The sequence below is a fragment of the uncultured Ruminobacter sp. genome (assembly GCA_902764345.1).
In the GTDB taxonomy this organism is placed as follows: Bacteria; Pseudomonadota; Gammaproteobacteria; order Enterobacterales; family Succinivibrionaceae; genus Ruminobacter.
Window position 1 is genome coordinate 1 of sequence record CACWVT010000009.1, and the last position, 46302, is coordinate 46302.

General features: G+C 45.2%; 39 protein-coding genes and 1 other RNA gene. 20 read left to right on the forward strand and 20 right to left on the reverse strand.

The genetic code is table 11. The features are described from left to right. Nucleotides 1-128: 128 nt before the first annotated feature. From QZU58_RS03075 to glnS, 3 genes are all read right to left on the reverse strand, one after another. The gene (locus QZU58_RS03075) at nt 129-551 is read right to left on the reverse strand and encodes a hypothetical protein (protein WP_294494744.1); all 423 of its coding nucleotides are present in this window, start codon (nt 549-551) and stop codon (nt 129-131) included. A 138-nt stretch (nt 552-689) separates the two neighbouring features. Then, nucleotides 690-1160: a hypothetical protein gene (locus QZU58_RS03080; RefSeq protein WP_294460374.1), complete on the reverse strand. Its 471-nt coding sequence runs from the start codon at nt 1158-1160 to the stop codon at nt 690-692. Nucleotides 1161-1194: 34 nt separating this feature from the next. Further along, entirely contained in the window at nt 1195-2862 is a 1668-nt protein-coding gene (gene glnS / locus QZU58_RS03085; protein ID WP_294494747.1) for a glutamine--tRNA ligase, read from the reverse strand. 823 nt (nt 2863-3685) lie between these two features. On the opposite strand from glnS, the gene maoP reads away from it, so the two are divergent. The 3 genes from maoP to QZU58_RS03100 all read left to right on the forward strand — a co-directional run bounded on the left by maoP (nt 3686) and on the right by QZU58_RS03100 (nt 7278). Continuing rightward, nucleotides 3686-4012 carry a DUF413 domain-containing protein gene (gene maoP / locus QZU58_RS03090; protein WP_294460379.1) on the forward strand — a complete coding sequence of 109 codons (327 nt, stop codon included), beginning with the start codon at nt 3686-3688 and terminating at the stop codon, nt 4010-4012. Between the two features lie 141 nt (nt 4013-4153). Then, the gene (gene argA / locus QZU58_RS03095) at nt 4154-5482 is read left to right on the forward strand and encodes an amino-acid N-acetyltransferase (protein WP_294460382.1); all 1329 of its coding nucleotides are present in this window, start codon (nt 4154-4156) and stop codon (nt 5480-5482) included. A gap of 185 nt (nt 5483-5667) precedes the next feature. Next, a complete protein-coding gene (locus tag QZU58_RS03100) occupies nt 5668-7278 on the forward strand; it encodes a DHH family phosphoesterase (protein ID WP_294494751.1) in 1611 nt (536 codons plus the stop codon). A gap of 139 nt (nt 7279-7417) precedes the next feature. Here QZU58_RS03100 and asnS read toward each other — a convergent pair whose 3' ends face one another. The 3 genes from asnS to QZU58_RS03115 form a co-directional block, all read right to left on the reverse strand. Then, nucleotides 7418-8818, reverse strand: coding sequence for an asparagine--tRNA ligase (gene asnS / locus QZU58_RS03105; protein ID WP_294460386.1), 1401 nt, complete (start codon nt 8816-8818; stop codon nt 7418-7420). Nucleotides 8819-9148: 330 nt separating this feature from the next. After that, entirely contained in the window at nt 9149-9706 is a 558-nt protein-coding gene (locus tag QZU58_RS03110) for a hypothetical protein (protein WP_294460390.1), read from the reverse strand. 122 nt (nt 9707-9828) lie between these two features. Then, nucleotides 9829-10284, reverse strand: coding sequence for a hypothetical protein (locus QZU58_RS03115; protein WP_294460392.1), 456 nt, complete (start codon nt 10282-10284; stop codon nt 9829-9831). A gap of 187 nt (nt 10285-10471) precedes the next feature. Here QZU58_RS03115 and QZU58_RS03120 point away from each other — a divergent pair, with 187 nt between their 5' ends. After that, nucleotides 10472-10981, forward strand: coding sequence for an NUDIX domain-containing protein (locus QZU58_RS03120; RefSeq protein WP_294494754.1), 510 nt, complete (start codon nt 10472-10474; stop codon nt 10979-10981). 24 nt (nt 10982-11005) lie between these two features. On the opposite strand, the gene corA is transcribed toward QZU58_RS03120, so the two are convergent. The 6 genes from corA to QZU58_RS03150 all read right to left on the reverse strand — a co-directional run bounded on the left by corA (nt 11006) and on the right by QZU58_RS03150 (nt 16536). Continuing rightward, the gene (gene corA / locus QZU58_RS03125) at nt 11006-11959 is read right to left on the reverse strand and encodes a magnesium/cobalt transporter CorA (protein ID WP_294494758.1); all 954 of its coding nucleotides are present in this window, start codon (nt 11957-11959) and stop codon (nt 11006-11008) included. A gap of 211 nt (nt 11960-12170) precedes the next feature. After that, nucleotides 12171-13544: an adenylosuccinate lyase gene (gene purB / locus QZU58_RS03130; protein ID WP_294494760.1), complete on the reverse strand. Its 1374-nt coding sequence runs from the start codon at nt 13542-13544 to the stop codon at nt 12171-12173. A gap of 44 nt (nt 13545-13588) precedes the next feature. Then, a complete protein-coding gene (locus QZU58_RS03135; protein ID WP_294494762.1) occupies nt 13589-14221 on the reverse strand; it encodes a DUF489 family protein in 633 nt (210 codons plus the stop codon). 9 nt (nt 14222-14230) lie between these two features. Then, entirely contained in the window at nt 14231-15322 is a 1092-nt protein-coding gene (gene mnmA, locus QZU58_RS03140) for a tRNA 2-thiouridine(34) synthase MnmA (RefSeq protein ID WP_294494764.1), read from the reverse strand. Nucleotides 15323-15407: 85 nt separating this feature from the next. After that, nucleotides 15408-15869 (reverse strand): NUDIX domain-containing protein, encoded by a 462-nt coding sequence (locus QZU58_RS03145; protein ID WP_294494766.1) that lies wholly within the window; start codon nt 15867-15869, stop codon nt 15408-15410. 166 nt (nt 15870-16035) lie between these two features. Further along, the gene (locus QZU58_RS03150) at nt 16036-16536 is read right to left on the reverse strand and encodes an NUDIX domain-containing protein (RefSeq protein WP_294494768.1); all 501 of its coding nucleotides are present in this window, start codon (nt 16534-16536) and stop codon (nt 16036-16038) included. 422 nt (nt 16537-16958) lie between these two features. Between QZU58_RS03150 and QZU58_RS03155 the strand changes: the two genes are divergently transcribed. After that, the gene (locus QZU58_RS03155) at nt 16959-18617 is read left to right on the forward strand and encodes a hypothetical protein (protein WP_294494771.1); all 1659 of its coding nucleotides are present in this window, start codon (nt 16959-16961) and stop codon (nt 18615-18617) included. Between the two features lie 349 nt (nt 18618-18966). Then, a complete protein-coding gene (gene icd, locus QZU58_RS03160; RefSeq protein ID WP_294494773.1) occupies nt 18967-20214 on the forward strand; it encodes an NADP-dependent isocitrate dehydrogenase in 1248 nt (415 codons plus the stop codon). Nucleotides 20215-20403: 189 nt separating this feature from the next. Here icd and ssrA read toward each other — a convergent pair. Continuing rightward, nucleotides 20404-20797, reverse strand: a transfer-messenger RNA (tmRNA) gene (gene ssrA / locus QZU58_RS03165). 147 nt (nt 20798-20944) lie between these two features. Then, on the reverse strand, nt 20945-21430 hold the full coding sequence (smpB, locus tag QZU58_RS03170; protein WP_294460417.1) for an SsrA-binding protein SmpB: 486 nt from the start codon (nt 21428-21430) through the stop codon (nt 20945-20947). A 444-nt stretch (nt 21431-21874) separates the two neighbouring features. On the opposite strand from smpB, the gene QZU58_RS03175 reads away from it, so the two are divergent. From QZU58_RS03175 to QZU58_RS03200, 6 genes are all read left to right on the forward strand, one after another. Then, nucleotides 21875-22924 (forward strand): calcium/sodium antiporter, encoded by a 1050-nt coding sequence (locus QZU58_RS03175; RefSeq protein WP_294494776.1) that lies wholly within the window; start codon nt 21875-21877, stop codon nt 22922-22924. Nucleotides 22925-22985: 61 nt separating this feature from the next. Next, nucleotides 22986-25400, forward strand: a complete 2415-nt coding sequence (locus QZU58_RS03180; protein ID WP_294494780.1) for a YgiQ family radical SAM protein — start codon at nt 22986-22988, stop codon at nt 25398-25400. Nucleotides 25401-25507: 107 nt separating this feature from the next. Next, entirely contained in the window at nt 25508-25789 is a 282-nt protein-coding gene (locus QZU58_RS03185) for a hypothetical protein (RefSeq protein WP_294494783.1), read from the forward strand. A gap of 83 nt (nt 25790-25872) precedes the next feature. Further along, nucleotides 25873-26523 carry a hypothetical protein gene (locus tag QZU58_RS03190; RefSeq protein WP_294494786.1) on the forward strand — a complete coding sequence of 217 codons (651 nt, stop codon included), beginning with the start codon at nt 25873-25875 and terminating at the stop codon, nt 26521-26523. Between the two features lie 265 nt (nt 26524-26788). Then, nucleotides 26789-28063: a 3-phosphoshikimate 1-carboxyvinyltransferase gene (aroA, locus tag QZU58_RS03195; RefSeq protein ID WP_294463215.1), complete on the forward strand. Its 1275-nt coding sequence runs from the start codon at nt 26789-26791 to the stop codon at nt 28061-28063. A gap of 14 nt (nt 28064-28077) precedes the next feature. Beyond that, nucleotides 28078-28683, forward strand: coding sequence for a hypothetical protein (locus tag QZU58_RS03200; protein ID WP_294463213.1), 606 nt, complete (start codon nt 28078-28080; stop codon nt 28681-28683). A gap of 128 nt (nt 28684-28811) precedes the next feature. Here QZU58_RS03200 and galU read toward each other — a convergent pair whose 3' ends face one another. Beyond that, the gene (galU, locus tag QZU58_RS03205; protein WP_294494789.1) at nt 28812-29723 is read right to left on the reverse strand and encodes a UTP--glucose-1-phosphate uridylyltransferase GalU; all 912 of its coding nucleotides are present in this window, start codon (nt 29721-29723) and stop codon (nt 28812-28814) included. Beyond that, nucleotides 29723-30046 (reverse strand): YciI family protein, encoded by a 324-nt coding sequence (locus QZU58_RS03210; RefSeq protein WP_294494791.1) that lies wholly within the window; start codon nt 30044-30046, stop codon nt 29723-29725. Before QZU58_RS03210 ends, galU begins: the two co-directional genes overlap by 1 nt. 340 nt (nt 30047-30386) lie before the next feature. Between QZU58_RS03210 and QZU58_RS03215 the strand changes: the two genes are divergently transcribed. Further along, nucleotides 30387-31073: a septation protein IspZ gene (locus QZU58_RS03215; RefSeq protein ID WP_294494795.1), complete on the forward strand. Its 687-nt coding sequence runs from the start codon at nt 30387-30389 to the stop codon at nt 31071-31073. 127 nt (nt 31074-31200) lie between these two features. Here the strand turns inward: QZU58_RS03215 and QZU58_RS03220 are convergent, their stop codons facing one another. The 3 genes from QZU58_RS03220 to QZU58_RS03230 form a co-directional block, all read right to left on the reverse strand. After that, a complete protein-coding gene (locus tag QZU58_RS03220) occupies nt 31201-31917 on the reverse strand; it encodes a 4'-phosphopantetheinyl transferase superfamily protein (protein WP_294494799.1) in 717 nt (238 codons plus the stop codon). A 79-nt stretch (nt 31918-31996) separates the two neighbouring features. Next, the gene (locus QZU58_RS03225) at nt 31997-32764 is read right to left on the reverse strand and encodes a polysaccharide pyruvyl transferase family protein (protein ID WP_294494802.1); all 768 of its coding nucleotides are present in this window, start codon (nt 32762-32764) and stop codon (nt 31997-31999) included. Nucleotides 32765-32955: 191 nt separating this feature from the next. Next, entirely contained in the window at nt 32956-34389 is a 1434-nt protein-coding gene (locus QZU58_RS03230) for a hypothetical protein (protein ID WP_294494804.1), read from the reverse strand. A 480-nt stretch (nt 34390-34869) separates the two neighbouring features. On the opposite strand from QZU58_RS03230, the gene QZU58_RS03235 reads away from it, so the two are divergent. The 3 genes from QZU58_RS03235 to QZU58_RS03245 all read left to right on the forward strand — a co-directional run bounded on the left by QZU58_RS03235 (nt 34870) and on the right by QZU58_RS03245 (nt 40793). Next, nucleotides 34870-37140, forward strand: coding sequence for a TonB-dependent receptor (locus QZU58_RS03235; RefSeq protein ID WP_294494807.1), 2271 nt, complete (start codon nt 34870-34872; stop codon nt 37138-37140). A gap of 102 nt (nt 37141-37242) precedes the next feature. Beyond that, nucleotides 37243-39075, forward strand: coding sequence for an ABC transporter ATP-binding protein (locus QZU58_RS03240; protein ID WP_294494809.1), 1833 nt, complete (start codon nt 37243-37245; stop codon nt 39073-39075). Then, nucleotides 39072-40793 (forward strand): ABC transporter ATP-binding protein, encoded by a 1722-nt coding sequence (locus tag QZU58_RS03245; protein WP_294494812.1) that lies wholly within the window; start codon nt 39072-39074, stop codon nt 40791-40793. The genes QZU58_RS03240 and QZU58_RS03245 overlap by 4 nt, the downstream gene beginning before the upstream one ends. A gap of 429 nt (nt 40794-41222) precedes the next feature. On the opposite strand, the gene QZU58_RS03250 is transcribed toward QZU58_RS03245, so the two are convergent. Continuing rightward, on the reverse strand, nt 41223-41675 hold the full coding sequence (locus tag QZU58_RS03250) for a DIP1984 family protein (protein WP_294494815.1): 453 nt from the start codon (nt 41673-41675) through the stop codon (nt 41223-41225). Nucleotides 41676-42119: 444 nt separating this feature from the next. Between QZU58_RS03250 and exbB the strand changes: the two genes are divergently transcribed. The 4 genes from exbB to QZU58_RS03270 are packed head-to-tail and all read left to right on the forward strand — an operon-like array spanning nt 42120 to nt 46049. Beyond that, nucleotides 42120-42542, forward strand: a complete 423-nt coding sequence (exbB, locus tag QZU58_RS03255) for a TonB-system energizer ExbB (RefSeq protein WP_294461307.1) — start codon at nt 42120-42122, stop codon at nt 42540-42542. Next, the gene (locus tag QZU58_RS03260; RefSeq protein ID WP_294461305.1) at nt 42542-42937 is read left to right on the forward strand and encodes a biopolymer transporter ExbD; all 396 of its coding nucleotides are present in this window, start codon (nt 42542-42544) and stop codon (nt 42935-42937) included. Before exbB ends, QZU58_RS03260 begins: the two co-directional genes overlap by 1 nt. Next, complete coding sequence (locus QZU58_RS03265) at nt 42897-43682, forward strand: energy transducer TonB (RefSeq protein ID WP_294494818.1); 786 nt, start codon at nt 42897-42899, stop codon at nt 43680-43682. The genes QZU58_RS03260 and QZU58_RS03265 overlap by 41 nt, the downstream gene beginning before the upstream one ends. A 36-nt stretch (nt 43683-43718) precedes the next feature. Further along, complete coding sequence (locus QZU58_RS03270; protein WP_294494820.1) at nt 43719-46049, forward strand: MMPL family transporter; 2331 nt, start codon at nt 43719-43721, stop codon at nt 46047-46049. Nucleotides 46050-46302: the final 253 nt, after the last annotated feature.

Below are 46302 nucleotides of genomic sequence, written 5' to 3' on the forward strand. Positions count from 1 at the left end.
CAGTAGAGTCTGAAGAATAAATAGAAATCCCCAACTCTAACTTAAGTTGGGGATTTTGACTTAACCCATAGTTACAGAAATTTGTTCAAAATATGGGTAGGAGTTCTGCCGTATCGGAAAAGCGTTTTTTATTTCTTGCAGGCGTTTGCTTCAGTAGGTAATGCAAGATCACCTTCCTGCTGAGCCTGACCGAGAAATTCATGATACTTTCTGAGCAGACCGTCATCGCTGAAGGTCGCTTCATAAATCTTTCTGCTGACGCGCATCATGTAAGGTTTCTGATCACGTGAATAAACCTGGGCAAGACACTGCTGAGCATTCATGAACTGCTTATTGGTTTCAATTACCTGATCCCTGTCTTCGGTATCGGTGCCGAGAATTGTATCAAGACTTTCGGCATACTGAGTCAGTGCTTTCTTCTGTAAAGAATCAAGATTGCCGTCGTTGATCAGGGCTTCCACGTTTGCGTCCAGAGCCAGTGCTGATGCAGAAACGGTCATTCCCGCAGCCATAATCATTGAGCCGAGAACTGATTTACTGAAAAAGTTCATAATATTCCTCGCTATAAAATCTACGATATCAACCGTCATCGGTTTGGTCATTAATTATTCCAGTATTCCGATAATTTTACCGTGAACGATGCTAAAAAACTAAAAACACGCTCACAATGACGGCTGATTTCATGAGTGTTACTGCTTGCTTAAGTAAGCGGCGAGGTTATCGATTACCTTGTTGAATACGGACTTGATGGCATCACATTCTTCATCGCCTTCGTAAACAGGGGTTCCTGGGCCAATTTCGCCGTTTTCGTTCTGATATGAAACCTCAACGTGGGTGAAGCTCATTTCAATTTCGAGTTCGCCGAGAACAATGTTACATCTGAAGGTAATGTATCTGGTACCTTCGGCAGGATCGTAGTCAGGATCCTTCATTCTCTTTACAAATGAGAATACACCGCCGCCGTCCTTGCTTTCATGAATGATGGCTTCCGGACGCACACCAACCCTGAGCCAATGACGAGTACGGGCATAAACCTGAACAAAAACGTCTCCTTTAGGTGAGCGGCGACTCAAATCGACTTCATATTCGTTTGAAGTATTATCTTCACTTGCGAAGTCCTGACCGACGACTTCATTATCGTATAATTCTTCGTTGCTCATAAAATCCTCTTAAAATTAAAAATCAAATGGTTGGTTACGCAGCAGCCTTCTGAGAATCTTCCTTCAGTGCTACGGTAAGGTTAAATACTTTCTTTTCCGGGGTAGTGTATTTGCTGTCGGCACAGAAGTAACCGGTTCTTTCGAACTGGAAGGCTTCGGAAACGGCAGCTTCCTGCAGTGCAGGTTCAATCCAGGCGTTTTCGATGATTCTGAGTGAATTTTCATTGATTGTTGACAGGAAATCATCGGCAGATCCCGGATTAGGTACCTTGAACAGACGTTCATAGAGTCTGATTTCTGCGGTTTTGCCTTCGGTGGCGCTAACCCAGTGGATAACTCCCTTTGGCTTGTGTCCTTCAACGTCCTGTCCCAGTGATTCAGGAATATAGGTACAGTGTACGCAGGTTACGTTGCCGTTTTCATCTTCCTCGCAGCTTTCAGCCTTTATGATGTAGCCGTAACGGAGGCGGACTTCCTTTTCGAGTGAGAGACGCTTGAACTTCTTGTTGCCTTCCTTTCTGAAATCATCGGCTTCAATGTAGAGTTCTCTGGTGAAAGGAACCTTTCTTGAACCGAGCTCCGGCTTTAACGGATGGTTCTGAGCATCAAGCTGTTCGACCTGTCCTTCCGGATAATTGTCAATAACGAGTTTGAGCGGATTCAGAACTGCCATGCGACGCTGAGCGTGTTCGTTGAGGTCTTCTCTGATGCATGATTCAAGTGCGGAAAACTCAACTGTGTTATCCTGTTTTGTAACACCGATGCGACGGCAGAATTCTCTGATTGAAGCAGGGGTGTAGCCTCTTCTGCGCAGACCTGAAATTGTGGTCATGCGCGGATCATCCCATCCGTCCACAATCTGTTCCTTAACAAGGAGGTTAAGCTTTCTCTTTGAGGTGATTGCGTATTCAAGATTCAGACGGCTGAATTCGTACTGATGCGGATGATGTTCAATGCTGATGTGGTCAAGTACCCAGTCGTACAGACGTCTGTTATCCTGGAATTCCAGGGTGCAGATGGAATGCGTGATTCCTTCAATGGCGTCTGAAATGCAGTGTGTAAAGTCATACATAGGGTAGATGCACCATTTGTCACCGGTCTGATGATGAGATGCGAACTTGATGCGGTAGATTACAGGATCTCTCATGCAGATGAATGATGACGCCATGTCTATTTTGGCACGCAGACAGGCTTTTCCTTCCTCGAATTCACCATTTTTCATTTTTTCGAAGAGAGCCAGGTTTTCCTCCACTGTTCTGTCTCTGTACGGACTGTTCCTGCCAGGAGCGGTGAGGGTGCCTCTGTATTCCCTTATTTCATCCGGAGAGAGTTCGTCAACATAGGCGAGTCCCTTTCTGATGAGTTCCAGAGCATAACCATATAACTGGTCGAAGTAGTTTGAAGAGTATCTTGGTTCACCGTTCCATGAGAAACCGAGCCAGCGTACGTCGTTTTCGATTGATTCAACGTATTCCACTTCTTCCTTTGCCGGGTTTGTGTCGTCGAAACGGAGATTGCACAGACCGTTATAGTCGCGTGCGATACCGAAATTCAGGCAGATTGACTTTGCGTGTCCGATGTGTAAATAGCCGTTTGGTTCCGGCGGGAATCTGGTAACAATGGTGTCGTATTTCTTTGCTGCCAGATCCTCATCTATAATCTGGGTAATAAAGTTAGAAGTATGGATTGCCTCTTCTGTCATACTTGGCCTCTAGGGTAATACCTTATTTTGGTTTGTTACTTAACATCAGTAAATTTCTATACGTTCCGCCCGTGTCTTTAATTCGTGGAGGAACACAGCTTATGTCCCTGATACACCTGCTGCGGAATCGTGTTTAAATCCTTTTTATTTTTTAGAAATTTCAGCACGTACCTGATTGGTCCTTTGTCGGTGTTCCCTGAACGGCAGGTTCAGGCAAACACGGTTAACGCTAAACTGCTAAAAAATAACCGTTTGTCACGGAGTGGTCCGCATGTTTGCGGCACTGCCTGAAAAAAGGCGGAGTGACGTGATGCAAACCGATTAAAAGCTAATTATATGATACATGAAAGCCTATAAGCAAAAAATCTTTTATCTTTTGTTTTATACGCACGGGGCTCGGTCACGGAGCAGGGGTTTTCGGATGTTTTTTTAATAAAGGAAACGGCTCATCGGCTGATGCTGCGGCATATGGTTAAATCAGGAATGAGTACTCCGCCGAAGATGCGAAAATTCTCTTTCCCGTAATCGTTCTAAATATCAATGTTTAATTGAAACTGAGCTGAATAGATACTATAATTACGCCGTGTTTTTTAAAACGTCACGGGCCGGTTCAGCCTGATTTACGCCTGCGGAATCAGTACAATGCCGAAAATGCGGAACATGACGCACGGTGAACGGGGTTTTCGTACTGTGCACGAAGTCCGTAACCGCACCGTAAAGTTTTATTAAATCTATTTTTTGGGGTAAAATACCCCGAGTAAGTTCCTGTTATTGTTTTACGGATAACATGAAAACCTTAGTAAGATAGATAGAGAGTAATACTATGAGTTTTGAATCAGATAAGTCTTTTAACGATTTCGTTCATTTTCCACGCGGAATCCGTCGCAGCGGTCTTTTCTCAATCAAGGAATCAGACCTCCTCGAAGAATGCGGTGATGCCATGATGGAACTTTATCAGGGTATCCGTGAACCTAAGGATGATGCTGAAAAGACTTTTGTTGAACAGATTAAGGGTGATGCGGTTGCTACTGATTTAAATGCCAAGGTATTTAAGAAGTATCTTTTTGAAATCAGCCCTAAGAAGTCTCATAACCTTACCACCAGCACTGATGATGACGGTTACGATTCTTCAGAAGAATCAATTGATTAATTATTAAATTTTTATATTTGCGTTGGCAATCCGGTATATGACAGATTTTATCCCGCAGGACTCCGCCGAAGTGAGCGGATGCGGTGAGTGTCTGGTACCGGTTTGTTTTTTTTCTGATACTGACATATAGAGAAACTGTAAATGCATCGTAATTCTGATGAAAAACTTGTCCAGGCGTTCAGACACTGTGGCCCTTACCTGAAGCATCATCGCGGTTCCACTTTTGTAATAATGATTCCCGGTTCCACCGTTGCAAGTTCGCACCTTGAGGACATTATCAGTGACATTGCTCTGCTGCAGAGCCTTGACATCAAGCTGGTTCTCGTTTTCGGAGCCAGGGAACAGATTGACGCAGCTCTCGATAAGAATCAGATAAAGGCCAGATTCTACAAGCGTATCCGCATTGCCGATGACGAAACATTTGAAGTCATCAAAAGAGTCTGCGGCCAGATGCAGATAGATCTCACCTCCAAGCTGTCAATGGGGCTTATCAACACCCCGATGCAGGGAAGCCGTCTCAACGTTATCAGCGGTAATTTCGTTACCAGCAGGCCTATAGGCGTGGTTGACGGTATTGACTACATGCACAGCGGTATCATCCGTCGCATTGATGCTGAAAACATCCTTCGTGAAATCAACAATCATTCTATCGTGCTGATTTCTCCTGTAGGTTACTCCGTTACCGGCGAATGCTTCAGCGTTAACAGTGAAGAGGTGGCAGCTCAGGTGGCCGTGGCAATCAAGGCCAATAAGCTGATAACCTACTGTTCAAATGATGAGCTTCTGGTGAATGACAAGGGTGAGGTTATTGCCGAAATGTTCCCGGACGAGGCTCAGAAATATCTTGAAAGAATTGACGCTGATGTTCACAACAGTACCTACAGATACCTTAAGGCTTCCATTTCCTGCTGCAACGGCGGTGTGGAAAGATGTCATCTGGTGTCACATGAACAGGATGGCGCCGTAATTCAGGAACTCTTTACCAGAGACGGTATCGGTACACAGATTGTAAAGCAGAGTGCCGAACAGGTCAGTCAGGCGACGATCAATGATATTCCTTCGCTCATGGATCTCATCAGACCTCTTGAACAGGAAGGCATACTTGTTCACAGACCTCGTGAACAGCTGGAAATGGAAATTGAAAACTATGTTGTCATCAAGCGTGACGGCATGGTTATAGCCTCAGCAGCTCTCTACAGCTATGAGGAAAAGATGGGAGAACTTGCCTGCGTGGCAATTCATCCTGACTACAGAGGCTCCTCAAGAGGTGACATTCTCATCAATAAGATCGAAGAATTGGCCCGCAGTAAGGGACTTAAGCAGCTGTTTGTTCTTACAACAAAGTCTGCGCATTTCTTCCTCGAAAAGGGCTTTGTTCCGGGAACAATAGAGGATTTGCCGGCCAAGAAGAGGGAACATTACAACTATCAGCGTATGTCAAAGATTCTGTTCAGACAGATTAAGTACTAACTGCTGTATGGCGGATGAATGAAATCCGTACGGGCGGTGTTTTCCGAAACACCGCTCTCTTTTTTTTGTGGTTAATACGTCCTTTTCTGGGAAAATATGCCTGTAATCTCAAGGAAAAACATGAAAACGTGTTGTACCATTGATCATCACGGGTATAAATATTTATTACAGAGTACTACTCCGCAATGGCTATCATAAAAACCATAGATTCCCTTACAGGTTTTCTTTCCAGAAGGAAGATTACCATTCAGTGTCATAATTATCCTGATGCCGATACTATCGGCTCGGGATTTGCGTTATGGCAGTACTTTTCCGATCACGGCATTGATGTCCGTCTCGTATACGGAGGTTCGCACAAGATTGCCAAAAGCAACCTGAGGATGTTTGTGGACAAGCTGCACATTCCCATTGAACACGTGGAGGACGGATACAGAACAGATGGTCTGCTGATTACCGTTGACTGTCAGTATCTGAGCTCCAACATAATTCATATTGAGGCCGATGAGGTTCTGATGATAGATCACCACAGACAGGGTGAAAACATTGACAGAATCAGGGAACTAGACATAGAGTGTCATTCATGCATCAAGGAACATTACGGAAGCTGTGCATCGGTCGTTTATCAGCTTTTTCAGAAATCACGTTACAGCATGAGTCTTGAGGTTTCAACGGCTCTTTACTATGGTCTGTACATGGATACCAATGAATTTTCTGAGGTAAGACATCCTGCGGATCGCGAGGCTCGTGACGAACTGGTATTTGACGACAGGATTTTCATGCTTCTCAAAAATTCAAATCTGAGTGCTGAGGAACTGAAACAGGCCGGGGCTTCACTGCAGAATTTTGATTCCAAGGGGCAGCTGGCCGTTATAGAGTCTGTTCAGTGTGATCCAAACGTTCTGGGAATGATTGCCGATATGATGATTCGCGTGGAAAACATCAATACGGCCATAGTCTTTAACAGATTGAACCGTGATGACTACAATCCTGAACAGTCAGACATCTACAAATTCTCCGTGAGAACCTGTGTGGGGGAAATCAGGGCCAATGAACTTGCAGAACTGATTGCGGCTCCAATGGTCGATTCCGTACGCATTGGAGGGGGAGGCGGTCACCGTCTGAAGGCCGGAGGCATGGTTAACGTGGGACTTTTTGAAAAGTATCTGCGTGAGCAGGGATCCTCCGAGACCTTCAATGAGTATCTTTACCGTGTTTTTGAGGAGTATTCATCCATTGCCAGAATCATTTATTCAGACAGTTATGACTTTGATGATCTGGTGCGTTATGCCGAAAAATATGAGGAAACTCAGTATGTCATGGGATATGTCTGCAGTACTGAGATAGCTGAGGAGGGCAGACCTTTACTCATTAGAGGAACTGCCGGTGACGTGCGTGAAAAGGTCAGTCCGGAGCTGTATATCATGGTCAGCTGCCGCGGAGAAGTGGTGACGGTCTCAAGGAGCGAATTTCTGCAGCGTTACCGTGACTGCGAAGGCCCGCTTAACATGGTGGATTTTTCCGAGTATGATGAGCCCCGTATCGTAATAGACCAGAGCGGCAGAAAGTTTTACCTTAAAAACAGGCTTCACTGCTGCACATTCAGAAAGCCTCAGTATGTGTGGGTAGTACCCATTGAAAAGCTTGGAATTCCTGTAAAGCTCGTTGATTCAAAGTGGGCAAGTTCTGACTTCAGATTCGGTAACATTACTGATTATCTTGTCATAAACGAGAAACAGCACAGTGAAATCAGCATTGTTGATTCCGTGAGATTCAGTGCCATCTACAAGAAGGTATAGCATAGCTGATGACTCTTCGGTCCGGAATCCGTGTCGTGAAGTGATTCATCTCATCCTGCCATTAAACAGAAAACCTGTTCATATCCAAAAGATGTGAACAGGTTTTTACATTATGTGTTACACCTGGTAACAGCCGCTGTTAGAAGTCGGCATTGTTAACTGTTCTTGGGAACGGAATTACGTCACGTACGTTACCCATACCGGTTACGTATACTACAAGACGTTCAAAGCCGAGACCGAAACCTGAGTGGGTTACGCTACCGTAACGACGGAGGTCTCTGTACCACCAGTAGTTCTTAGGATCAAGGTTCAGTTCTGCAAGTCTTCTGTCAAGAACCTCAATTCTTTCCTCTCTCTGAGAACCACCGATGATTTCACCGATTCCCGGAGCCAGAACGTCCATTGCGGCAACGGTCTTGCCGTCATCATTAAGTCTCATGTAGAAGGCCTTGATGTCCTTTGGATAGTTCTTCACAACCACAGGAGCCTTGAAGTGTTCTTCAGCGAGGTAACGTTCGTGTTCTGACTGAAGGTCAACACCCCATTCAACAGGGTACTCAAACTTCTTGCCGCAGTTCTTCAGAATTTCAATGGCATCGGTGTAGTCAACCTGAGCAAAGTCAGAAGATACGAACTTTTCAAGTCTGGTGATGGCATCCTTGTCTACACGTTCAGCAAAGAATTCCATGTCATCGCGTCTTTCGGTGAGAACGGCATTGAATACGTACTTGAGCATTCTTTCAGCCAGAGCGGCATTGTCGTTGAGGTCATAGAACGCAACTTCCGGTTCAACCATCCAGAATTCAGCGAGGTGACGGGTGGTATTTGAGTTTTCTGCTCTGAAGGTAGGTCCGAAGGTGTATACCTTTGACATTGAAGAGGCGATGGTTTCAGCATTTAACTGACCTGAAACGGTGAGGAATGATTCCTTGCCGAAGAAGTCCTGTGAATAATCAACCTTACCGTCAGCGGTCTTTGGAGGATTGTTCATGTCGAGGGTGGTCACGCGGAACATTTCGCCTGCACCTTCACAGTCAGAGGCTGTGATTAACGGAGTGGAAATCCAGATGAATCCTTCTTCGTTAAAGAATCTGTGGATGGCCTGAGCCAGACAGTTTCTTACGCGCATTACAGCACCCATGATGTTGGTTCTGGTTCTTAAGTGGGCATTTTCGCGAAGGAATTCAACGGTGTGTCTCTTGGCACTCATTGGGTAGGTGTCAGGATCTTCAACAAGACCGCATACTTCAACAGCGGTAGCCTGAATTTCAAACTGCTGTCCCTTACCCTGTGATTCTACGATTTTGCCGTCAGCGATTACGGAACAGCCGGTGGTAAGATGTAAAATACCGTCTTCATAGTTGCTTAAAGTATTTGGAACAACAACCTGAACAGGATTAAAGCAGGATCCGTCATGTACAGCTAAAAATGAAAAACCTGCCTTTGAGTCGCGTCTGGTTCTGATCCAACCGCGTACGCGAACTTCGGTACCAACTTCATATGAACCTTTTAAAATGCTGTCAACTGAAGCAATAATCATTATAAAACCTCTCACGAACCGGCAATTAAAAACGGCCGGTAGTTAAGTATCAATTAATTAAACAAAAAATCTCTCTGATCTTATTCTTAAATGCCCAAAAAGGCAACCAAAAATACACATTACTTATCGATGTATTCAGCGTTTTGAATGCGGAAAAAGACGAAGAAAAATCCGTAAATTTTCCGATACGGTGTTCACTGGTACAAAAGGACCGGAATCATTCCGTAAAAAGTCGTTTCCGCATGTAACCGGCTTATTTTTTAGGCTGAGAGACTGTATGCATGACACTCTGTCAGATGACATGACTGCATGTCACTTTCCGTTGCAGTGTTACTTTTTTTTCATCAGGTTCGAGGTGTCGAGTCCTGCGGCATTAAACCTGAGATCCACATAAAATGCATTACGGGTACGACAGGCAGACGGACGGTAGAGCAGAGGAAGTGCGTTGATTTCCAGATCCCTTATTATTCCCAGAACTGGTGCGTTGATTTCCTCGGTAAACTGAATACTTTCGTTTTCTCCCTCCGGCGTAAATTCCATTTCAATGAACGTGTGTCCGTTGCTTTCGTGCTCCGTAATTTTTTTTATTCTGGCTGCGGTGCAGTCCCAGCGTAGGAATCGGCTGTATTCTCTGGCATATGCAAAATAGCATTTGCCTGCCATGAATAACAGAATCGCCGCCATGACCTCAAGAAGAACGAAGTAACTCTGCACAAAGGCAATATATGGTTTCAGAATGAGAAGAATGACGCATACGGCTCCGAAGACGGCATACATCCAGGCGAATTTTACGGTTCCTCTGTCGGCTTCAGGTCTGCTGTATGACGACAGATCCAGATTTATGGGGCTTTCCGGATTCGGGGTGTAGGTAATCATTTTGTTTTCCACGCTGACTCCTTTAACTGTAATTATTATTGCGGTTGCATAACATGGAACTGTAAGAACACGTGGCGGACAGTGACCGGAAAACGGAGAACTGTCCGCAGGAAACGGATTCTGTTAAGATGAAATTAATGGAGGATTCCTTCACCTCTGGTGGTCACCGGAATGGCTTCCTTTTCATCGTATACCACGGTACCTTCGATCTTATAGGTTCTGTCCAGCATGGTATTGAGTAGTGTTGATGAAGCGGCCGGGTTGTGAATAACATCCGGTTCAAATACTGTTTTGTAGCATTTTTCGGAGTTTTCACTTATGCTTTTGTCATAGTTTATTTCCTTTATGTCAATTTCCAGATCGTTGACAAAAAGAATGAGAATCAGCTTGCTGACATCCACGTCTTCATGGAGATGGTTAACCAGACAGAAGTTGACGTTTACGGACGGAGCTGTTCTGTTGCTGATGTCTGCAGTAACCTCATGATATTCCAGGTACGGCAGTCCGCTTTGGTATTCGGCAATGCTGCTGCACGCCGTAAGCATGGCGGTTGCAGTGAGGGGAATCAAATTCTTATAAAGGCTTATCATTTTTGACTTATTCCAGTAAACTTAGTGTTGGCACATTATACCGCTTTCGGGCGAGAAAACCCACGGTTTTAATATGGAGTATGGTGGCCTTTTTTCCGTTTGTCACGGAGATGCCTCGGATGCATCTCCCGGCGGACGTAACTTGGTATTGATCGGCAGTCCGGAGGACTGCAAAATGGAGAATTATATGGAAGAGATGGTGCCGGTTGTTGACGAAAACAACAGAATAGTTCAGGTGGTGCCCCGTTCGGTAATGCGCAGAAATGAAATGCCGCACAGGGCCTCATATATAGTTCTTGGAGACGGTGAGGGCCGTTTCTACATTGAAAGGAGAACAATGATTAAGGATTACTGTCCGGGGATGCTTGATGCCTGCGTCGGAGGAGTGGTTCAGGATGGTGAGGATGACATTGCCCTGAGTGCGGAAAGAGAACTACAGGAGGAGCTTGGAGTCAGAACCGAGCTTAAAAGTCTCGGCTGGAAAAAGCTCCAGCACAAGCCGGAGACATTTACCTGGGCCGGAGTTTTCTATGGAGAATATCGCGGCAGTATCGTAATGCAGCAGAGTGAGGTTGATGACGTGCTGATGCTTACCGCCGAAGAGGTGTATGCAAGGGCCGGGGAATTTACCCCGGATTCTCTTATAGCATTCAGATTTGTTCAGGAGAAGCTGAAAAGCGGCAGCCTCAACGGCTGACGGTTTTCATGAAGACGGCGACCGTTACAACCATTTTTTGCGTCTGAAGAACAGGTATGTTATGGTTGCCGACAGAATCATCATGGCTATTGATATCGGATAGCCGTACTGCCAGTCGAGTTCAGGCATAAACTTAAAGTTCATGCCGTATACGCTTGCAATCCATGTCGGAGGCATGAACACTACAGCAGCCACCGAGAAGATCTTGATAATCTTGTTCTGCTTGTGATTGGTGTATGACATTGCCGTCTGCAGCTGGAAATTAATCTTGTCAAACATGAATTGCGTATGCGGCAGCAGGGATTCAATGTCCTGCAGAATGTTGTCGATGGTTTCAAACTGCTGTGGTGACAGTCTGCCTGTAATTGATTTGCGCAGGAAGCGCAGTGCCTTTCTGGTATCGAACAGCGCACTACGGATCTGGGAGATTGTTTCTTCCTGGAAGGTCAGTTCCTGCAACAGATCCTGTATCGTTTCATCATCATCTGACAGAACCTGAGAGGCTGTTTCCTCCAGGGTTTCATAGGAATCCTCAATGTAGTCTGAGAGGGATTCAACCTTGATGTCCTGCAGTTCCAGAAAAATATCAATGTTGTCATTGATTTCCACGCGATCGTGCTTCAGGTAGTGACGCAGCAGTCTGATGATGCTTACGTCCTCTTCACGGAAGGTGATGAGCATGCTGCCGTGAATTGTGAAAAGCACGTTGGAGCTCTCGGTTTCCCTTCCCTTTCTCTGAGGGAACAGTGAAGTGATGTGCACGCCGTCGGTGTCGATGTAGAAACGGGATGATGATTCGATTTCGTCGATGTCATCCTCTTCAGGAACTTCTTCCTTGAAGAGATGCTGCATCCACTCGCGTTCTTCGTCGTTAGGATTCTTGATGTCAATCCAGATGGTGTTTTCAGGTATCGGTTTAAGAGGTTCCAGATCCTTATAGGTCAGGGTCTGGTTATTCAGTATGTATGTTCTGATCATCTCTGTCCTCCTGCCTGTTTTAACTGTCGTATTTTAACAAAAGGGGCTCTGTTATGCAAACGGCAAAGGTTTGTAAGGTGTCGCATGAGAGGAATGAGTAGTCTGTTTTTACTACTGGGTCACACACTGACCGGGAATACTGGAGGCATAAAAAAACCGGCTTTGGCCGGTTTTCATTGCTCATGCGATTTCTGTAATCAGAATCGGATAATTAGATTTCCTTTGCGAATTCAACGGCACGGCCGATGTAATTTGCAGGGGTAAGCTTTCTTAAAGATTCCTTGGCTTCTTCAGGAATTTCAAGAGTGTCGATGAACTTCAACATGATTTCCTGATTAACCTTCTGACCGCGGGTAAGAGCCTTGAGCTTTTCATAAGGCTTGTCAACACCGTATCTGCGCATTACGGTCTGGTAAGGTTCGGCAAGAACTTCCCAGTTGTTGTCAAGTTCGTCGAGCATGTGCTGGGTGTTTGCTTCAAGCTTGCTTACGCCCTTGAGGGTTGATTTCATTGCAATTTCGGTATAGCCGACTGCAACACCGAGGTTTCTTAAAACGGTTGAGTCGGTGAGGTCTCTCTGCCAGCGGCTTACAGGGAGCTTGGCTGCCAAGTGGTTGAAGATTGCATTGGCGATGCCGATGTTGCCTTCTGAATTTTCGAAGTCGATAGGGTTAACCTTGTGAGGCATGGTTGAAGAACCTACTTCACCGGCAATGGTGCGCTGCTTGAAGGTGCCGAGGCAGATGTAACCCCAGATGTCACGGTCGAAATCGAGAACGATGGTGTTGAATCTTGCGATGGCATTGAATAATTCGGCAATGTAGTCGTGCGGTTCAATCTGGATGGTGTACGGATTCCAGGTTAAGCCGAGGCTTTCCACGAATTCCTGACTGAATTTCTTCCAGTCAACATCAGGGTAAGCGCTTAAGTGAGCGTTGTAGTTACCTACGGCACCGTTGATCTTTGCAAGGAGTTCAACAGATTCAATCTGCTTGAGCTGACGGCGGAGACGGTATACAACGTTTGCCATTTCCTTACCCAAGGTTGAAGGAGAAGCAGGCTGACCGTGGGTTCTTGACATCATCGGAGCTTCGGCATAGGTGTGTGCCAGATTGGCAATGGCATCAATAATCTGGTTGAATAAAGGAACGATAACCTGTTCTCTGGCCTTCTTGAGCATTAAGGCATGAGAGTTGTTGTTAATGTCTTCTGAGGTGCACGCAAAGTGGATGAATTCCTTAACAGCATTGATTTCAGGGAATTCTGCAGCCTTGTCCTTAAGGAAGTATTCGATTGCCTTAACGTCATGATTGGTTACGCTTTCGTGCTTCTTGATGGCTTCCGCATCAGCAATGCTGAAGTTGTTGACAATGTTGTCCAGGTAGGCGACGGCTTCCTTGCTGAAAGCGGGAACTTCTTTGATTTCAGGAGTTGCGGCAAGCTTCTTTAACCATTCAACCTCAACGGTTACACGGTTATGCATTAAACCGAATTCAGAAAAGATTGCACGGAGATCCGTACATTTGCCTGCATAACGTCCGTCGATAGGGGACACTGCGGTAAGAGTAGAAAGTTCTAATTCCATTTGCTGTTATAGCTCCAGTTTATTAAAAAATGTATAGGAATCTGTTAAATTTGTTTCAGACGGGTGTTGGCACATTCAACCAGTCTGGCTCTTTTAAAAATAAAGCTGCGGCGTCTGCCTCCGGCGTTGCGCCAGAGAATTACCGCCTTTATGGCAGCAAGTATCAGTGCTCTGATTTTATGCTGAATGTGCAGCTGCTGCAGCATGTTCTTTTTGCCATAAATATTAAATTTCAGTAATCCTGTGTCGGAAATTTCCGATTTGTATATGTTTGAAAGATTGGCTATGAGATCGGGATCCAGCACGGATAAATGTCTGGACCTTGCTTCTGCGGTGTTGTCTCTGAGTCTCCTGGCAAGTCTTTCTGCGGCGGTTGCGGATTTTGTGACCTTTCTTTCCAGACGGACGAAAAGAATCACATACTTTGCAAGCTGCAAATATCTTTGTTCACCGGTGTTTCCGCTGAAACACTGAACGAGTGAAAAATACCCTTTTTTGAGATATTTCGGAGGATAGAGCTGTTCGAGATCATTCGTGGAGTCTGTGGCCAGCGATTTGATGAGAATTGCTGCTGCATCTTCGTCCCATGTTCCGCAGTTAGCCAGATCCTGAATCAGGGCTCCGGCCTGACATATGGCTGCAAATGCCTGTGTCTGTGCGTAAATGTCGTTAGCCATAAGGTCTCCTTAAACGTTCTGCAGACGCTGTTCAATAATACCGCCGCCGAGACATTCATCACCGTTGTATAAAACGGCGCTCTGGCCCGGAGTTACGGCAGCAACGTCATGGTCAAAGATCACTTTGATTCTGTCATCGTCAATCTGTTCGGCATAGCATGGTATGTCAGGCTGACGGTATCTGGTTTTAACGGTGTACCTGCCTGCCTTGAGTGGTTCCCTGTCGGTGAAGCAGAGGCTTGTCGCAATAAGTGCTCTGGACATCAGGCGCGGATGATTGTGCCCCTGTGCAACTATAAGCTGATTGTTTTCCAGATCCTTGTCGACAACGTACCATGGTTCGTCAGTGCTGTCCTTTCTGCCTCCGATTCTGAGGCCCTTGCGTTGCCCGAGAGTATGGTACATGAGTCCGTCATGTCTGCCGATGACCTCTCCGTCAACGGTAACTATGTCTCCCCCCTTTGCAGGAAGAAAACGACTCAGAAATTCGTTAAATCTCTTTTCGCCGATAAAGCATATACCTGTGGAGTCCTTCTTTGCGGCGGTAACCAGACCGAGCTTTGCGGCAATTTCGCGAACCTTCGGTTTAAGGATGTCGCCCACCGGAAACAGTGATTTGCCGATCTGCTCATGGCTCAGGGTGTAGAGAAAATAGCTCTGATCCTTGTTCGGATCCGTTCCTCTGAGGAGCTTTGGTTTTTCGTCAAACGTGCGCTGAACATAGTGACCTGTTGCTATGTAGTCAGCCTCCAGATCCTCCATGGCATAATCAAGGAAAGCCTTGAATTTGATTTCCTTGTTGCAGAGGATGTCTGGATTCGGGGTTCTTCCGGCGCTGTATTCGGACAGAAAGTTTTCAAAAACGCGATCCCAGTATTCTGCCGCAAAGTTGATGGTTTTGAGTTCTATGCCTATTTTTTCACATACGGCTCTTGCGTCCGCAAGATCTGCTGCGGCAGAGCAGTAAGTATCGGTATCGTCCTCTTCCCAATTTTTCATGAAAAGTCCGACAACATCGTAACCCTGTTCCTTAAGCAGATATGCAGAAACGGATGAATCGACACCGCCTGACATACCCACAACTACTTTTTTTGTTGACATTTGTGATCAAAATACCAGAATTGTTATGAAATATTTAGAAATACGTCTGACAATTATAAGACAATGTAGGTTTTATTTCAATTTGTTAGGGCTTTATTGTCTTCAGAATGTCAAGAGGGTATCTCTTTCCCGCAAAATAGTCGTCAAAACAGTGCTTGACTAGTCTGGTACGGTACTGAGGTTTGAGTTTTTCTATTTCTTCCCTGTCATACCAGGCTACGGACTGAATGTCATGATCCGGGTCTCTGGCCGTCAGTTCTTCCGGAAGACTGTCATTTACGGTGTAAAAGCAGTATCTCTGAATTGTTTCGTTATCCTTAACGTATGTGTAGATGCCGCAGAGTCCCTGCGGTTCAAGACTGAGCCCGGTTTCTTCGAGCATTTCCCTTTTTACCGCTTCAATGAGATCTTCCCTGTTTTCAAGATGACCTGCAGGTTGTCCGAAAACCGGATAAGGGGCTTCATCATATTCGGAAACCAGAGCATATTTACCGCGGCATTCAATGATAGCCGCTACTGTCACGTACGGACGAAAGCGTTCAGCCATTTGTTTTTTCTCGCTTGTTGTGGATTGGGTTTTGTTCATGTCACCGGGAGCATAAACATTAAACCGCCTGATGGCGGTCTAATGTTTATGTCCGTAAAGACACCAGTATTTTATCAATAATGTGATCAATAGTCACTTTTGATTAAGAGGTAAAGATAAAAATGTTTCAGGAATTTTCACCGACGAGGCTCCGTACGGAACCGGAAAGCCTGCTGTAGCTCGTGATGAGTTCCAACGGGTAATGACGACCGCCCCTGAAATCCCTAATGGCATCAAACACCAGTTCGGAACGCATGCTGTCCTTAATCCTTTGGCATTCTTCGAACGTCAGCCAGTGGTGAGCCACAATGTCTCCGTCGGGATCGTTTATTTTTAGTTCGGGGATGCTCTCCAGTCTGAGACTGAAGACGGTTCTCAGCATGGTGTAGTTATCCTGTACCAGATTGTAGATCCCCACGATTCCGTCCAGGTGCTCGGTTCTGATTCCGGTTTCCTCAAAGAGCTCGCGTCGTGCTCCCTGAACCAGATTTTCCCAATGTTCCAGATGTCCGGAAGGCGTATTGAATACCGGAAGTCCGTTACCAAGGCGTTCCTCGACTATGAGGTATTTGTCTCCGACCGTAACAATAACGGCAACGACGGAAACAGGTTTAAATTTATAGGACATGATTAAAAATACTCACTGTTTCGATTCTCTGAAAATTCTATCACAAGGGATGGCGGAAGCATAACTCCCGACTTCCGCAATTGAAAAAATTATTCCCGCCGAAGGAAAATCCTGATTTTTGTGCCGTGCCGGAAAATGCCGTGGCGATAAGTTATTTCAGGCCATTTATAAAAAGTCCATGGAAAAGTCGTGTAAATCATTACCGGTATAAAAGCTTCTGAATCGTAAGATTAAGGTTGTGTTATATTATTCCCCTAATAATCATGTGGGAAAATTTTCTGAGTTGTTTCTTCAAATCTGCTTCAAACAGAAGTTGACGGCCGGATAATGTGTATGTGGTAAAAGGAAGAAAAATTGCAATGAATTACAGGACATTCATAAATGAAGTTGATCGAAGGTTATCAGTCGGAGATGCTGATTCTTTGAGATTGTTTATACATGAAATGGCTCGTAAGGTGTCTGAAATCGACAGAAGTAACTTTCTCTCAGGACTGGATGTTTTCTGTTGCGTTCATTCTAAGAAATTTACAACTGATAAAAAAGAATCCGATAAAAAAGCAGATACAGGTTTTGAGCAACATGTGGATTCGCTTAGTAATTCGCTGTTTGAAATTCAGAACGGTAACAGAAAACTTATGTGTAAATGTAACGAGGAATGGGATGACTGGTATGATTGTGAAGATGAACAGTTTGATTTTTCCGATCCTGACGATATTCTGAATGACATAACCGAGGCCGTCGGAGTGCTGCATCAATGTGTAGATCTTTCAAAATATGAAAAAGGGGCTGAGCTTGCCGGAAATCTGTCTAAAACCAAAGTTTACGTTTTGGGAGAGTTCTATCGAGATACAATGGATCTTCAGGATCTCATATCTTACAATCTGGTTAATATTGATCTGAAAAAGACGATAGTTGAATCCTTATATCTTACATGTATGGGAACTGGGGAAGAGACCAGGGCCGAAGCAATGCTGACGGTTATGGACTGTTTTGATTACTATTCAGTTACACTTGATGAAATTCTGCAAATAGGAACTGATGAAATAAATTTGGATTCTCTGCTGCCTTTATGGATTAAGGCTTTGGCGTTAAGACCTTCCCAAAAGACTGACAGACTGCTTATCGAAGCGCAGAATATGCTGACTGATGGGAATGCGACCATGGAGGTTGCCGAACGTTACGCTAAAAGTCATCCGGTTCTTTATCAAAATATACTGCTCAGAGGCAGGGAAAACGCTTCATCAGAAGAAATGCTGCGTATAGGTTTTCAGGGAATGCAGAACATCCCGGTTGACCATGCATGCAGAAGTGAAGTTGCACTTCTGACGGCAGAGTGTGCTTTGACTTTAAAGAATCGACAGGTCGCCGAAGACTGCTGGTTGGAAGCCTTTCGTTCAACTCCTTCTGTCGTAAACTTTCTTCGTATTCGTGTGTATTCTCTACATTGGGATAAATATGCCGACAGGATCAGAAATATCTATACCTCATATTACAATGGTGAAAACAGGTCTTTGTGGGAGAGTAATATTCTGCCGGTAATAATGTTTTTTGATGAACGTTTCGACGAAATGATTCAACGCTTTATGTCATTTGAAGTTGGAACGGGCAGTTGTATTTTTCCGATGGAAGATGGGGTTGCATTTTTGCTGATGCTGATGAATTCACAAAAGACAGACCTGAAAGAAATGTCTGAGATGGCTAATTATTTAATTAAAGCTTGTTCATTTGACGGCGAGGCTATTTGTAAGGGAACGGATTTGGATCGAAGTCTTTCACAAAGGTCACTTTTCTTGGATTGTTTTGAGAGATGGAAATCAGGTGTTACTCTAACTGAAAGTACCTGTGAATTGTGGTTGAAAAGAATAGAACAATGGCTGGAACGCAAGGTTCTTGACGTTATGGAGAATAATCTGAGAAATCTTTATGACACCTGTGCTGCCTTTATAGCTGCATACGGGGATGTTCTTGAATCAAGAATAAAAATTGGGGAAAAGGATAGATTCATGCATCAGTACAAAATAAAGTATTCAAGAAGACGGGCTTTTCATGAACGGCTGAAGAGTTATGGAATGCAGAACTAATTGCAGAATGGATGTAGAAATTCCATAAACTTGCAGAACGGTTATTGTAGGATACATATTTTGATAAAGGCGGTCACAAGTAGGTTACAGACCGGGGAGCAATTAACAATTAAGTTAATAAGACCTGCCCTCATTTACTGTGATGGAATAAATTGCCGTTTCCTTGGGACAATGAGTGCAAAGAATGTTTGATAAATGAAATAACCATCTTTATAATTACTCCCGTACATTATTTTATTTTAATTTTGTCAGAACTGATATTTGAATGCTTTGGCTGTCAATGCTGTTGTAAATGCGGCTTTTTCATTTATTGGAACTGGTTTTTAATGTTATTCATGGGGATTCTTATATGACTTCTAAGGTTGTTGTACCTGCCGGTGCCAAGATTACGGTTCAGGGTAACGGATTAAATGTTCCTAACAATCCAATCATTCCTTTTATCGAAGGTGACGGTATCGGCAGTGATATCACTCCTGCAATGATTAAGGTTGTTGATGCTGCTGTTGAAAAGGCATACAACGGTTCCAAGAAGATTTCCTGGATGGAAATCTATGCCGGTGAAAAGGCTACTAAGGTTTACGGTCAGGATGTATGGCTTCCTGATGAAACCCTTGATCTTCTGAAGGAATACGTTGTTTCCATCAAGGGCCCTTTAACAACTCCTATCGGTGGCGGTATCCGTTCATTAAACGTTGCTTTACGTCAGCAGCTCGATTTATACATCTGTCTGCGTCCAGTACGTTACTTTGAAGGTGTCCCAAGCCCAGTTAAGCAGCCTGAACTCGTAGACATGGTTATTTTCCGTGAAAACAGTGAAGACATTTACGCAGGTGTTGAATGGAAGGCCGGTACTCCTGAAGCCGATAAGGTTATCAGCTTCCTGAAGAATGAAATGGGTGTTACCAAGATTCGTTTCGATAAGGACTGCGGTATCGGTGTTAAGCCTGTATCAAAGGAAGGTACTCAGAGACTGGTTAAGGCTGCAATAGAATATGCAATCGCCAACAACCGCAAGTCAGTAACTCTTGTTCACAAGGGTAACATCATGAAGTTCACTGAAGGTGCTTTCAAGCAGTGGGGCTATGAAGTTGCCAAGGAACAGTACAACGGCGAACTTATCGGCGAAGGTCCATGGATGAAGATCAAGAATCCTAAGACCGGTGAAGACATCGTAATCAAGGATTGCATTGCTGACGCATTCCTGCAGCAGATTCTGTTACGTCCTGCAGAATATGACGTAATCGCAACCCTGAACCTCAATGGTGATTACATGTCAGACGCTCTTGCCGCTCAGGTTGGCGGTATCGGTATCGCTCCTGGTGCAAACATCGGCAGTACCTGCGCGATGTTTGAAGCTACCCACGGAACCGCTCCTAAGTATACCGGTCTTGATAAGGTAAATCCTGGTTCAATCATTCTTTCAGCTGAAATGATGCTTCGTCACATGGGCTGGAATGAGGCTGCTGATCTCGTTATCAAGGGTATGGAAGGTGCCATCAAGGGTAAGCGTGTAACCTACGATTTCGCACGTCTCATGGAAGGCGCTACCGAAATCAAGTGTTCAGAATTCGCTGATGAAATCATCGGTAAGATGTAATACATTTTCCGATATCTGAAACGGAACCGCAGGTTTTTGAACCTGCGGTTTTTTATTTTCCGAGGATGGCTGTCTGCTGTCTTAAGCAGGAAACAGGTGGCGTAAAACTGAAAGCAAAGACCATGGAAAAAACGTAAAGCGGGCATCATGAAAACAGAGACGGCAGCCGAATGGCTGCCGTCTGTCAATTGGTGGAGATGGCGGGATTTGAACCCGCGTCCCAAAAGGCTAGATCTCAACGTCTACATGTTTAGTCGAATCTTTTAATCTCGTAAGCCTGACGCGGACCGACACGCTACAGACTCACCAGACTGAATGGATTTAAGGCTACTCCTTCAGTCGAGGATTCACCCGATACAATATTGGGATCCGGAGATTCTGAACCTATTGTCAAATCCAGGCTCCGGGTAGTCCAAAAGTTTTTTAGGCTCTGACTACAGGTTTTGCTTGTCGCTGGTTATTAAGCAGCTAAAGCGTAAGATTCATCGTTTGCGATTATCTTTTTGTGGGTTTTTTAAGAGGCCACCCACGCCTCTACATGCTGTTTTGACTTCACTCTTCCAGTCGAATCCTAATCATCCCCTTTAAAGCTGTATTTAAAAACACCGTTCAGGAGGCTGAAAACAAAGGCCGTCTGAACTGACCTGAGTTTAATTATAACCGTTTTACGCGGATATTCAAGAAATAGAATGATTTTTCCGGAATATTTCATAAAACGATAGTTCAGAGTTTATCTTATCGATTTTTTCATCACTCTGGCCTGATCACGTTTCCATTCGCGTTCCTTGATTGAATCGCGTTTGTCGTGAGTCTGTTTACCTCGGGCGAGGGAAATTTCCAGTTTTACCAGTGATTTTTTCCAGTAGAGCTTCAGTGGAACAATGGTGTATCCTGCTCTTTCAACGGATCCTATGAGTTTATCAATTTCACGTCTGTTAAGAAGAAGCTTTCTTGTTCTGGTAGGATCGCAGATTACGTGAGTGCAGGCCTGATCAAGCGGAGTGATGTTTGCACCTATAAGGTATATTTCACCTTTTTTGATGGTTACGTAACCGTCAACGATGCTGGCTCTGCCGGCACGGAGTGCCTTTACCTCCCACCCCTGCAGGCTGATGCCCGCTTCGAAGTGCTGTTCCAGAAAATAATCGTGGCTGGCTCTTTTGTTTACGGCAATAACGGTTGATTTTATTGCCTGTTTGTTATTGTTACCGCTCATTGCGTGTGTCCATTTTAAAAAGATAAAAATGTCGAAATATGTATTGTTCCGCCGTATTCCGTACGGTTTACGGACCTTGTCCGCAAGTCAGAACGTAAGATGGAATCTTAAACAATTTTGTGGCGGAAAATCAAGTGTTTTCGGGGTTTTCGGATTTGGCGTGAGCACCATATCCCCAAAGTCCGACATTGTTGAATAAATGACGCTCCGTCAAATACTTAAGTTTGACAAAGAAACAGAAAAAATATTGTATAATTGCCGAACGGTAACGGGGTATAAGCGTGATTTTTCTGAAAAGCTCCCGTTACGGAAAATTTATAATAATGCCTGGAGACATTGACGGAAATTCGTGCACCGGAGCAGGGTACGAATCCGTACGGAAGATGTTTTCCGTTTCGAAGCGTTTGTTTCGGCCGGTCTCCCCCGTATGTATGGAGTCATAAAATGGTTGTTGCACTGCTGTGTGTGGTTATAGGTTTTTCTGTTCTGATATACAGTGCCCAGAAGTTCGTTGACGGAGCTTCAGGACTTGCACTGTGTCTCGGAGTTCCGGAAATTCTCATCGGCATTCTGATTATCGGTTTCGGCACCTCTGCCCCGGAAATGCTGGTGTCCGTTTTTTCGGCTCTTGACGGCAGTCCTTCACTTGCTCTCGGTAATTCCTGGGGTTCAAACATCTGCAACATTTCACTGATTCTCGGCGTTACTGCACTGCTGACTCCCGTAATCGTAAAAAGAAATCTGCAGAAAAAGGAATATCCCTTACTGCTTCTTACCGTAATAATCCCGCTGGTATTTGCTGCTGACGGCATCATATCAAGAACTGAGTCGGCATTTCTTCTGGTTTTCATTTCACTGTTTGTTGCCTATACGGTTTTTGAGGGACTGAGAGCCAGAAAACAGTCCAAGGCAGTAAAGAACGGTACGGACTCCCAATCCGCTGATGAAGAACTGCAGATTGAGGAATGTTCCGAGGAGGCCAGAAGCCTGGGCCCGGTTAGGTCTGCCGTTTATACCGTTGCCGGTCTGATTTTCATGGTGCTGAGCTCTAAAATTATTGTTTACGGTGCCGTTGACATTGCCAAGCTTCTTGAAATCAGCGAGGTGATTATCGGTCTTACCGTGGTGGCCATCGGTACCTCACTTCCTGAACTTACTGCTTCCATCATTGCCGCCAGAAAGGGCAGTAATGAACTTGCCGTCGGTAACATCATCGGTTCAAACATTTTCAACAACACGGCGGTACTGGGGCTTGCTGGCGTAATAATGCCTTACAGCGTGGACAAAATTGTTTTATACAGGGACGGCGGATTCTGTCTGCTGCTGACCCTGTCACTGATTATTTTCTCATTAAGTCTGAAATCGGATAAGGCGAAACTAGGACGCAGGATAGGTGCATTCTGGCTGACGGCCTACGTACTCTATACGGCACTGCTTATTTACATGTCGCTTAACGGAAACAGACTTCCTGAATTTCTGTCATTTCTGAACTGATCGCGGATGGCCTGAATACGAGTGTGTGCGACACTGCTGATTAACGTTTGAGAGGATTTCTATGACGGCGGGAACGGAAGAACGAATTACCGATAATGACTTTAAGGATTTTGAAAAATATCATTGCCGTGATATCCGTACCTATCCGAAGTTCCGGAAAAATCATGTACCGGCTCCTTTTCTGCCGATGAGCAGAAAGGAGATGGATCGTCTGGGGTGGGACAGCTGTGACATCATTATTGTTACCGGAGATGCCTATATCGATCATCCGAGCTTTTGTACTTCCATTGTTGGCAGATATCTGGAGTCCTTCGGCTTCAGGGTCGGAGTGATTTCCCAGCCTGACTGGCATTCCAAGGATGCCTTCACGGTTCTCGGCAGACCGAATCTGTTTTTCGGGGTTAATGCCGGCAACATGGATTCCATGATAAATCATTATACCGCAGACAGAAAGATCCGCACCGATGATGCCTATACCCCGGGCAATGTGGCCGGAAAGAGACCTGACAGGGCCGTGACAGTCTATACCCAGAGAATAAGGGAAGCCTTCAAGGACATTCCCGTTGTGATTGGCGGTATTGAGGCTTCTCTGCGCAGACTGGCTCACTATGATTACTGGTCTGACACCGTTAAGAATTCGGTGCTTCCGGATTCAAAAGCAGATATTCTGGTATTCGGCAACGGGGAACGTCCTCTTGCCGAAATTGCCATGCGTCTTACGTCCGGTGAGTCCGTAAAGGACATAAAGGATGTCCGCGGTACCGCCGTTATGGTAAAAAAGGCTCTTCCCGGTTGGGTCGGAATTGATTCCACGGCCGTGGATACTCCGGGATACATCGAGCCGGAGCCAAATCCATACTGCGTGATGTGTGATACGGGCGGTACGAAAGCTTTAGATCCCTCTGACAGGGCAGAAAATGCCGGTCCGTCTGGTGACATTGACGGTTCTGAATCCGGAGCCGTCATAAAGATTTCCAATGGGCAGGATGAGGCAGTAAAGAAGGTTTCACTTGATAAAAAGCTTCATGAAAATGAATATATCCTGCTACCGTCCGCACAGACGGTAAAGCAGGATAAGAAGCTTTATGCACATGTCCGCAGAATTTTCATAAGGGAATGCAATCCGGAATGTGCCAGAGCCTTGGTACAGCAGCACGGTGAGCGCTTTGTCTGGGTTAATCCACCAACTTTTCCCCTTAGCTCGGCTGAATTGGACTACGTCTATGCACTGCCGTTCAGAAGACAGCCTCATCCGTCATATAAGGGGATGGAAATTCCTGCTTTCGAGATGATAAAAAACTCCGTATCAATCATGAGGGGATGTTTCGGCGGATGCAGCTTCTGTTCGATTGTGGCCCATGAGGGAAAGAGAATACAGAGCCGTTCGGAAGAATCCATACTGAACGAGTTGCGGGAAATAAGTGAAAAGACTCCTGGATTCACCGGCGTCATTTCCGACCTCGGAGGGCCCTCTGCCAATATGTACGGTCTCGGATGCACCGATGCCAGAATGCGCAGTCTCTGCCGTAAGCCGTCGTGTCTGTATCCAACGCCATGCCGCTTCCTTAACAAGGATCACAGCAGGCTGATTCAGCTTTACAGGGATGCCAGAGCACTGCCTTTCATTAAGAAGATTCTCATCGCTTCCGGGGTCAGAATAGATTTGGCTCTTTTTGACGTTAACTACATAAAGGAACTGGTAACCCATCATGTGGGCGGCTATCTCAAGATTGCTCCCGAGCACATGGCTCCGGAAGTGCTTGAGCTTATGCTTAAGCCGGATGAGAAGGTTTATTATGATTTTAAGAAGCTTTTTGACATGTACTGTAATGAGGCAGGAAAGAAGCAGTACATAATTCCTTACTTCATGTCATCTCATCCCGGGTCAACTCTTTCTTCAATGATTCATCTGGCGGTGTGGCTTAAACGAAATGATTTTAAGGTGGATCAGGTTCAGAATTTCTATCCTACACCGATGTCCGGAGCCTCTGCCATGTACTACACCGGTTTTAACCCGTACAGACCGATAACGGGAAGTACCGAGCCTGATGTATTTGTGGCAAAGGGAGATGTGGCAAGACGCAGACAGAAGGCCATTCTGCGGTACCACGATCCTCTTAATTTTGAAACCGTGCGCGAGGCTCTCATTGAGCTTAACATGCCTGAATTCATAGGCAGGGGGCCAAATGCCCTTGTTCCGCCGTTCGATCCGCTGTCCGAAGGCCGACAGAGGACTTCAGCAAGAACCGGTGGTAAAAAAGTCGGTGGTGCACGTGACGGCGGTCAGACTTCATCCTGTCAGAAAAGAACACACGGCGACAGACCGAAAAACGCTGACTTTAGCGAAAGAAAAGGGGAGTCAGGCAGGCATGGCGGTAACGGTTCGGGACACAGAACCGGCGGATCTGGTTCTTCATTTAACGGCAGACCTGCAGGTCGGGGTGGAAAAGGCAGACCTCATGGTAAAAACCGTTAATTAAACGTAGAGCTCATGTTATATAGTATAATATCCGGCATGTGCCGGCGTGTGCCTCTGGGATAAAATCTGCAGGAGCATTGGATTAACCTGACAGGAAGAATTCATTGAGATATTCTGACAACCGTATCATTAAAACAGGAGACCTTGTATGTCTCCGAGGCAGACAGCTTGGAGTTATAGGGTGTGTAATTGATAATGATGATTACACGGATGAATTCCCTAAAAGCGATTATGCCTATCTTGAACACGGTATCATGCTGAGACTTTCCAACGGAAACGTACTCTATCTTGAGGAGTACACCGAGGAACTGGTGCTGATTTCACGGGGCGTGGATGAGAAAAATCCGGCCTTCCCGTGGTCTGATGACGTGGATGGTCGGGAGTAATGCCGCCGGTTAATGACCGTAGAAAATATCATTCAGTGACAATTACAATCGGAAAATATTAAAAATTTAAAGGAATCAAGGTAATGAAGCTTAAATACCTGCTTGCCGGACTCTGTGTGGCTTTGTGCTGTGTCAACGTGACGGGATGTAAGAAGAACAAGGAAAAAATTTCCGAATATGACGTTACGCTTGAAGGAGTGGATAAGGACGGAAATAAGATTCGTGATGACATTGAAGAACGCATGCAGAAGGAAATGAAATCTGATGTCAACGAATTTGAATACAAGGTTCTGCTACAGAATGCAAAGGCCTTCAACGAAATTCTTACACTTAATCCGGAGAGTCGTCCGGAGGTTCTTCTGGCAAGAGATCATGTGGATCAGGCAATTAACTGCGGTATTCAGATTTACGGTGACGGTCTTAACTTTGATCATTACACAATCCTGCTGACCAAGCTGCGTCAGTGGTATTTCAATACGGAAGAGCGCCGTAACAGACGAGAGGAGTTTATTGTAAGATCCCGGGAATATCATTACAGTTCCACGACTGCTGTTGACGAATATACCTGTGACTTTGATGTTCCTGACACACTTATGGCTGCCATAGAGGAACGCATGGAAATCAGACGTCAAAAGAATGCTGAGGAAATGAAGGAAAAGAATGAGGCGGCCGGGGTAGCGAAGGAGATTCAGTCAATTGCAGAGGAAGGAACTAATCCTCCGCAGCTTCCGTAATGACGGAGTCTCTTCAGGTTCCAGTACGGTTAATGATGTCGTACGGATAACAACTTCAGAGTTAACCTCCGTCCGGTTCATTGATATGGCAACGGCTGTTTTGTTAAAATTCAGTGAGTTTTGCCAGAATGAGCAGATGGGAAGCGGGGTATCCGTGATTGAAAACGGAGTGAACCGGCAGAGAGACGATTATCCGAATTAAAAAGCACAATAATGTTCTTAAGCAGATTTTTTTCAAAAAAAAACAGAATTGAAAGTAGAAGACATGGAATCAATAAAATTAAATAAAAAAGACAGAGCGTGCGGTTTGGTTAACCTCCCGGGCTCAAAAAGTTTATCAAACAGAGCCCTGTTGCTGTCATCTCTTGCTCATGGCAAGACCAGAATCACCAATCTCCTGGACAGTGATGATACCAGACACATGCTCAATGCGCTGAGTCTGCTTGGTGTTGAATATGAATTAAGCGAAGACAGAACCCAATGCACTGTTTACGGTCTCGGAAGTACCTTCCATACATCAAAGCCGCTTGAGCTTTTTCTCGGTAACGCCGGTACCGCTATGAGACCGATAACCGCTGTTCTGTGCAATTCTTCAGGTGAATATGTTCTTACCGGTGAGCCCCGCATGGAGGAGCGTCCTATAGCCCATCTTATAGATGCCCTGCGTCAGCTGGGTGCTGACGTTACCTATCTGAAGAAGGAAGGCTACCCTCCTCTCAGAATTAACGGCAGTCAGCTTAAGGGCGGGGTTGCCGAGATAGACGGATCCGTGTCAAGTCAGTTCATTTCTGCATTCCTGATGGCGGCTCCTTTAATGAACGGTGACGTGCTGCTGAAAATTAAGGGTGAACTCGTATCAAAGCCTTACATTGACATTACAGTAGGCATGATGAAGTCTTTTGGCGTAACTGTTGAGAACCGTGACTATAAGGAGTTTTTCATCAGAAGCGGTCAGAATTACGTAAGTCCCGGGGATTTTCTGGTGGAAGGCGATGCCTCAGCCGCTTCATATTTTCTTGCTGCCGGAGCCATTGCCGGCAAGGTTAGGGTTACCGGAGTCGGACTTCATTCCGTGCAGGGTGATGTTAAATTCGTGAAGGTTCTTTGTGCAATGGGAGCCAAGGTGGCTATGGGCGATGATTTCATTGAATGTGAAAAGGCTCCGCTTCACGGAGTGGACATGGACATGAACAGCATTCCGGATGCCGCCATGACTGCCGTGCCGCTCGCTCTTTTTGCCAATGGAAAAACGGTTATACGTAATGTTGCCAACTGGCGTGTTAAGGAAACCGATCGTCTGAGAGCCATGGCAAACGAGTTGAAGAAACTCGGTATCGAATGTGTGGAAGGAGAAGACTATCTGGAAATCAATCCTGGCAGGCTTAACAGAAATGTCGCCATTGATACGTATAACGATCACCGTATGGCAATGTGCTTCTCTCTGGTTTCCTTTGCCACGGACGTGGTTATCAATGATCCGAAGTGTTGTGCCAAAACCTTCCCTGATTATTTTGAGAAGTTTCTCGGTATAGTTGAATAGACAGGAGTCTGTTTATGATGAAAGTGGTATGGAATACTGCAGTTAAATCGCTGTTATGCATCCTTGTAATGTCCGCATCGCACGCTGCAGATGCAGATGTCATTACCATCGACGGAAAGGATTATGCGTATGCTGCGGGGTTTGAGGTTGATGAGAATAAAGAGTCTGACGGAGCCGGAAGGAATGTTATAGGCAGATTTACTGGACACATGGTGTACGGGAATCAGATTCCGGGATACAGTCTCAGACCGACACTTGCATACCTTCAGGAAGGAAATGAGCTTTCACCTGAAAAGGAAGGTATCCTGCTGACCACCACTTTTGTTCTCAGATGCGTTGATTTCAACAGGGAATGTGTCGGAGATGAGCTGAAGACTATTGCTGACGTTAACAATGTCAATGATACATACAAGCTGCGTACTCTCGAGGTAAAGAATCTGGAAAACTGGCAGAAGGTTTACGATTACTACCTTGAACACCGTGACGAATTTGCAAAGTTCTATCCCGTCCTTGACAGAGGTAAGGCACTTCACAACAGGGACATCGGTCTGTTTGGCGGTAATAATGCCCGGACACTGTTTACGGGACCTGCAGCTGATGGCAAACAGAGCGGCAGATAAAACGTCGGCAAATCCGGTTGACGGTTTTTTTCCGTCATGAAACGTACAAAAAAACGGGGAAGACATCGAAGTCTTCCCCGTTTGAACATTATCTCTGAATTTTCAGAATGGCCACGGAGTGGTTTCTGTTAAAGCTGTGGTACGACTTCCTTTCTCAGGTAATCCTTGAACTCTTCACCGAGTTTTTCATTCTTCATGGCATATTCCACAAAGGCTTTGATGTATCCGATTTTAGAACCGCAGTCAAGGCTTCGGCCCTTAAGAACGTATGCATCAATGGATTTCTGTTTAAGAAGAAGTCTCAGAGTGTCCGTCAGCTGTATTTCTCCGCCTGCGCCTACAGGTGTTTCCTGGAACAGATCCCAAATGTCGGCTGAAAGAATGTAGCGACCGACAATTGCGAGATTGCTCGGAGCCTTTTCCCTTTCTGGTTTTTCAATAAAGCCGGTAATGGATATTTTCTGACCAGGTTCTATATTGGCACTCTTAATCTCGTCGGGAATGTTGATTATGCCGTAGGAAGACACAGCTTCCGGAGCCACAGGTTCTACCATTATCTGGCTGGTTCCGGTTTCCTCAAAACGGTTAATCATTTCCTTGAGGTTATCTTTTCTGAGATCTGAGGCGTATTCATCTATAAGAACGTCAGGAAGAATGACGGCAAAAGGTTCTTTGTTTACCAGTGCCGTTGCACACTTGATTGCGTGAGCCAGTCCCTTTGCCTCGCCCTGACGAACATGCATGATGGTTACGTCCTTGGGACATATGGACTGAATCTCATCAAGAAGCTGACGCTTTACACGCTTTTCGAGAGTGGCTTCAAGTTCAAAACTGTGGTCAAAATGGTTCTCAATTGCGTTTTTGGAAGAGTGGGTTACCAGAATAATGTCCTTTATCCCGGCAGAGGCCGCTTCGTTTACGACATACTGAATCAGAGGCTTGTCCACAACCGGCAGCATTTCCTTCGGAATTGCCTTGGTGGCGGGAAGCATTCTTGTTCCCAGTCCTGCTACTGGAATAACTGCCTTGGTAATTTTCATTAGAAAGAAGCTCCGTTCATCTTTGCGGTAATCTTAAAAGGCTTAACAATGCCGGTACCTTTCTGGTAAACGCCCTGATGCCAGTACGGATCATCTTCAGCCCAGGCCTTAGCCTCTTCGAGGGAACCGAATTTTGCGATGATTGCGGAACCGGAGAAGCCTGCTTCGCTAGGCTCTTCAGAGTCAACATTAGGGTTCGGACCAGCGAGAAGCAGACGGTCTTCGGCAATGAGTTCCTTAAGTCTTGCAATGTGGGCAGGGCGGGCCTTGCTTCTTACTTCGTTTGAATTTGGAATGTCTTCAGCATAAATTAAATACCACATGATTTCATCCTTACGGTTAGCGGTTGAACTTTAATGATTTTATCTGCTCATATTATAATGAAATGGCGGATTGTTATGAAACAATTTTTACTGTGAGTTACGAGCCTGGTACAGAATCGGGCGACAGTGCCAAGCATAAAAAACGGTGTGGCGTACGGGAGTTGAAATCATCAGCTGACGGAACGGGAACTCCGGAATATGGTTTTATGCTGAATTTGTCAATTAAATATATAAAAATATCGGTTTAAAAGGTGAAAGTTATGCATGTTAATCATATTTGTTTATTCAAAATTATTTAAATATGATAAAATGGAACAACTTTCGCAAGGACAGTTAAAACATGAAACTTCTATTAAATCTTCTTCCTGCAATCTGCTTCTTCGCCACCTATAAATTTTCTGATCATAATCTAATATATGCCACCATAGCCGTGGTTATATCGTCAGTTATCACTCTCGGCGGAAGCTGGATTCTTCAGGGAAAGATTACCAGAATCCAGATTGTGGTGATTCTGACGCTTCTGGTTTTTGCCATACCGACAATCATGGTTAAGGATCCGTCTTTCATTAAATGGAAGGTTTCCGTTGTTAACTGCGTGATTGCCTCCGGTCTTCTTATCTGTCAGTTCGGTTTCGGTAAGGATATTGTGGAGGCTCTTACCGGATATAAGACTCCAATTCCAGTAGCAGTGCTTAAAAAGGCCACTGTCGCACTGGCCGTGTATTTTATTGCCTGTGCCTTTCTCAACTACGTGATTGCCTTCCGTCTTCCTGATTTCATGAACGTCAGCAGCGATGAGGCCGAGAATATATGGGTTAACTACAAAACATACGGTAACGGAATTCTCAATGCGGTGTTCATGTTTGCAACCTTTGCATGGGTCTACGGCAAGCTTACCGCAGAACAGAAAGAGGCACTCGAAAAGCTGGTCGTTGACGTAAAGGATCAGCATGTGGGCAAGGGTGCCGACAAGGCGGAAGTACCGGTTGCGGCAGGCGTAAAAGAAGAATCTGACGTGAGGAAATAGGTCTTTACCGCAGTTCGAATGATATGAAACGGGCGGGCCGGACATGATTGTCCAGCCCGCCTTTTTATTGATGATGGCGTTCGGTTCCGCAATCCCTCAGGGGGAAACGTCAGATGCTCCGCCGGTTTCAGTTTCCGGAACGGTTACATGACAGGGTGATGAAACCTGCGGTGTCTCCGAGTCTGAAGCGCTGATAGTAAACGGTGAACTCATCAATTACGGACAGCGGCAGATCGTTTCTGTTTACCGCGGCCGCGGTAATCGTTCCGTGTTCATCATCGCCTTCCACCGTCATTATCTCCACTTCCTTAAAGTCAACAAAACGTTTTATGAGCGGATATACGGCTTTGTACAGACTTTCCTTGGCAGAAAATATGAGTCTCAGCGAATCACCGGTAAAGAACGAAGTGCCGATGAAACGGTTGAGTTCGTCGAGAGTACTGATGTTGTCAGCAACCTGCATGGCGTCATTGTCAGTCATGCTGACGCACAGATCAAGACCTATGCTGTGCGTATCTCCGGACTTTGGGGACACGACGGCACAGGCTATGCCGCCGTCGTGACTTATTGAACCGATGAAGCCTTTCGGCCATGCGGGGGATTTGTCTTCATTTACCCTGACCGGTTCGGAATTTCCGAAAGCCTTCAGGCGGCTGTGGCTAGCCATCCTTCCGGCAATGAATTCTGCCTTTCTTTTGGAAACGGCATTGTGAAAATTGGCCGGAAAAATGGAGCCGTACTGCTCCGAAAGCTCTTCGGAAAGAGTGTCGGTATCAAACTCCAGTACTTCAATGACGTGAGAGTTGATGACTATTTCGGCTTTGGATTTGATAAATTCGTTCATTGTCTGCTCCGTTGCGTATAATCCGGCTTGTTTGGGCTGTAATAGATGTGATAGAAGGCGGTTAAAATGCTTGTTAAACTCATTTTCGCTCTAGAAGTTTTTTAATCCGATATATGAAATTCGGTTCACGGTATAAGTCATACGGAAATACATCGACCAATAAATCGAGATCCAAATTTATGTTGGTGTTTCGAACATCACCTGGAAAAGTGTTTTCCGTAATTATTTCACCAGGGTGTAATGGCAGTGGTTCCGTATCCTTTCTGCCGATACTTTCAAAATAATCATTGAATTTAAAGTGCTCTTTACCTTCTAGTTTACTGTTTGATGTCGTGCAGTATTTTGACGGCACTCCGTATGCGTCAGAAACAATCAGTCCGTGAAGGGATGTTGATAAAATTCGTTCACAGGATAAGATGTCATCGATAAACTTAAATTTATCTTCAGGCTTTCTTAATATGTCGATATATTTCACTGAAGGATGGATCTTTAATAACTCACGGTGTCTCCAATGTAAAATGATTCCGAGTTTGTGGGTTTTCGGTATCTGTGGACTGTAAATTCTCGGCAACAGAAGAACGGGATCTCCGTAGACAGAAGGAACTTTATATCCCTTATCGATTAAAGCCTTGCGGGTAAGTGGCCCCCTGACTGCACAGAATCTGACTTTGGGGTTATATATAATGTCTGAGGGATCCATTGTACCAGATCCCCACACAACGCCTCCGGAACTTAAGGTTTCCTGGTTCAGAATGGAGCCTACGGCCAAAAGTTTATCTGGACGGTCTGTCTTAACATGTTCGGCTTCGGCACCGGAAACATACTCCACTATATCTTTGGAAAACATGTCTCCGAAATTCATTTTTCCGTCAATGATTTGATTCCAATAGTATAGATGAATAATTTTTTTTAATGAATTTTTTCCCAATTTTAACTCCTTCCCCAAGTGTCCAGTTCATCAGATTAATATTAATTTAAATAACGGAACGTTGTAAAGCTCATGAAGATGATGAGCTAAGCTTTTTTTTCCCGATGTAATTATGTGTAAGACATGAGCATATTATGTTTTGACGGCATGACCATAGATACTTCCTTTTCCAATATCGTTTTTAAAGCATCGGTCACATTATCAAGAATATCATCGCCGCCAATTAACGGATAATATGTAATAAAAAGTACATTATCGATGGATAAAGAAAGAGTTGGCGCAATCTTGTTGTTAAGTTTTGCTCCGAACAGATCCAGAGGTTCGTAATTCAGGGCTCCGGTTGTTTTTATGAATGTGGCTCCCTTAAGACTGTTCGGATGTCTGATGAATTTGCGGTGCAGAATAAGTGATACGGTGAATGATACAGGGTCATCCTTTTTGCCTGCCATGTGTTTTCTGAGGGCAAACTCCAGAAACTTGTACATGGACACGTCAACTTTGTTGTTTCTGAAGCTTTCCACCTGTTTCAGAATGTCGGCTGCAATGTCAGCGAGCGGGAGACTGCCGTCTGCCACGACGGGAACGTATGCACAGTAGTTGCCGATGAACTGCTGTCTCTGTTTGGCCGACAGAATGTCAGACATCATTCTGAAAGATATTTTTTTCTTTTCCGGATGATTGTGAACAGTGCTGTTTACGTAGTAAAAAGCTTTTACAAGCAGTGCCGTGATGATGCTGTTGGCATTTACGTTTTTGTTGCCGGCGTAATGGTTGATAATCGGATTTAAATCAAAATAGTGCATCTGAGGCTCGTGTTTTTCAGTTCTGAATTTTTCCCACTCAGCCTCGATTACCGGATACCTGACAGAAAATTCACCGTCATCGTTTAATTTTGTTCCCACAAGTCTGAAAATGTTTTTTATCTGTTGCCATCTGCTCAGTTTGATAAGCGGATTTTCAGATCTGAAGGAATAGATTTCATCGCTTGACGGAGTAGAGGTCTGTCTTACACGATTAAGAACCTTTTCCATTGACTGAAGATTGTTTTCAAGGAGGGCATTGTAATACTCGGTAATCTGGTTTAACAGAAATTCACAGCTTCTGCCGTCACAGTAGGCGTGATTCAGTGTCTGTACGATGCAGAATTCTCCTGTAACTGAGTCGTTGTCTTCCTTCTCATGTTCATCTGCTTCCTTTGTTTCATTTTCGTCTGTCACAAATACGGTGAAAAAGAGAGGGAAGAAATTGTATTCGCGGCTCAGATTAAAAATGTCCCGGGAAAATTCCTTAAGTCCTTCGTCCATGTTTTTACATCGAATGAGTTTTACCGGAGGTACGTTTCTGCTTTTTTCCTTCCATGCTCCTTCCCCGTTATCAAGTGGAATCAGTTCGTATCTGAATTTGTCCGCTTCGGAAAGGACCTTACTGACACTTATTGAAAAAAGACGCAGGTTCAGACTGCCTGTAAAGTGGCAGGCGATGGAGTTGGCTATGTTGCAGTGAGACAGACAGTTTTCGAGATATATGGTACCTGGTATGGACATCTGATTATTCTCCTGTTTTGTATAAGTTATGCAGGTTAATATTGCTGGGGATATGGGTATTCGTGCAGAGCTTCTTTTTGCTGCACTGCAGGCTCGGAACCTGCCAATACTTTTGGAAGGCGGACGTCGCCGGACTGAATCTGAAAACAAAACGGGGAAAACATAATGAGTGTCAGAGCATTGACCTGAGTATTATGCCCCTTATTCTGAAAAAACAAATGAGAATTATTGTCAGCTCCGTTCAGTAATTTTCTTAATGGACGGTATTCAGGTGTTCTTTCTGATAATTTTTGTTAGTTATGTCTAATAAGTGTTAACAAAGGCTAACATACATGATATCTTTGTCGGGCTTTTGGCAGGTATGTCCATAACCTGCGGATGAAAACATTAAATACTTATAACTAAAAATACTTGATATTTATGAAGGAGCGGACCGTGCTTGCGGGGAAATAGGCATTGTCCGTGATGGAGAAGAATACTATGTATGGAAACAGAAAGACCTGTAGGTTCATGATGACGCTTCTGGCGTCATCGATTATGACGGCCGTTAATGCGTACGCTGCCGAAGAAGAATACGATTTTGAACTGGATACCATAAGCGTTACGGCAAACAAGTACAGTCAGGATCTTGTGAGCCTGAGCGGTCAGGCCGAGGTCGCCGACGATAAGACTCTTGAGGAACACGAAGTAAGGGGAGTAACTGATTTAACAAAAATCAGTTCAGCACTGACACCTGCCGTCGGTTTTGGCAGTCGTCAGCTTACCAAGTATACCGTAAGAGGCATTAATTCAGGCAATATCTATAATTCCGGCGTTACTGTTTATGTTGACGGCGTGGCACAGCCTTTCTCTCAGATGAATCAGCAGTTTAATGATGTAAGTACCGTGGAAATTCTCAAGGGACCTCAGGGATCTGTATACGGTTCTGGGGCTCAGCTCGGCATCATCAACATTACCTCGAAGAATCCGATGTTAGACGGAAACTATGCTGACGTGGAATCAGACTACTCAAAGCTGTACTGGAAGAACAGGGTGGCAGCCGGCGGTGCCCTTTACGAGGATAAGATTTATGGTAAGTTCGGTGTGTCCAATCAGAAAGATTACGGATGGATTAAGGACATTGACGGTTCGAACTACAATACCGGAGAGTCATATGTCGTTAACGGCGCTCTTTATTTCAGCGGCGGTGAAAATTCACCGCTGAACGTTACGGTTGGCGGTTCATATACTAAGGATAGAGGGCATCAGAGTAACGTGGCTCTCACTGAAAGCGAGTATCGCAATGAAAGGATAAGTGGTCACGGTATTATACGTAATCCGGATTTTACCCGTTCATATCTTGCCGGAGCAATGTCTGCCGATCCCGGCGTGATTGAATACTTCGGATCCCAAGAGGCGGCTTATGAAGCTCTGTATAATTCAGGTGAAATCAGAGACATCATCAATCCTAAAGAAGAGAGAACTGCGTATACAGCATATGTGAAGCTGGATTATTACCGAGACAACGGAGATTCAGTCAACAGCATCACCAGTCTTAACAGTTCAGATTCATGTGAACTCTACATGATGGGACAGGGAAGCTGCGGTAATAATGAAATCAAGACACGTCAGTTCACTCAGGAAATCCGTTACGTCTCCGAACTGGGACACGCCGGTGATGTTTATGATTCAGGTAAGGCTGTCATAGGTGTCAATGTTACAAATTCCACCACTGATAACTACGTTCTTGCACAGGTTGACATTTCTGATAATGAAATGTATCAGGCTCTGACCGGAGCCACAGTGTTTCCGATTGGGCAGGTTGACGTAAGAGTTGATGACCTCAGCTTCTCGGCATTTACCGATTATGCCTATAACTTCGGAGTAGGTGCCTCCTCCATTTTTGACATTGACCTGGGACTTCGTTATGAACATGCGAGATCCAAGGCAAATGGTAACTACATGTTCGGATATGATTTTGACCATCTGCAGAATGATTACGACATGCTCGATTACAAGGCGGCATTCGGCTATACATTCGTAACCGGACACAGAGCGTATGTTCTTGCATCAAGCGGTTCAAAGGCTGGCGGCTTCAGTAAATTCCCTACATCTGCTCTTGACGAGCAGGGCTATGATCCTGAAAAGACCTACAATTATGAAGCTGGTTATCACATGTCTCTCGACAATGGTTTTGACGCCAATGCCGCATTGTTCTTCATGGATGTTCATAACCGTCAGGCCTATACGGTTGTTGAAAACTCCTATATGACTCCGTTAAGAAACATCGGCAGAATGCATTCAAAGGGTGCTGAACTGACACTGGGCTACAGAGCTGAACGTGTGAGCACCGGAGTTTCAATGACCTATGCGGATTCCAGAAACGAAACATCGGGTTATACCAAACATCCTGGCAATGCTCCGAAGTTTGTGGCAGCAGGCTTAATTGACGTAACGGCTCTTAAGTTTGCGGATTTTGTGGCTCATGTCGGCGGTAACATGCGTTATCAGTCGAAGACTTATTTCGGCGAAGGTTATACTTCCGTTTATGAAAACAGCGGGCTGATTCAGGAATCTCAGGGCGGTTATACCGTGTTTGATCTCTATGCAAGCGCCGAGATTATGAAGAATCTCGAAATCAAGGCTTATGTGGAAAACGTGGCTGATAAGAAGTATGCCGCATCTATTGATAACGGCAGTAACTACGGAGTACGTTTCTACTCAATGGCTGCTCCTCGTAACGTTGGTGTTAAGCTCAAGTATAGTTTCTAACGTTACAGCTTTTGCCCGTTACCGTACCTCTCGATGTAACGGGCTTTTTTTATTGTCAGATTCCGTCATGTGGTCGGAATCATTTCAGGGAAGGTAGTCAGATTGAAATCATCAGGTAAAAAGGGAATTTCAAGATTACTGGAAATAAGTGGTGAAAAGAAGAGGATTCTCATAGTTTCCGTGTTTCTTGCCGCCGTATCAACAATCATTCAGATAATTCCTTACATAGCTTCATATAAAATAATCTGCCTGTATATCCATTCATTTCAGAATTCGGTACCGGTGGACACCGATGCGGTTTTTTCGTGGGGACTTACTGCCGTGGTCAGCGTGTTTGTTTCCATGCTTTTTAACGGCGGCAGCTTTGTTCTCAGCCATTTCGCTGCTTTCAGAATCATATTTAATCTGCGACTGCGTCTCGCAAGGCATCTTGCCACGCTTCCTCTGGGGTACTTTACCAGGGTAAGTACGGGAGAGATTCACAAAAGCATTCATGATAATGTGGATCTGATTGAACTTTTCATATCTCATAAGATTCCGGATCTGGTGATGACGCTGTCGGGAGCCGTGGTGGTATTCGGACTTTACGTTTATGCAGACTGGCGTTTGGGACTCATCTGCATTCTTGTTTATGTCATTTCTCTTCTGATTCAGTTCCGTATCTACGGTGATGACGGAGTAAGGGAGGAAATCAGGGGGTATTTCAGGGCATTGGAAGACATTAATGCCACATCAATGGAATTCGCCCGCGGCATTCCTGTGCTGAAAATGTTCAGTATGAGTGCCCGTTCGTTTGCTTCCCTAAAGAAGAGCGTCATGGCCTACAGGAACTTTGCCCTTAGATTTGCGAGACGGGGAAGCACTGATTTTATAATCTTTACCATTCTTGTAAATTTCTTCATTTTCTTTATTTATCCGGTGGTGATTTTTATCAATTCGTCAAATCCGGATGACCCGGGAATCGTGCTTACGGCACTTTTCTTTACCGTGCTTTCAAATGCGATTCTGCCGTCGCTGATGAACATAATGAACATATCCAACGTAATAATGACCATTAACGAAGGCGTTGAACGCATAGATGCGATTTTTGCGGCAAAGCCGCTTCCCGTGCCGGCAATTCCGGAAAAACCGCAGAATTATACGGTTGAGTTTGATAACGTGTTCTTTTCGTACCATGATGATTTCACGGACAATGTTCCGGGGGAAAAGAATACGGAAAGGCATCACTCCGTCGTGAACGGTGTCAGCTTCAGGGTGGAGCAGGGGAAGAGTCTTGCCGTTATAGGTCGTAGCGGTTCGGGAAAAAGCAGCATCCTGTCTCTTATTGCAAGATTCTATGATGCAGATTCCGGAAGCGTGAGAATAGGAGGTACGGACGTCAGAAACATGTCCGAAAGCTGCCTGATGGACAGCCTAAGCATTGTGTTGCAGAAGACCTTCATGTTTGAGGGAACCATAAGGGAGAACATCGTGGCCGGCAAAAGCGGAGCTACCGACGAGGAGGTTCTTAACGCCGCACGTCTGGCTCGGTGTGATGACATTATTGCCAAATACGGTATGGATTATTATCTCGGGGGAGGCGGCAATACCCTTTCCGGAGGCGAGAAACAGCGCATAAACATAGCACGGGCGATACTTAAGAATGCACCGATTCTTCTTCTTGATGAGGTAAGTTCGGCTCTTGATGCCGAAAATGAACTGCTTCTTAATCAGGCCCTCACCGAGCTGAAGAAGAACAAAACCATAATCATGGTGGCACACAAGCTCAACAGTGTAATTGATGCCGACGAGATCATCATGATTGACGACGGCAGAATACTGGCACGAGGAACTCATGAAAGTCTGCTTCGTGATTCCGAGGCTTACCGTAATTTATGGGATATGTACGTATCGGCTGATAAATGGCGGTTTAATGCCGGGGAGAGAGAACAATGATTCAGTCCATAAGGAATTTAACCGGAAACAGAACCGGTAAGTTTTTCAGATCGGTACTGGCCACCTGCCTGTGTGATCTGGCAAATTTCGGAGGAATAATTTTCATTGTATGGCTGCTGTATCTGCTGCTGAATCCGTATCTTGGCGGAGAGCGGGCACAGACACTTCACCTTGTACTTATCTGCTGCGGATGCGTTGTGTACATGGTGGTGTGCTTCTATGCTTCAATTCCGGCATATAACGCCAATTTTGTGTCAACCTACAATAATTCCACTCGCGGAAGACTTAAGCTTGCCGAGCACATCAGAAAGCTTTCACTGGGATTTCTTTCAAATCTCAATCCGGCCAGGGTAAGTCACAGCATGATGAAGGATTTCTCCAATCTGGAGAATGCTAATTCTCACATTATCCCGCAGCTTTTCTCCTCCCTGATTATTACGGTGACGGTTTTTATCGGACTGCTGTTTTACAATGCACCTCTTGCCATAAGCTTCTTCTGCTGCATTCCCGTGGCTTTGGCCATACTGTGCATTGTGCGTGTTATGGGAGTGAGACTCAGTAAAAATCAGATGGCAGCTTCCGTTGAGGCATCATCAAGACTGACTGAATACATTACCGGCATAACAACAATCAAAACCAATAACATGAGCGGATCAAGATTTGAACGGCTCGAGCAGAGTCTCACCAGGCTGCGCAGTGAAAGCATCAGACTTGAGGTTACACTGATGCCGTTTGCCCTTACGACGATGTCATGCGTGGGGGCCGGTATTGGCATTATGGTTATGTTTGGGCAGTATAAGCTCATTCATCAGGAAATATCGGTAATGGAATTCCTGATGCTGATGATTGTTGCTTCAAGGAGCATTGCACCGTTCATTGCCTTCAGCCTTAATTTCCTGATGCTGCAGTACTTCTCTGAATCCGGCAGAAACATCGGTAGGCTGATGAGTGAGCGTCCGCTTCCGGGAACGGCTGCGGAACTTCCTGACGGCAATGATCTTGTGCTGAGAAACGTCAGCTTTTCCTATGAACCTGGAAAAAAGATTCTTGATGACGTAAATCTTGAAATAAAGAACGGAAGCGTTGTTGCGGTTGTAGGACCGAGCGGTAGCGGCAAGTCAACTCTCGTAAAGCTCCTGGCAAGATTTTATGACCCGGATTCGGGGAGCGTTCTGATGGGAAACATTGTAGAAGGCAGACTTACAGACATCTCAACCATTGATCCTGAAACGCTTATGCACAGGTATGCCATGGTATTTCAGGAGTCTTACCTGTTCAGGGGAACCGTTACGGATAATGTAGTTCTGGGGAAAAAGGATGCTTCAGCTGATGATGTCAGAACCGTGCTGAAAAAGGCCATGGTTGATTTTGCGGGGCCGGATGACACTGTGGCTGAGGAAGGTCGTAATTTCAGTGGCGGTGAGAGACAGAGAATCTGTATTGCCCGCTGCATGCTGAAAGATGCACCAATTGTCTTTCTTGACGAAATCACCTCAAGTCTTGACGTCTACAACGAATTTGCGGTGCAGAAGGCGGTGGATGAACTCACCAGGGGGAAAACCGTCGTAATGATAGCCCACAGACTGAAAAACATCATGCACAGTGACATGATTGTTGTAATGGATAAAGGCAGAATTGTCGATCGCGGAACTCATGATGAGCTGATATCCAGAGACGGTCTTTACCGCAAGCTGTGGCATCAGGGAGGTAATGACTGACGGGTGCCGGACGGTGCTGCAGAAGCCGAATCCGTATTCCGGTGCGGTTTGCTGCCTGCATGTTATTTTCGTTACGGCAGGCACGCTTCCATGACGGTTCAGTTCCGGACACGTTTGTAAAAAGTGTCCGGGACTGTCGCAGTCTTTCGGTTTAGGAACGCCTAAAGTCCACCTTACATGCGGAGTACGGATACAGGCTCCGTACTCCGCAACATTTTAAAAGTCCCCGAACCCACCCTCATCCTGTCGTCGGTAACCGGTAGTAAACATACATAATACTCTTTATAGATGTTACATTACTGGGCATACAACGTAAGTGGAGACCTCTAATCTCCTGCATGCGCCCTGCATTGCAATTACTATTGATTTATGCGATTCATTCTCAGTCGCAAGAGATGCCACCCGCCCGTCAGGATTACCTTCATTGATTTAAATTAATTCGGTCAGCCAGTTCAGTTCCTGAATTTTTTCATCAGTTTCCCTGAATTTTTTTGACCACGAATCAAGCTCTTTCTGCAGTTCGGCAACATTTACGGTACTGCATACTTTTATTTCGGTTTTCGAATATCTTGATACCTTATCGCTGGAAGCGTCCAGAAAATCCCTCATTATACCGATTCGTTCCTTAAGAATGTCACGTCGCGCAATCAGATCCGTGACCGTCAGGTCACCTGATTTGGTCGCATTATTGGTTTTGTTAATTCTCGCCACGAGTTCCTCCAGACGGATGAGACAGCCGTCCAGCTCCTTAAGAAGCTCTTCCGGGTTTTCCGCAGGCTGTTCTCCTTCCTGAACCTTTGCGTTATTGTTGAGTCTGTGTCTGAGACTTATGATTCTTCTCTGCAAATCGGCTCTTTCTGACAGTGCAGTTGCAAGCTTCATCTTTGATGTCCTCCGGAATGGTCCTGTTTAAATTCTGAATTCTCACCGGAATATTATGCAATGGATGACGTGTCTATGATATAGACATGCTTAACAAATCGGAAAGTTGCCGATTTTCGGCTCATTATATGACCGGCGGGTACTGATTGTGCGTACAGGAACCATCCTGTTGTGGTCATGATCCGTACGGCGGCTGCGGCATTCGTAAAGTGTAAACCTTATATCTGATAAATTTTATCACAATAAAAAAATCTGATTTATCTCCCGTTTTTTTTGTATACAATGGCTTTTTGTTAGTTTTGGGTAACATACGTTAATAATTGCTAACAAAACTGTGGTTCCGTGCAAGGCAGTCTGTCGGTGACTGTGACAACAGTTATTCTCTCTGACGGAAATTACGGATGTCTCTTTATTGGTTTTTAAATTTCAGAAACAGGTGGAAAGATGGATAACATAAAGGATCTTGTTGATATCTCCATATTCGTCATATTGGGTTTTATGGGGTTTCTTGCCCTTTGGTTTTCAATTGAAAGATTTATTTTTCTGAGCCGTTTTAAGCCGCAGAACTACGCTGACGGATCTCAGATGGAGACGGCACTTACCAAAAACATGACCACGATATTCATTATCTATTCAAATGCGCCTTATGTGGGGCTTCTCGGTACCGTGCTCGGTATTATGATTACCTTCTATGACATGGGGCAGTCCGGAGGCCTGAACGCAAAAGACATAATGGTGGGCATGTCCCTTGCTCTCAAAGCTACTGCTTTAGGTCTGGTTGTGGCCATTCCTGCCCTGATTGCCTATAACGGTCTTAACAGAAAAATAAGCGTTATCGCCGCTTCCGCTGCCGGAGGAAAGCGTTAATGAAACTTATTCCTTCAAGAGCTCCGCTGAACATAGTTCCGTTCATTGATATTATGCTGGTGCTGCTGTGTATGGTGCTGAGCGTTTCCACCTTCATTGCCCAGGGAGAGATAAAGGTTAATCTTCCTGAAGCCTCAACTCAGGATAAACTGACTGATGTTGAATCGGAATTGATACTTCTGGAAATCGGGGAAAACAATGAGATTTATTTCGACGGAAAAAAGGCTGATTCCGAGTCCGTTGCGGAAAAGCTGACATCTTTGGATCCGGACGTGCATTTGGAACTTCGTATAGATGAAAAAGCCGATTTTGGACTTTTTATAGTAGTGCTTGATAAGTTAAGAGAGCTTAATCATGGAAATTTCAGCATTGCCACCAAGAAAACAAAGTTATAACCGGGTTTCCTTCATTCTGGCTCTGAGCATCTATTGTCCGTTGGTGTATGGCTGCATTATGTGGGCGGGGCACGTCAGTTCTCAGTTTTCTTTTAAATCTGATGAAGAAATCGTGAAAATCATGCTGAAGGTTCTGCCTCCGCCACCGGAACCGGTTCCCGTCATGGAGGTGCCGCCGGTTCCTGAGCCTGCAGAACCACAGGTTCTGCAAAAACCTGAGGCTCCCATTGTTCAGCAGAAGCCGGAAGAGAAACCAAAACCTAAACCAAAACAAAAACAAAAACAAAAACCGAAACAGATGGTGAAGAAACCAAAGCCCGTAAAGAAGACCCCTGAACCGAAGTCCTCTCCTGAGGTCATAACGGATCGGCAGCAGGTAAACCCGGCAGCGGCTCCGGCCGTTCCCGTTTCCGGAAAATCTGTTCCGGCCGCATCTTCCGGGCCCGTTACCATGGTTTACGGCAAAACGCAAAATGCGCTTATGAGCCGGATTGTCCAAAGCCTGCTGAAGCATCGTTACTATCCTCAGCAGGCAAGACGCCGCGGGATACAGGGTGTGGTGCTGGTTGCTTTCGTAATCAGGAAGGACGGTACCGTTGACAGCATTGCGGTCGTAAAGAGTTCAACGGGAGCGGAGCTTCTGAAACAAGCCGCCGTAACCACGGTAAAGAATGCCTCAAGGGATTTCCCAAACACCGGAAAGGACATAAAGGTGGTGGTTCCCATTGAGTTTAAATTAAGTTAATTCAATTCATTATTTTTAAAGGATGTATTACATACAATGTGGATTGTTGACAAAATCCTGAAGTACAGAATTCTGAGTATTCTGTTTGCCGTCATTCTGACCTGTGTCACGGGACAGTTCATCGGTGAATTAAAACAGGATAATTCATATGAAAGTTTCTTTGCAGAAGACGATCCTGCCTATACGGAACTGCAGGAATATTATGAAACCTTCGGTAATGACGATTTTGTGTTTCTTCTGGTGGACAGTCACGGAAAGAAGGATGCCTCATTTTTAAAGAGACTTGATGCACTTGTTCACAGACTTGACAGGGAAGTGAACTTTGTTGACAGGGTAACCTGGATAGGTAACGCTGAATCGGTGACTTCGGAAAACGGCTCCGATACAGTGAGCATAGCCACTCTGTTTGACGGATTTGACGGTTCCGAGGAGGAAATCGGCAGGGTGATTGACCGTGCTGCCAATGACAGAGCGTATGCGGACAGGTTTGTAAGTGCTGACGGTACGGTTTTCGGCATAGTCATTAACTTTATTAACTACCCTGATGACAGCAGGGGGAACGTTAATGAATTCCGTAATCAGGCTCCGCCGGCCATATATAAGATTCTTAATGATTTTAAGGATTTGGACGTCAGGGTGGTAGGCAGTCCCGTCATCAGTTATTTCAACGACAGGGACATACAGGAGGAAGGCCAGATCTGGGTGATTTCAGGTCTTATCGGCATGCTGATAATGCTGATAATCACCACAAGAAGCATTATTGGTACCGTGGTGCCGCTGCTTACCGTATTTCTGTCCATCGTGCTCACCATGGGACTTTATCAGATATTCGGATTTACCCTGAACATGCTTGCCATGATGATTCCGATTTTAATTCTCTGCGTGGGCATAGGTGACTCGGTTCATCTGATAGCCGAATTCAGAAGTCTTTACGTAAACGGCGTGAGTAAGACTGACGCCTTAAGAAAAACGCTTAAGCTGACGACATTGCCCATGTGTCTGACCACTCTTACCACCTCACTCGGTTTTGCGTCATTTATTTTTACGGATCTTCTTCCTCTGCGGGAACTGGGGCTTCAGGCGGCCATAGGTGCAGTGATTGCTTTGGTGATGACGTTCATTTTTGCGCTTCCTGTTCTGAGTTTCAGCAGGGTAAAGCCGCTGAAGGCCTTTGTCGTAGCGGGATCCGGGGCAAAGGAAAGACACTTTGACGTGTTTGACCATATGGTAAACTTCTTTAACGGCCTGGTGTTGAAATACCCTAAAGCCATAATTCTGGGGACTGTCGTTGCCGTAGGCATCGCCGCCTGGGGCATGACCGGACTGAAGATCGAGACAGCCTTCATTCAGGATTTACCAAAGGATGATCCGCTCCGTCAGGATTTTGACTTCGTGGATTCACGCATGGGCGGATCCATGTCCATGGAAATTCTGGTGGAGACCGGAAAGGAAAACGGAGTAAAGGATCTTAATTTCATAAACGGACTGGACAGACTGCAGGGTTTTCTTGAATCCCATCCTCTGGTGCTTCAGACATCGAGTTTTGTGGATCAGCTGAAGCAGATGAACAGGGCGGTTCATGAGAATAATGACGAATTCTATGCCGTACCGAAAAAGAAGGAAAGCGTCAGCGAACTTCTGCTCCTTTATGAATCAGGTGGCGGTAAGGAATTTGACAGACTGGTGAGCTTTGCTTATGACACGGCACACGTGCAGGTAAGAACGGTTTCCCTGAGTACAGCTGACGTGAGAAAGCTGGAAAATGATGTATATGAATTCGTCAGAACAAATGTTCCGTGGTTAAATATTAAATTTACAGGGGCTTCATGTCTGCTTACGAACTTGGCTGACTACCTTTCCGAAAGTGAACTGTACAGTTTCATCTATGCTTTCGTGACAATCCTTATCGTGATGACAATTGTCTTCAGATCGTTAAAGATCGGCCTTTTGGCAATGATTCCGAACGTTGTTCCAGTCGTACTGACATTGGGACTCGTAAGCTTTGCCGGAGCCAGGGTAAACATGGTGCTGGTTATTCTGGCACCGATAATTCTCGGGGTATGCATTGATGACACCATTCATTTCATCACCCGTTACCGTTATTTCTTCAGGGAATGCGGAGATTACGGAATTGCCTTCAAGCGTACATCCCTGAGTGTCGGCAGGGTGCTTATTTTCACCACCATGATTTCAGGCGTTTGTCTCTTAAGCTTTATGAACAGTAAGTTTGCGGGACCGTTCACTTTTGCCTGGAGTTCAGTGACTGCCTTTATCATCGCATTAGTCTGCGATTTGGCGGTTACTCCGGCCCTCATTATGACATTTAAGCCGTTCGGACCGGAAAGAACCGGAGGCAGAACCGCATAATCCCGTTCTTGACGGGAGGTTTGAACCAGATTCAAAAATGGCTTCAGAATTGATAACGGAGTCCGGTGCGACATGACGCAGGCCGGACTCCGTTTTATTTTCAGGGATGATAAAACGGAAAACTGTTTTGATTTAATGCATAAAGGCAATAATCACCCTAAAAGTTGGATAATCAGTACTCAAAATTTCATGCCTAGATAATTGATCAGGAGCCGGTCTCTTTCAGTTATCTCTGTTGACCATCTCCTGGAAC

What these genes read in the sequence shown, in the direction of transcription:
- QZU58_RS03075 (WP_294494744.1), bottom strand. Translation starts at nt 551, where the DNA reads ATGAACTTTTTCAGTAAATCAGTTCTCGGCTCAATGATTATGGCTGCG.
- QZU58_RS03080 (WP_294460374.1), bottom strand. Translation starts at nt 1,160, where the DNA reads ATGAGCAACGAAGAATTATACGATAATGAAGTCGTCGGTCAGGACTTC.
- glnS (WP_294494747.1), bottom strand. Translation starts at nt 2,862, where the DNA reads ATGACAGAAGAGGCAATCCATACTTCTAACTTTATTACCCAGATTATA.
- maoP (WP_294460379.1), top strand. Translation starts at nt 3,686, where the DNA reads ATGAGTTTTGAATCAGATAAGTCTTTTAACGATTTCGTTCATTTTCCA.
- argA (WP_294460382.1), top strand. Translation starts at nt 4,154, where the DNA reads ATGCATCGTAATTCTGATGAAAAACTTGTCCAGGCGTTCAGACACTGT.
- QZU58_RS03100 (WP_294494751.1), top strand. Translation starts at nt 5,668, where the DNA reads ATGGCTATCATAAAAACCATAGATTCCCTTACAGGTTTTCTTTCCAGA.
- asnS (WP_294460386.1), bottom strand. Translation starts at nt 8,818, where the DNA reads ATGATTATTGCTTCAGTTGACAGCATTTTAAAAGGTTCATATGAAGTT.
- QZU58_RS03115 (WP_294460392.1), bottom strand. Translation starts at nt 10,284, where the DNA reads ATGATAAGCCTTTATAAGAATTTGATTCCCCTCACTGCAACCGCCATG.
- QZU58_RS03120 (WP_294494754.1), top strand. Translation starts at nt 10,472, where the DNA reads ATGGAAGAGATGGTGCCGGTTGTTGACGAAAACAACAGAATAGTTCAG.
- corA (WP_294494758.1), bottom strand. Translation starts at nt 11,959, where the DNA reads ATGATCAGAACATACATACTGAATAACCAGACCCTGACCTATAAGGAT.
- purB (WP_294494760.1), bottom strand. Translation starts at nt 13,544, where the DNA reads ATGGAATTAGAACTTTCTACTCTTACCGCAGTGTCCCCTATCGACGGA.
- QZU58_RS03135 (WP_294494762.1), bottom strand. Translation starts at nt 14,221, where the DNA reads ATGGCTAACGACATTTACGCACAGACACAGGCATTTGCAGCCATATGT.
- mnmA (WP_294494764.1), bottom strand. Translation starts at nt 15,322, where the DNA reads ATGTCAACAAAAAAAGTAGTTGTGGGTATGTCAGGCGGTGTCGATTCA.
- QZU58_RS03145 (WP_294494766.1), bottom strand. Translation starts at nt 15,869, where the DNA reads ATGGCTGAACGCTTTCGTCCGTACGTGACAGTAGCGGCTATCATTGAA.
- QZU58_RS03150 (WP_294494768.1), bottom strand. Translation starts at nt 16,536, where the DNA reads ATGTCCTATAAATTTAAACCTGTTTCCGTCGTTGCCGTTATTGTTACG.
- icd (WP_294494773.1), top strand. Translation starts at nt 18,967, where the DNA reads ATGACTTCTAAGGTTGTTGTACCTGCCGGTGCCAAGATTACGGTTCAG.
- smpB (WP_294460417.1), bottom strand. Translation starts at nt 21,430, where the DNA reads ATGAGCGGTAACAATAACAAACAGGCAATAAAATCAACCGTTATTGCC.
- QZU58_RS03175 (WP_294494776.1), top strand. Translation starts at nt 21,875, where the DNA reads ATGGTTGTTGCACTGCTGTGTGTGGTTATAGGTTTTTCTGTTCTGATA.
- QZU58_RS03180 (WP_294494780.1), top strand. Translation starts at nt 22,986, where the DNA reads ATGACGGCGGGAACGGAAGAACGAATTACCGATAATGACTTTAAGGAT.
- QZU58_RS03190 (WP_294494786.1), top strand. Translation starts at nt 25,873, where the DNA reads ATGAAGCTTAAATACCTGCTTGCCGGACTCTGTGTGGCTTTGTGCTGT.
- aroA (WP_294463215.1), top strand. Translation starts at nt 26,789, where the DNA reads ATGGAATCAATAAAATTAAATAAAAAAGACAGAGCGTGCGGTTTGGTT.
- QZU58_RS03200 (WP_294463213.1), top strand. Translation starts at nt 28,078, where the DNA reads ATGATGAAAGTGGTATGGAATACTGCAGTTAAATCGCTGTTATGCATC.
- galU (WP_294494789.1), bottom strand. Translation starts at nt 29,723, where the DNA reads ATGAAAATTACCAAGGCAGTTATTCCAGTAGCAGGACTGGGAACAAGA.
- QZU58_RS03210 (WP_294494791.1), bottom strand. Translation starts at nt 30,046, where the DNA reads ATGTGGTATTTAATTTATGCTGAAGACATTCCAAATTCAAACGAAGTA.
- QZU58_RS03215 (WP_294494795.1), top strand. Translation starts at nt 30,387, where the DNA reads ATGAAACTTCTATTAAATCTTCTTCCTGCAATCTGCTTCTTCGCCACC.
- QZU58_RS03220 (WP_294494799.1), bottom strand. Translation starts at nt 31,917, where the DNA reads ATGAACGAATTTATCAAATCCAAAGCCGAAATAGTCATCAACTCTCAC.
- QZU58_RS03225 (WP_294494802.1), bottom strand. Translation starts at nt 32,764, where the DNA reads ATGTTTTCCAAAGATATAGTGGAGTATGTTTCCGGTGCCGAAGCCGAA.
- QZU58_RS03230 (WP_294494804.1), bottom strand. Translation starts at nt 34,389, where the DNA reads ATGTCCATACCAGGTACCATATATCTCGAAAACTGTCTGTCTCACTGC.
- QZU58_RS03235 (WP_294494807.1), top strand. Translation starts at nt 34,870, where the DNA reads ATGTATGGAAACAGAAAGACCTGTAGGTTCATGATGACGCTTCTGGCG.
- QZU58_RS03245 (WP_294494812.1), top strand. Translation starts at nt 39,072, where the DNA reads ATGATTCAGTCCATAAGGAATTTAACCGGAAACAGAACCGGTAAGTTT.
- QZU58_RS03250 (WP_294494815.1), bottom strand. Translation starts at nt 41,675, where the DNA reads ATGAAGCTTGCAACTGCACTGTCAGAAAGAGCCGATTTGCAGAGAAGA.
- exbB (WP_294461307.1), top strand. Translation starts at nt 42,120, where the DNA reads ATGGATAACATAAAGGATCTTGTTGATATCTCCATATTCGTCATATTG.
- QZU58_RS03260 (WP_294461305.1), top strand. Translation starts at nt 42,542, where the DNA reads ATGAAACTTATTCCTTCAAGAGCTCCGCTGAACATAGTTCCGTTCATT.
- QZU58_RS03265 (WP_294494818.1), top strand. Translation starts at nt 42,897, where the DNA reads ATGGAAATTTCAGCATTGCCACCAAGAAAACAAAGTTATAACCGGGTT.
- QZU58_RS03270 (WP_294494820.1), top strand. Translation starts at nt 43,719, where the DNA reads ATGTGGATTGTTGACAAAATCCTGAAGTACAGAATTCTGAGTATTCTG.